Origin of the sequence: Streptomyces natalensis ATCC 27448 (genome assembly GCF_000935125.1) — a bacterium.
Classification (GTDB): Bacteria; Actinomycetota; Actinomycetes; order Streptomycetales; family Streptomycetaceae; genus Streptomyces; species Streptomyces natalensis.
Genome location: NZ_JRKI01000062.1, coordinates 113,998 through 169,924 on the forward strand (window position 1 = coordinate 113,998; position 55,927 = coordinate 169,924).

Annotated in this window: 51 protein-coding genes, 1 tRNA gene, 2 pseudogenes and 1 riboswitch (1 of these 55 cut by a window edge); of the genes and pseudogenes, 27 read left to right on the forward strand and 27 right to left on the reverse strand. The window is 70.8% G+C overall.

Features of this window, described 5'->3' with window-relative positions; genetic code table 11:
* A protein-coding gene (locus SNA_RS35645; RefSeq protein ID WP_420823544.1) for a hypothetical protein crosses the window boundary here: on the reverse strand, positions 1-10 show its 5' end (the start). Its footprint begins 353 nt before the window's first position; only the first 10 of its 363 coding nucleotides appear in the window; it begins with the start codon at positions 8-10; its stop codon lies beyond the left edge, outside the window.
* 260 nt (positions 11-270) lie between these two features.
* On the opposite strand from SNA_RS35645, the gene SNA_RS35650 reads away from it, so the two are divergent.
* The 6 genes and pseudogenes from SNA_RS35650 (at position 271) to SNA_RS35675 (ending at position 5,984) form a co-directional block, all read left to right on the forward strand.
* Complete coding sequence (locus SNA_RS35650; protein ID WP_044368639.1) at positions 271-1,122, forward strand: MurR/RpiR family transcriptional regulator; 852 nt, start codon at positions 271-273, stop codon at positions 1,120-1,122.
* A gap of 58 nt (positions 1,123-1,180) precedes the next feature.
* Positions 1,181-2,119, forward strand: coding sequence for an N-acetylmuramic acid 6-phosphate etherase (murQ, locus tag SNA_RS35655; protein ID WP_044368563.1), 939 nt, complete (start codon positions 1,181-1,183; stop codon positions 2,117-2,119).
* A 22-nt stretch (positions 2,120-2,141) separates the two neighbouring features.
* Positions 2,142-3,842 (forward strand): PTS transporter subunit EIIC, encoded by a 1,701-nt coding sequence (locus SNA_RS35660; RefSeq protein ID WP_078970437.1) that lies wholly within the window; start codon positions 2,142-2,144, stop codon positions 3,840-3,842.
* A gap of 159 nt (positions 3,843-4,001) precedes the next feature.
* Positions 4,002-4,427, forward strand: a complete 426-nt coding sequence (locus SNA_RS35665; RefSeq protein ID WP_157880187.1) for a hypothetical protein — start codon at positions 4,002-4,004, stop codon at positions 4,425-4,427.
* Between the two features lie 95 nt (positions 4,428-4,522).
* Positions 4,523-5,086 (forward strand): annotated as a pseudogene (locus tag SNA_RS35670) (RNA polymerase sigma factor); the annotation flags it as partial.
* 136 nt (positions 5,087-5,222) lie between these two features.
* Positions 5,223-5,984, forward strand: a complete 762-nt coding sequence (locus tag SNA_RS35675) for a hypothetical protein (RefSeq protein WP_044368565.1) — start codon at positions 5,223-5,225, stop codon at positions 5,982-5,984.
* Positions 5,985-6,190: 206 nt separating this feature from the next.
* Here the strand turns inward: SNA_RS35675 and cynR are convergent, their stop codons facing one another.
* Positions 6,191-7,099 carry a transcriptional regulator CynR gene (cynR, locus tag SNA_RS35680; RefSeq protein WP_030063874.1) on the reverse strand — a complete coding sequence of 303 codons (909 nt, stop codon included), beginning with the start codon at positions 7,097-7,099 and terminating at the stop codon, positions 6,191-6,193.
* A 154-nt stretch (positions 7,100-7,253) separates the two neighbouring features.
* Between cynR and SNA_RS35685 the strand changes: the two genes are divergently transcribed.
* Together SNA_RS35685 and cynS are read left to right on the forward strand one after the other, a co-directional pair.
* Positions 7,254-7,847: a carbonic anhydrase gene (locus SNA_RS35685; protein WP_030063873.1), complete on the forward strand. Its 594-nt coding sequence runs from the start codon at positions 7,254-7,256 to the stop codon at positions 7,845-7,847.
* Positions 7,848-7,924: 77 nt separating this feature from the next.
* Positions 7,925-8,395: a cyanase gene (gene cynS / locus SNA_RS35690; protein WP_030063872.1), complete on the forward strand. Its 471-nt coding sequence runs from the start codon at positions 7,925-7,927 to the stop codon at positions 8,393-8,395.
* A 138-nt stretch (positions 8,396-8,533) separates the two neighbouring features.
* On the opposite strand, the gene groL is transcribed toward cynS, so the two are convergent.
* The 4 genes from groL to thrC form a co-directional block, all read right to left on the reverse strand.
* Positions 8,534-10,156 (reverse strand): chaperonin GroEL, encoded by a 1,623-nt coding sequence (gene groL, locus SNA_RS35695; RefSeq protein ID WP_030063871.1) that lies wholly within the window; start codon positions 10,154-10,156, stop codon positions 8,534-8,536.
* A 421-nt stretch (positions 10,157-10,577) separates the two neighbouring features.
* On the reverse strand, positions 10,578-10,781 hold the full coding sequence (locus SNA_RS35700; RefSeq protein WP_003986833.1) for a cold-shock protein: 204 nt from the start codon (positions 10,779-10,781) through the stop codon (positions 10,578-10,580).
* A gap of 525 nt (positions 10,782-11,306) precedes the next feature.
* On the reverse strand, positions 11,307-11,585 hold the full coding sequence (locus tag SNA_RS35705; protein ID WP_030063870.1) for a MoaD/ThiS family protein: 279 nt from the start codon (positions 11,583-11,585) through the stop codon (positions 11,307-11,309).
* Positions 11,586-11,638: 53 nt separating this feature from the next.
* On the reverse strand, positions 11,639-12,919 hold the full coding sequence (thrC, locus tag SNA_RS35710) for a threonine synthase (protein ID WP_044368569.1): 1,281 nt from the start codon (positions 12,917-12,919) through the stop codon (positions 11,639-11,641).
* A 17-nt stretch (positions 12,920-12,936) separates the two neighbouring features.
* Positions 12,937-13,086: riboswitch (SAM riboswitch) on the reverse strand.
* A gap of 184 nt (positions 13,087-13,270) precedes the next feature.
* On the opposite strand from thrC, the gene SNA_RS35715 reads away from it, so the two are divergent.
* On the forward strand, positions 13,271-14,233 hold the full coding sequence (locus SNA_RS35715; RefSeq protein WP_044368570.1) for a glucosyl-3-phosphoglycerate synthase: 963 nt from the start codon (positions 13,271-13,273) through the stop codon (positions 14,231-14,233).
* 99 nt (positions 14,234-14,332) lie between these two features.
* Positions 14,333-15,838: an alpha,alpha-trehalose-phosphate synthase (UDP-forming) gene (locus SNA_RS35720; RefSeq protein ID WP_044368571.1), complete on the forward strand. Its 1,506-nt coding sequence runs from the start codon at positions 14,333-14,335 to the stop codon at positions 15,836-15,838.
* Between the two features lie 39 nt (positions 15,839-15,877).
* On the opposite strand, the gene otsB is transcribed toward SNA_RS35720, so the two are convergent.
* From otsB to SNA_RS35735, 3 genes are all read right to left on the reverse strand, one after another.
* A complete protein-coding gene (otsB, locus tag SNA_RS35725; protein WP_078970440.1) occupies positions 15,878-16,807 on the reverse strand; it encodes a trehalose-phosphatase in 930 nt (309 codons plus the stop codon).
* A gap of 87 nt (positions 16,808-16,894) precedes the next feature.
* Entirely contained in the window at positions 16,895-17,266 is a 372-nt protein-coding gene (locus SNA_RS35730; RefSeq protein WP_420823545.1) for a DUF3263 domain-containing protein, read from the reverse strand.
* Between the two features lie 103 nt (positions 17,267-17,369).
* The gene (locus tag SNA_RS35735) at positions 17,370-18,641 is read right to left on the reverse strand and encodes an extracellular solute-binding protein (RefSeq protein WP_030063864.1); all 1,272 of its coding nucleotides are present in this window, start codon (positions 18,639-18,641) and stop codon (positions 17,370-17,372) included.
* A 258-nt stretch (positions 18,642-18,899) separates the two neighbouring features.
* Here SNA_RS35735 and SNA_RS35740 point away from each other — a divergent pair, with 258 nt between their 5' ends.
* From SNA_RS35740 to SNA_RS35750, 3 genes are all read left to right on the forward strand, one after another.
* Positions 18,900-19,832 carry an ROK family protein gene (locus tag SNA_RS35740; RefSeq protein ID WP_044368572.1) on the forward strand — a complete coding sequence of 311 codons (933 nt, stop codon included), beginning with the start codon at positions 18,900-18,902 and terminating at the stop codon, positions 19,830-19,832.
* Positions 19,832-21,064, forward strand: a complete 1,233-nt coding sequence (gene nagA / locus SNA_RS35745) for an N-acetylglucosamine-6-phosphate deacetylase (protein WP_030063861.1) — start codon at positions 19,832-19,834, stop codon at positions 21,062-21,064. The genes SNA_RS35740 and nagA overlap by 1 nt, the downstream gene beginning before the upstream one ends.
* A gap of 293 nt (positions 21,065-21,357) precedes the next feature.
* On the forward strand, positions 21,358-22,287 hold the full coding sequence (locus tag SNA_RS35750) for a 1-phosphofructokinase family hexose kinase (protein ID WP_030063860.1): 930 nt from the start codon (positions 21,358-21,360) through the stop codon (positions 22,285-22,287).
* 110 nt (positions 22,288-22,397) lie between these two features.
* On the opposite strand, the gene SNA_RS35755 is transcribed toward SNA_RS35750, so the two are convergent.
* On the reverse strand, positions 22,398-23,303 hold the full coding sequence (locus SNA_RS35755) for a CBM35 domain-containing protein (protein WP_030063859.1): 906 nt from the start codon (positions 23,301-23,303) through the stop codon (positions 22,398-22,400).
* Positions 23,304-23,567: 264 nt separating this feature from the next.
* A complete protein-coding gene (gene cdgB / locus SNA_RS35760; protein ID WP_030063858.1) occupies positions 23,568-25,220 on the reverse strand; it encodes a diguanylate cyclase CdgB in 1,653 nt (550 codons plus the stop codon).
* Positions 25,221-25,598: 378 nt separating this feature from the next.
* Here cdgB and SNA_RS35765 point away from each other — a divergent pair, with 378 nt between their 5' ends.
* Positions 25,599-26,213, forward strand: coding sequence for a flavin reductase family protein (locus SNA_RS35765; protein ID WP_241779977.1), 615 nt, complete (start codon positions 25,599-25,601; stop codon positions 26,211-26,213).
* A gap of 56 nt (positions 26,214-26,269) precedes the next feature.
* Here the strand turns inward: SNA_RS35765 and arfB are convergent, their stop codons facing one another.
* Positions 26,270-26,698, reverse strand: coding sequence for an alternative ribosome rescue aminoacyl-tRNA hydrolase ArfB (gene arfB, locus SNA_RS35770; RefSeq protein ID WP_030063856.1), 429 nt, complete (start codon positions 26,696-26,698; stop codon positions 26,270-26,272).
* 265 nt (positions 26,699-26,963) lie between these two features.
* Between arfB and SNA_RS35775 the strand changes: the two genes are divergently transcribed.
* Complete coding sequence (locus SNA_RS35775) at positions 26,964-27,539, forward strand: TerD family protein (protein ID WP_044368573.1); 576 nt, start codon at positions 26,964-26,966, stop codon at positions 27,537-27,539.
* A gap of 297 nt (positions 27,540-27,836) precedes the next feature.
* On the opposite strand, the gene SNA_RS35780 is transcribed toward SNA_RS35775, so the two are convergent.
* Complete coding sequence (locus SNA_RS35780) at positions 27,837-28,106, reverse strand: helix-turn-helix domain-containing protein (RefSeq protein WP_030063854.1); 270 nt, start codon at positions 28,104-28,106, stop codon at positions 27,837-27,839.
* Between the two features lie 140 nt (positions 28,107-28,246).
* Here SNA_RS35780 and map point away from each other — a divergent pair, with 140 nt between their 5' ends.
* Both map and SNA_RS35790 read left to right on the forward strand, forming a co-directional pair.
* Complete coding sequence (gene map / locus SNA_RS35785; protein ID WP_030063853.1) at positions 28,247-29,014, forward strand: type I methionyl aminopeptidase; 768 nt, start codon at positions 28,247-28,249, stop codon at positions 29,012-29,014.
* Positions 29,015-29,304: 290 nt separating this feature from the next.
* Complete coding sequence (locus SNA_RS35790) at positions 29,305-29,802, forward strand: hypothetical protein (RefSeq protein WP_030063852.1); 498 nt, start codon at positions 29,305-29,307, stop codon at positions 29,800-29,802.
* 30 nt (positions 29,803-29,832) lie between these two features.
* Here the strand turns inward: SNA_RS35790 and SNA_RS35795 are convergent, their stop codons facing one another.
* Positions 29,833-30,504 carry a pentapeptide repeat-containing protein gene (locus SNA_RS35795; protein ID WP_030063851.1) on the reverse strand — a complete coding sequence of 224 codons (672 nt, stop codon included), beginning with the start codon at positions 30,502-30,504 and terminating at the stop codon, positions 29,833-29,835.
* 255 nt (positions 30,505-30,759) lie between these two features.
* Here SNA_RS35795 and SNA_RS35800 point away from each other — a divergent pair.
* A pseudogene (locus SNA_RS35800) lies at positions 30,760-31,635 on the forward strand (zinc-binding dehydrogenase); the annotation flags it as partial.
* Between the two features lie 112 nt (positions 31,636-31,747).
* Here SNA_RS35800 and SNA_RS35805 read toward each other — a convergent pair.
* Both SNA_RS35805 and SNA_RS35810 read right to left on the reverse strand, forming a co-directional pair.
* Positions 31,748-32,851: an aminopeptidase P family protein gene (locus tag SNA_RS35805; RefSeq protein WP_104532147.1), complete on the reverse strand. Its 1,104-nt coding sequence runs from the start codon at positions 32,849-32,851 to the stop codon at positions 31,748-31,750.
* A gap of 182 nt (positions 32,852-33,033) precedes the next feature.
* Positions 33,034-33,450: a hypothetical protein gene (locus SNA_RS35810; protein WP_030063849.1), complete on the reverse strand. Its 417-nt coding sequence runs from the start codon at positions 33,448-33,450 to the stop codon at positions 33,034-33,036.
* 347 nt (positions 33,451-33,797) lie between these two features.
* Here SNA_RS35810 and SNA_RS35815 point away from each other — a divergent pair, with 347 nt between their 5' ends.
* Positions 33,798-35,021 carry a sensor histidine kinase gene (locus SNA_RS35815; RefSeq protein ID WP_030063848.1) on the forward strand — a complete coding sequence of 408 codons (1,224 nt, stop codon included), beginning with the start codon at positions 33,798-33,800 and terminating at the stop codon, positions 35,019-35,021.
* Positions 35,018-35,677, forward strand: coding sequence for a response regulator (locus tag SNA_RS35820; protein ID WP_030063847.1), 660 nt, complete (start codon positions 35,018-35,020; stop codon positions 35,675-35,677). Before SNA_RS35815 ends, SNA_RS35820 begins: the two co-directional genes overlap by 4 nt.
* 456 nt (positions 35,678-36,133) lie before the next feature.
* On the opposite strand, the gene SNA_RS35825 is transcribed toward SNA_RS35820, so the two are convergent.
* Positions 36,134-38,203, reverse strand: a complete 2,070-nt coding sequence (locus tag SNA_RS35825; RefSeq protein ID WP_030063846.1) for a dynamin family protein — start codon at positions 38,201-38,203, stop codon at positions 36,134-36,136.
* Between the two features lie 928 nt (positions 38,204-39,131).
* Between SNA_RS35825 and SNA_RS35830 the strand changes: the two genes are divergently transcribed.
* Together SNA_RS35830 and SNA_RS35835 are read left to right on the forward strand one after the other, a co-directional pair.
* Complete coding sequence (locus SNA_RS35830; protein WP_241779978.1) at positions 39,132-39,833, forward strand: DUF6232 family protein; 702 nt, start codon at positions 39,132-39,134, stop codon at positions 39,831-39,833.
* The gene (locus SNA_RS35835) at positions 39,833-40,195 is read left to right on the forward strand and encodes a hypothetical protein (protein ID WP_030063843.1); all 363 of its coding nucleotides are present in this window, start codon (positions 39,833-39,835) and stop codon (positions 40,193-40,195) included. The genes SNA_RS35830 and SNA_RS35835 overlap by 1 nt, the downstream gene beginning before the upstream one ends.
* 614 nt (positions 40,196-40,809) lie before the next feature.
* On the opposite strand, the gene SNA_RS35840 is transcribed toward SNA_RS35835, so the two are convergent.
* A tRNA-Thr gene (locus SNA_RS35840) sits at positions 40,810-40,883 on the reverse strand.
* A gap of 233 nt (positions 40,884-41,116) precedes the next feature.
* Here SNA_RS35840 and SNA_RS35845 point away from each other — a divergent pair.
* From SNA_RS35845 to SNA_RS35855, 3 genes are all read left to right on the forward strand, one after another.
* Positions 41,117-42,253, forward strand: a complete 1,137-nt coding sequence (locus SNA_RS35845; RefSeq protein ID WP_030063840.1) for an ABC transporter ATP-binding protein — start codon at positions 41,117-41,119, stop codon at positions 42,251-42,253.
* 407 nt (positions 42,254-42,660) lie between these two features.
* Positions 42,661-43,110 (forward strand): hypothetical protein, encoded by a 450-nt coding sequence (locus tag SNA_RS35850; protein ID WP_030063839.1) that lies wholly within the window; start codon positions 42,661-42,663, stop codon positions 43,108-43,110.
* 30 nt (positions 43,111-43,140) lie between these two features.
* Entirely contained in the window at positions 43,141-43,869 is a 729-nt protein-coding gene (locus SNA_RS35855; protein ID WP_030063837.1) for a nucleotidyltransferase family protein, read from the forward strand.
* A gap of 203 nt (positions 43,870-44,072) precedes the next feature.
* On the opposite strand, the gene SNA_RS35860 is transcribed toward SNA_RS35855, so the two are convergent.
* The 7 genes from SNA_RS35860 to SNA_RS35890 form a co-directional block, all read right to left on the reverse strand.
* A complete protein-coding gene (locus tag SNA_RS35860) occupies positions 44,073-45,707 on the reverse strand; it encodes a DoxX family protein (protein WP_030063835.1) in 1,635 nt (544 codons plus the stop codon).
* Between the two features lie 214 nt (positions 45,708-45,921).
* On the reverse strand, positions 45,922-46,872 hold the full coding sequence (rlmB, locus tag SNA_RS35865; protein ID WP_030063834.1) for a 23S rRNA (guanosine(2251)-2'-O)-methyltransferase RlmB: 951 nt from the start codon (positions 46,870-46,872) through the stop codon (positions 45,922-45,924).
* 128 nt (positions 46,873-47,000) lie between these two features.
* On the reverse strand, positions 47,001-48,395 hold the full coding sequence (gene cysS / locus SNA_RS35870) for a cysteine--tRNA ligase (protein WP_044368574.1): 1,395 nt from the start codon (positions 48,393-48,395) through the stop codon (positions 47,001-47,003).
* A 105-nt stretch (positions 48,396-48,500) separates the two neighbouring features.
* A complete protein-coding gene (locus tag SNA_RS35875) occupies positions 48,501-48,905 on the reverse strand; it encodes a PPOX class F420-dependent oxidoreductase (protein ID WP_030063832.1) in 405 nt (134 codons plus the stop codon).
* A 119-nt stretch (positions 48,906-49,024) separates the two neighbouring features.
* Positions 49,025-49,534 (reverse strand): 2-C-methyl-D-erythritol 2,4-cyclodiphosphate synthase, encoded by a 510-nt coding sequence (gene ispF, locus SNA_RS35880; RefSeq protein ID WP_030063831.1) that lies wholly within the window; start codon positions 49,532-49,534, stop codon positions 49,025-49,027.
* Positions 49,527-50,282: a 2-C-methyl-D-erythritol 4-phosphate cytidylyltransferase gene (gene ispD, locus SNA_RS35885; RefSeq protein ID WP_030063830.1), complete on the reverse strand. Its 756-nt coding sequence runs from the start codon at positions 50,280-50,282 to the stop codon at positions 49,527-49,529. Before ispD ends, ispF begins: the two co-directional genes overlap by 8 nt.
* Positions 50,283-50,709: 427 nt before the next feature.
* Positions 50,710-51,192, reverse strand: coding sequence for a CarD family transcriptional regulator (locus SNA_RS35890; RefSeq protein WP_010472787.1), 483 nt, complete (start codon positions 51,190-51,192; stop codon positions 50,710-50,712).
* A gap of 837 nt (positions 51,193-52,029) precedes the next feature.
* On the opposite strand from SNA_RS35890, the gene SNA_RS35895 reads away from it, so the two are divergent.
* Complete coding sequence (locus SNA_RS35895; protein ID WP_030063829.1) at positions 52,030-52,677, forward strand: copper chaperone PCu(A)C domain-containing protein; 648 nt, start codon at positions 52,030-52,032, stop codon at positions 52,675-52,677.
* Positions 52,678-52,816: 139 nt separating this feature from the next.
* Here SNA_RS35895 and phoP read toward each other — a convergent pair whose 3' ends face one another.
* Together phoP and phoR are read right to left on the reverse strand one after the other, a co-directional pair.
* On the reverse strand, positions 52,817-53,488 hold the full coding sequence (gene phoP / locus SNA_RS35900; protein WP_466419800.1) for a two-component system response regulator PhoP: 672 nt from the start codon (positions 53,486-53,488) through the stop codon (positions 52,817-52,819).
* Between the two features lie 5 nt (positions 53,489-53,493).
* Positions 53,494-54,777 (reverse strand): two-component system sensor histidine kinase PhoR, encoded by a 1,284-nt coding sequence (gene phoR, locus SNA_RS35905; protein ID WP_030063827.1) that lies wholly within the window; start codon positions 54,775-54,777, stop codon positions 53,494-53,496.
* 419 nt (positions 54,778-55,196) lie between these two features.
* Here phoR and phoU point away from each other — a divergent pair, with 419 nt between their 5' ends.
* Positions 55,197-55,874, forward strand: a complete 678-nt coding sequence (gene phoU, locus SNA_RS35910; RefSeq protein ID WP_030063826.1) for a phosphate signaling complex protein PhoU — start codon at positions 55,197-55,199, stop codon at positions 55,872-55,874.
* Positions 55,875-55,927: the final 53 nt, after the last annotated feature.

Sequence of the window (55,927 nt, forward strand, 5' to 3'; positions counted from 1 at the left end):
CCAGCTCCATGCCGTCCATTGTCGCGCGGACGGCCGGTGCGGACCGCTCGTCGTCCACAGCCCCTCTCGCGTCGCGCGACTTTTCCACAGCCCGGCACGGCGAGTGTTGACGCGGTACGCGGATGAAATTACTTTTCACACGTGAGCAGCATCGTGAAGGAAACTTTCAGGAACAGGAAGACGGCCCCCGAGACCGTCCACGAAGCCGTCAACGAAACCGCCGACGAACCTGCCAAGCGGCCGGCCCCGGCGCCGCCCGCGCCCGCGGCGCTGGCCGCCAAGGTCCGCACCCTCGGCCCGACGATGACCCGCTCCATGCAGCGCGTCGCCGAAGCCGTCGCGGGCGATCCGGCCGGCTGCGCCGCCCTGACCGTCACCGGCCTCGCCGAGCGCACCGGCACCAGCGAGGCCACCGTCGTGCGCACCTCGCGCCTGCTCGGCTACCCGGGCTACCGCGATCTGCGCCTGGCCCTCGCCGCGCTCGCCGCGCAACAGGAGGCCGGCGGCGCGCCCGCCGTGACCGCGGACATAGCGGTCGACGACTCCCTGATCGACGTCGTCGCCAAGCTCGCCCAGGAAGAGCAGCAGTGTCTGGCCGACACCGCCGACGGACTGGACGTCAGCCAGCTGGAGGCGGCCGTCGCCGCGCTGTGCGGGGCCCGCCGGATCGATGTCTACGGCAACGGCGCCTCCCATCTCGTCGGGCAGGACCTCGCGCAGAAGCTGCTGCGCATCGGTCTGATCGCGCAGGCGCACTCCGACCCGCACCTGGCGGTGACCAATGCCGTGCAGCTGCGTACCGGGGACGTCGCCCTGGCGATCACCCACTCCGGCCGGACCACCGATGTCATAGAGCCGCTGCGGGTGGCGTTCGACAACGGCGCCACGACCATCGCGATCACCGGCCGCCCGGACGGCGAGGTCGCCGCGTACGCCGACCACATCCTGACCACCTCCACGGCCCGCGAGAGCGAGCTGAGGCCGGCCGCGATGTCGTCCCGGACGAGCCAACTCCTCGTCGTGGACTGCCTGTTCATAGGGGTCGCCCAGCGGACGTACGAGACCGCCGCGCCCGCGCTGTCCGCCTCCTACGAGGCCCTGGCCCACCGCCACCAGCCCTGATACGCCCGATGCCCTCCGCTGTGGGCAGCAGCCCGCCCCCGGAAAGAGCCACCACGCCATGACTGCCACCGCCGACCCCGCCCGCCTCCGCGCCGAGCTGGAGACCCTGACCACCGAGGCGTTCCGCCCCGAGCTGGCCGAGATCGACCGCTGCTCCACCCTGGAGATCGCCCGCACGATGAACGCCGAGGACGCCACCGTCCCGGCCGCCGTCGCCGCCCGCCTCCCGCAGATCGCCGCCGCCATCGACGCCACGGCCGAGCGGATGGCCCGCGGCGGACGGCTGGTCTATGCGGGCGCCGGTACTGCGGGCCGGCTCGGCGTGCTGGACGCCAGCGAGTGCCCGCCGACGTTCAACACCGACCCCGCCGAGGTCCTCGGACTGATCGCGGGCGGCCCGTCCGCCCTGGTCAGCGCCGTCGAGGGCGCCGAGGACAGCAGGGAACTGGCGGTCGCCGACCTGACCGCCATCGACCTCACGCCCCAGGACACCGTCGTCGGCATCTCCGCCTCCGGCCGCACCCCGTACGCCATAGGCGCCGTCGAGCACGCCCGCCGCCTCGGCGCGCTCACCGTCGGCCTGTCCTGCAACGCCGGATCCGCGCTGGCGGCGGCCGCCGAGCACGGCATCGAGGTCGTCGTCGGCCCCGAGCTGCTGACCGGCTCCACCCGCCTCAAGGCCGGTACGGCGCAGAAGCTCGTCCTCAACATGCTCTCGACGATCACCATGATCCGCCTGGGCAAGACCTACGGAAACCTGATGGTCGACGTCCGCGCCTCCAACGACAAGCTGCGGGCCCGCTCGCGCCGGATCGTCGCGCTGGCCACCGGCGCGTCGGACGAGGAGATCGAGGCCGCGCTCGCCGCCACGGACGGCGAGGTCAAGAACGCCATCCTCACCCTCCTCGGCAAGGTCGACGCCCCCACCGCCGCCCGCCTCCTCGAAACCTCCCACGGCCACCTCCGCACCGCCCTGGAAACCGCCGCCTCCTCGTAGCCCGCACAGCAAGGCACCCCACATGCCCGAAGACACGACCCGGGAACCCCTCCCGGACAGGAACCAGAACCGGAACACGAACCAGTCCGCGAACCAGAACGCGAACCAGAACGCCAAGAGGAACGCCGACGACCGCGCCCGCCAGACCCCGCACGCCGACAAGCACCAGGCGCTCGCCGCCGCGCTGCTCCCCCTCGTCGGCGGCGCCGGGAACCTCACCTCCGTCGCCCACTGCATGACCCGCCTGCGCCTCGGCATCCGGGACCGCGCGCTGGTCCAGGACGACGCCCTCAAGGCGGTGCCGGGCGTCATGGGCGTGGTCGAGGACGACACGTACCAGATCGTGCTGGGCCCCGGGACGGTCGCCCGGGTCGCCCCCGAGTTCGAGCGCCTGGCCGAGGAGGCGCGCGCCGCGGCCGCCACGGCGTCCCCGGCCGGGGAAACGCCGACCACGGCCGCCCCCGACGCGGCACCGGCAGCACCGGCGGCGCCCCGGAAGGTCACCTCCGCCGCCGACCTCGCCGCCCAGGGCGCGGCCCTCAAGGCGCGCCAGAAGGCCAAGAACGCCACTCCGGCCAAACTCTTCCTGCGCCGGATCGCCAATATCTTCGTCCCGCTGATCCCCGCCCTGATCGGCTGCGGCATCGTCGCGGGCATCAACGGCCTGCTGACCAACCTGGGCTGGCTGCCGACGCTGGTCCCCGCGCTGACCGCCATCGCCTCCGGCTTCATGTCGCTCATCGCCGTCTTCGTCGGCTTCCACACCGCCCGGGAATTCGGCGGCACCCCGGTCCTCGGCGGCGCGGTCGCCGCCGTCGTCGTCTTCCCCGGTGTCGCCCATATCTCCGCCTTCGGCCATCCCCTCGCCCCCGGCCAGGGCGGCGTCCTCGGCGCCCTGGCCGCCGCCCTCCTCGCGGTCCAGGTGGAAAAGCGCTGCCGCAGACTGGTCCCCCAGGCGCTGGACGTCCTCGTGACCCCCACCCTGACGGTCCTGCTCACCGGCCTGGTCACGCTCTTCGGCCTGATGTACGTCGCCGGCGAGATCTCCGCCGCCTTCGCCACCTTCGCCGACGGGCTGCTCGCCCACGGCGGCGCCCTCGCCGGTTTCGTCCTCGGCGGCCTCTTCCTCCCCCTGGTCATGCTGGGCCTCCACCAGGCCCTCATCCCCCTGCACACCACCCTCATCGAGCAACAGGGCTACACCGTCCTGCTGCCCATCCTCGCCATGGCGGGCGCGGGCCAGGTCGGCGCCGCACTCGCCGTCTATCTGCGCCTGCCCCGCAACGGCTCGATCCGTACGACCATCAAATCCGCCCTCCCCGCGGGCTTCCTGGGCGTCGGCGAGCCCCTGATCTACGGCGTCTCGCTCCCCCTCGGCCGCCCCTTCATCACCGCCTGCCTCGGCGGCGCCTTCGGCGGCGGCTTCCTCGGTCTCGCCCACCAACTCGGCGACACCGTCGGCTCCACCGCCATCGGCCCCTCCGGCTGGGCCCTGTTCCCCCTGGTCAAGGGCAACCACGGCATCGGCGTCACGGCCGCCGTCTACGCCCTCGGCCTGCTGGTCGGATACGTCGCCGGCTTCCTCGCCACGTACTTCTTCGGCTTCAGCAAGCAGATGCGCCGCGATCTGAATGCCGACCCCGATGCGCCCGCCGGTGCCTGCGCCGCACCGCCCACCCAGGCCGACGACTCGCCGCCCGACAAGGCCCCCGTCTCCGCCTGACGCCCGCGCCCGCCCGCCCCGGGCGGCCGCAGCCGCACATACGCCCCTGACGGCCCATCACCTCGCCGCGCCGGGGCGATCAAAAACCATTCCGCGGGCTCATACGTATCCCAGATGGATCCGACCTGCGAAATCCCGTCGAATGCCAGGAGGCCCCCGATGCCTTCCAGAGCTGCCGACGTGTCGCTGAGGGGGGCCGCCGGTGTCTGCGCCCTCCTCAGCGCGGTCGTTCATATCGTGATCGCTCCCGAACATCTTGAGGAGAAGACCTACATAGGAGTCCTGTTCCTGGTCGGCAGCGTTGCTCTGCTCATCGCCGCCGCAGGGCTCGTGCGACGCAATCCCCTGCCGGGGTGGTGGCTGGGGGCGCTGGTCAACGGCGGCATGATTCTCGGCTTCGCGCTGTCCCGTACGGTCGGGCTGCCGGGCTACCACGAAACGGAATGGGACCTTCCGTACGGGGCTCTGTCCATCGCCTCCGAGGTCGCGTTCCTCGCCGCGTTCGCCACCTGGTACGGCGCGGGGAAGCCGCGTCCGTCGCCGCCGCAGGTCACCCGCCCGGCGACGTCCCTGCGCGTACGGTGAGCGCCGCCGTTCCGCGGGAGGCGGAGGAGAATGGAGGCGTGGTCTTCCGTAACCGCCAGGCAATCCCCTGGCCGGGGCGAACCGTATATAAGGGCATGCAGAGGTTGCAGCTCCCGGTCGGACGCATCCCGGACGAGGCGCTGCTGGCTGGTCTGGCCACGGGTGACCCCGAGCTCGCCGTCACGTTCGTACGGCGCTTCCAGCACACCGTCTTCGGCGTGGCCATCGCCGTCACGCGCGATGCGCAGCTCGCCGAGGACATCGCCCAGCAGACGTTCGAGCGCGCGTGGCGGCATGCACAGGTCTACGACGCACGCCGCGGATCGGTGACGACCTGGCTGACGACCATTGCACACAATCTGGCCATCGACGCGGTGCGTTCGCGTCGGCCGGAGCCGGTGGCGCCCGAGGACCTCGATGCGCTGCTGGACGTGGTCACCGAGACGCCCGAGCAGCGGGCGCTCGCCGACGAGGCGTCGGCCGCGCTGCGGGCCGCGGTGGCGGCCCTGCCGCGCGAGCAGGGCCGCGCGCTGGCGATGGCCGGCATCTACGGGATGACCGCTCAGCAGATCGCCGACTGGGAGAACATCCCGCTGGGCACGGCGAAGACGCGGATCAGGACGGCGATGGGGAAGCTGCGGGCCACGCTTGCCGCGCCGGGACCGACGCGGACGGGCCCGGCGCGTCCGGACCATGCACCTGACCATGAACCTCCCGACCACCCACCCCCCGACCCCGCCGCCCCCACCCCCGACCCCCCACGCCCCGACCCCACGTCTCCGAAGCGAGGCGGCCATGACTAGGAACCTGACCTGTGAAGAGCTGCGCGACACCGGTGCCGAGCTGGCGCTGGGCGTGCTCGCGGGCCGGGAGCGGGCCGAGGCGACCGCCCATCTGGACCGGTGCGCGGAATGCCGGGAGTACATCGAGCAGCTGGCCCTGGTCGGCGACGGGCTGCTCGGCCTCCTGCCGGGCACCGAACCGCCCGCCGGCTTCGAAACCCGGGTGGCGCGCCGGCTGAGCCAGGCCGCGGCGGCGCGCGACGGACATGTGGTCGCCCGCGGTGTCGGGAAGCGGCGCGAACGGTCCCGTAGGGGCATACGGCTGCGGATCGCGTCGGCGGCGGCCGTCCTCGCGCTCGGCCTCGGGGCCGGCGGCTGGGCCGTCGGCATGGCCATCGAGAACGTGGCGGCCGGACCGGCACGGCCCGCCCAGACCGTGCCGAACATGCTGCGTGCGGACCTCACCGGGGCCGTTGCTGGGCACCGGGAGGCTGCCGGTGAGATCTATGCCCACCCCGGGTCACCTCCCGGCTCACCGGGCCTGGTGTTCATGTCCGTCGATCTCGCCGACGCCGGGATCAAGTACAGCGGGAAGGTCATCTGTCTCCTTCAGCGCAGCAACGGCACCACCGTCCGGCTCGGCACCTTCCACATGCGCGGCGGGGACGCCTACTGGGGTGCCCCGGCCTCCGTGAACCTCTCCACCGTCTCCGGCGTCCGCCTGACCGCGGCCGACGGCAGCGCCCTTGCCACGGCGCACTTCAGCGGGAGGTGACGGCTCCTCCGCGCTTCGGCGGGCGGTGACGGCTCATGCGTACTTCCCCAGCTCGCTGCGCTCCAGCGCCGCCCTCTCGTTGTAGAAGGCGAGGCTGGCGGCGGTGTCCTGGACGCTGATGCAGGGGGCGAAAGGCATGGGATTCCACCGAACGTCGACGGTAAGGGGCGATTGTCGACACTAAGGGGCAATCAGGCGCCAGGGGGTCACCCCGCCGACGGGTAGCCGCGGGAGCGCACGAGGTCGTGCGCCTGTTGCGTGAAGGCGTGGGACGCGGCGCTGAGGTAGGCGCCTTCGCGACGGAGGAGGCCGACGGTACGGGCGGGCAGGGGCGGGTCGAGGGGGACGGTGCCGAGGTGCGGGTGGTCGTCGGTGACGGCGTCGGGCAGGACCGTGGCCAGCTCGGTGCGCCGGACGATTTCGGTGAGGGCCTGGATGGAATTGGCTTCGACCGCGATACGGGGCGCGATGCGATGGCGGGCGAAGTAGGCGTCGATATGGCTGCGGGTGACGAAGTCGCTGCTCAGCAGGGCCACATCGCGGCCGTGGAGAGCCTGGACCGGGAGCGGAGGGTGGGGCGTCGGGAGGGCGCGCCCGGCACCGGTGACGAGGCTGAGGGTTTCCGTGAACAGCGCGATGGTGGTGATGCCGGGCAGATGGGGGCCGGTGAACGCGATGCCGACGTCGAGGTCGTCGGCGAGCAGGGCGGACTCGATGCGGTCCTGGGTCGTCTCCCGCACGGTCAGGGTGACACCGGGGTGGCGGGTGTGGAATTCGGCGGTGAGCGGGCCGACGAGGTAGGCGGTGAAGGTGGGGGTGACGCCCAGGCGCAGGTGCCCGCGGGAGAGGTCCTGGACGTCGTGGACGGCGCGTTCGGCGGCGGCCAGGTCGCGTAGCGCGCGCCGGGCGTGGCGGGTGTAGACCTCGCCGGCGTCGGTGAGACGTACGGCGCGCCCCGTACGGTCCAGCAGCTGTACGCCCAGAGCACGTTCGAGCTGTTTGATCTGCTGGGACAGGGTGGGCTGGGAGATGTGCAGCTCTTCGGCGGCACGGGTGAAGTTGCCGTGCTCGGCGACGGCGAGCAGGTAGCGCACATGACGCAGTTCCAGGGCCATGGGCGGCAGTGTAGATGCGTCTATAGATGACACCAATAGCTTGCATGCGTACTGCGTCTTGGACGCTATAGGCACAGGTCATGCAGGGTGGATTTCACCGGCCACCGCGGTCGGTCGCCACCGAAGGGAGTGCCCCATGTGCCCCGTGCGCCCCATGCAGGACCTCGCCGAGGGCGTCGCCCGTTTCCAGCGGGACGTCTTCCCGGCCAAGGCGGAGCTGTTCGCCCACCTGGCCGCCCATCACACCCCGCGGACGCTGTTCATCGGCTGCTCCGACGCGCGTGTCGTGCCCGAACTGATCACGGGCAGCGAGCCGGGCGAGCTGTTCGTCATCCGCACCGCCGGCAACCTCGTCCCCGCCTACCGCCCCGGCGGCGACGGAGTGGCGGCGAGCGTCGAGTACGCCGTATCCGCGCTGGGCGTGTCGGACGTCGTGGTGTGCGGCCACTCCGGGTGCGGCGCGATGACCGCCCTCGCCGGGCGCCACGACATGAGCGACGCTCCGGCGGTCGCCGGCTGGCTGCGGCACGCGGACGCCGCGCAGGCCCGCACCGCCGCCACCGGGGACGTGGCCGCGCTGATACGGCAGAACGTGCTCGCCCAGCTGGCGAACCTGGCCACCCACCCTTCGGTGGCCCGCGCCCGCGCCGAGAACCGGCTCACCCTCCACGGCTGGGTCTACGACATCGCCACCGGCGGCGTGGAGAACCTCTCCGCCGCGGGCCCTGACACCGCGACCGCGGCCTGACCCTCCCCCGCACCCCTAATCCCCCTCCCGAACCCCCAAACCCAACCCCAACCCCAAGCGAGAAGGACCAACCGACCATGATGCACGCCCAGTTCGACCCCACCGCCCGCCAGGCCCTGGCGAACGCCGCCGTCGAGGCCAAGACCCGTAAGAACCTCACCTGGCAGCAGATCGCCGACGCCGCCGGACTGTCGGTGGCCTTCACCACCGCCGCCGTCCTCGGTCAGCATCCCCTGCCGGAGAAGTCCGCCGAGGCCGTGGCCGAACTGCTCGGCCTCGACGCCGACGGCGCGCGGCTGTTGCAGACCGTCCCGACCCGCGGCTCGATCCCCGGCGGCATCCCCACCGACCCCACCGTCTACCGCTTCTACGAGATGCTCCAGGTCTACGGCACCACGCTCAAGGCGCTGGTCCACGAGCAGTTCGGGGACGGCATCATCAGCGCGATCAACTTCCGGCTCGATGTGAAGAAGGTCGCCGACCCCGAGGGCGGCGAACGCGCTGTCATCACCCTCGACGGCAAGTACCTGCCCACCAAGCCCTTCTGACGGATCCGGCCGGCGGTCCCGCGCAGGTCTCCGGGCAGAAACGCCGCCGGGGCGGCACCCCTCGTACGAAGGGTGCCGCCCCGGCGAACGTGTGGACCCGCGGCCGCGAGGGACCGGCGGTCTGATCCGGTGGCCGGATCAGAAGTCCATGTCACCGCCCGGCATGCCGCCCGGAGCGGCCGCGGCGGCCTTCTCCGGCTTGTCGGCGATGACGGCCTCGGTGGTCAGGAACAGCGCGGCGATGGAGGCGGCGTTCTGCAGAGCGGAACGGGTCACCTTCGCCGGGTCGATGATGCCCTCGGCGATCATGTCGACGTACTCGCCGGTCGCGGCGTTGAGGCCGTGGCCCGGGGTCAGGTTGCGCACCTTCTCCACGATGACGCCACCCTCCAGGCCGGCGTTCACCGAGATCTGCTTCAGCGGGGCCTCCAGGGCCAGCTTCACAGCGGCGGCACCGGTGGCCTCGTCGCCCTCGAGCTCCAGCTTCTCGAAGACCTGGGTGGCCTGGAGCAGGGCCACGCCGCCGCCGGCGACGATGCCCTCCTCGACGGCCGCCTTCGCGTTGCGAACGGCGTCCTCGATGCGGTGCTTGCGCTCCTTGAGCTCGACCTCGGTGGCGGCACCGGCCTTGATGACGGCCACGCCGCCGGCCAGCTTCGCCAGACGCTCCTGGAGCTTCTCGCGGTCGTAGTCCGAGTCGCTGTTCTCGATCTCGGCGCGGATCTGGTTGACGCGGCCCTGGACCTGGTCGCTGTCACCGGCACCGTCGACGATGGTGGTCTCGTCCTTGGTGATGACGACCTTGCGGGCGCGGCCGAGCAGGTCGAGACCGGCGTTCTCCAGCTTGAGGCCGACCTCCTCGGAGATGACGGTGCCACCGGTGAGGATGGCGATGTCGCCGAGCATGGCCTTGCGGCGGTCACCGAAGCCCGGGGCCTTGACGGCGACGGACTTGAAGGTGCCACGGATCTTGTTGACGACCAGGGTCGACAGGGCCTCGCCCTCGACGTCCTCGGCGATGATCAGCAGCGGCTTGCCGGACTGCATGACCTTCTCGAGCAGCGGAAGGAGGTCCTTCACGTTGCCGATCTTGGAGTTGACGATGAGGATGTACGGGTCGTCGAGCGACGCCTCCATACGCTCCATGTCGGTGGCGAAGTACGCCGAGATGTAGCCCTTGTCGAAGCGCATACCCTCGGTGAGCTCCAGCTCCAGACCGAAGGTCTGGGACTCCTCGACGGTGATGACGCCTTCCTTGCCGACCTTGTCCATGGCCTCGGCGATGAGCTCGCCGATCTGGGTGTCGGCGGCGGAGATGGACGCGGTGGAGGCGATCTGCTCCTTGGTCTCGACGTCCTTCGCCTGCTCCAGCAGGGCGGCGGAGACGGACTCGACGGCCTTCTCGATGCCGCGCTTCAGAGCCATCGGGTTGGCACCGGCGGCGACGTTGCGCAGGCCCTCGCGGACCAGGGCCTGGGCCAGGACGGTCGCGGTCGTCGTGCCGTCACCGGCGACGTCGTCCGTCTTCTTCGCGACCTCCTTGACCAGCTCGGCGCCGATCTTCTCGTACGGGTCCTCGAGCTCGATCTCCTTGGCGATGGAAACACCATCGTTGGTGATCGTGGGGGCGCCCCACTTCTTCTCGAGGACGACGTTGCGGCCCTTGGGGCCGAGGGTGACCTTGACGGCGTCGGCGAGCTGGTTCATCCCGCGCTCGAGACCGCGCCGTGCCTCCTCGTCGAACGCGATGATCTTGGCCATGTGAAGTGGTCCTCCCGGACATCGGGGTGGATTGCTCCGGACCGCGCTGGCGCCCGCGACGGACGGTCTGCACACCGTGTGGTTCCTTGCCCCACCCGGCCCGCGGACCTCGCCGACCCGATCCTTGATTGTCACTCTCACCCGGAGAGTGCTAACGCCAATGATTAGCACTCGGGCCCACCGAGTGCAAGACGCGCCCGCGAAGCGGGCTCGTTGGGGGTGGTGGTCGGGTGACGGGAGTGCACAAGGCGCGCCTGCGAAGCGGGCTCGTTGGGGGGTGGTGGTCGGGTGACGGGAGGGCGCAAGCGGGTGTGGACGCGCGCATCGATACGGGTGCGGGCGCGGGCGTGGATACGGCATGCAGAAGGCCCGCGCCCCTACAGGGGTGCGGGCCTTCGCGACGCTGCAGTCGGTCGGCGCCTCAGCCGGCCACCCGGACCATGTCCGCCTGCGGCCCCTTCTGGCCCTGCGAGATCTCGAACTCGACCCGCTGACCCTCCTCAAGGGTGCGGTAGCCGTCCATCTGAATCGCGCTGTAGTGGACGAATACATCCGCACCACCGTCGACCGCGATGAAGCCGTAGCCCTTCTCCGCGTTGAACCACTTGACGGTGCCCTGAGCCATGCCTAACTCCCCTATTACTGGCCCTTGCGCAGGACCGCACTCCGCGGACCCGGGTCAGACCTCACCCCTCGAAAGGCCCGTGGGGTGTGCGCCGGAACGCGTCGACCGCCGCTGAATGTATCTGCACCAATGCCCAGCGCAACAGGTCAATTGGACGAGAATTCTGGCACCGGAGAATCCGCAATTATGCCGCTAAGTCGCATTACGCCAGGGCAAGTCGGGCCGGGCATAGCTCCGTTTTCCGACAAATGCTGCACACACTTTGAGCACAACTCGGTGCGATCACATATGCGTTGGGCATGCGCGGGAGCTGTGCGAAAGCGGTACGAGGGCCATGCGAGGGGGGCGCATAGGTGGTACGAGGGGTTGTACGCGATCGCACGAAAGAGATCGGCCCCATCGTATCGCCTTTCCGGACATGGAATTGCCCCATCCGCTTTTGGGCGGATGGGGCAATTTCCGTCACGCGGGGCGCGAGATGGCGCAAATTGAACGCCGCGTCACCGCGTCTTCAGAGGCCGCCGGTCAGCAGCCTCCCGCTACGGCAGGAATGATGGACACGCCCGCCCCGTCCGGCGTCGGCGTCTCCAGGCCCTGCTCGAAGCGGACGTCGTCGTCATTGACATAGACGTTCACGAAGCGGCGCAGCTTGCCCGCGTCGTCCAGCACCCGCGCCGCGATGCCGGTGTGGTTCTTCTCCAGGTCGGCGATCACCTCGGAGAGGGTCGCGCCCTCGGCGGCGACCTCGGCTTGGCCGTCGGTGTAGGTGCGGAGGATGGTGGGGATGCGGACCTTGACGCTCATGGTTCTGCCTTCCAGCGACTGCGGGGTACGGGTTCGGGGATTCCGGCCGGGGCTCAGCCGGCCAGGCCGGCCGCGCGGAACGCGTCCAGGTCCGGACGGATGGTGGCCGTGGGGCCGGCGGCGACGGCATCCAGGGTCTTGAGGCCGTCACCGGTGTTCAGGACGACGGTGGTCAGGGCCGGGTCGAGCAGACCGTCCTCGATGAGCTTCTTGGTGACACCGACGGTGACGCCGCCCGCGGTCTCCGCGAAGATCCCTTCCGTCCGCGCCAGCAGCCTGATGGCGTCCACGATCTGCTCGTCGTTGACATCCTCCACCGCACCGCCCGTACGCCGCGCGATGTCCAGGACGTACGGCCCGTCGGCCGGGTTGCCGATGGCCAGCGACTTGGCGATGGTGTTCGGCTTCTGGGGGCGTACGACCTCGTGCCCGGCCTTGAAGGCCGCGGAGACCGGCGAGCAGCCCTCCGCCTGGGCGCCGAAGATCTTGTACGGCTTGTCCTCGACCAGACCCAGGGCGATCAGCTCCTTGAGCCCCTTGTCGATCTTGGTCAGCTGGGAGCCGGAGGCGATCGGGATGACGATCTGGTCCGGCAGCTGCCAGCCCAGCTGCTCGCAGATCTCGTACGCCAGGGTCTTGGACCCCTCGCCGTAGTACGGGCGCAGGTTGACGTTCACAAAGCCCCAGCCCTCGCCCAGCGGGTCGCCGATGAGCTCGGAGCAGAAGCGGTTGACGTCGTCGTAGTTGCCCTCGATGCCGACCAGGTCGCCGCCGTAGACCGCGGCCATGACGACCTTGCCGGCCTCCAGGTCGTGCGGGATGAAGACGCAGGACTTGAACCCGGCCCGGCGGGCGGCGGCGCCGACCGCACCGGCCAGGTTGCCGGTGGAGGAGCAGGACAGGGTGGTGAAGCCGAAGGCGCGGGCGGCCTCGACGGCGATCGCGACGACGCGGTCCTTGAAGGAGTGCGTCGGGTTGCCGGAGTCGTCCTTGACGTACAGGCCGCCCGTGACGCCCAGCTCGGCGGCAAGGCGGTCGGCCTTGACCAGCTTGGTGAAGCCGGGGTTGAGGTTCGGCTTTTCGGCCACGTCGACGGGGACGGGCAGCAGCGGGGCGTAGCGCCAGATGTTGTTGGGACCGGCCTCGATCCGCTTCTTCAGCCCCTCGGGGTCGCCGCTCGGCAGGTCGTAAGCCACTTCGAGCGGCCCGAAACATTCCTGGCAGGCGAAAATGGGGCCGAGCGGGAAACGCTGCCCGCACTCGCGGCAGGAGAGCGCGACGGCGGGGCCCAGAGCAACGGGAGCGGTTGCGGTTTCGGTGACTTGCACAGCCATGGAGGCGAGGCCCTTTCTCCTCATCTTCCTCGCGACGCATCTCGCCACGAGACGGATTTGGCACCTTCCCTAGCCGGGAGCCTCGCGCGCGCTGATCGCGGCGGAGACCGGCTGGAGGGTTGCCGGGGCTTCAACGGGCCGTATCCCTCTGCCCCTCTGGATGAGCGGTATGGCGCTGGGCCGAAACCCAGGCGTTTTTTGCGGCGACCCCGACATGCGACGGTCATCCGCGTTGTTCAAGACTGTAACCGAAGGCTCTGACAGTTGAGATAGTCGTCCGAACCGCGAGATGGATCACACGATGGATCACCCACCTGCCGCCGGTCCGGCGGTCACCGAGGAGTCGTAGACGTGCTGGAAGAGGTGGAGCGCTGGCTGGGCAGCCGTTCCTGGTCCGCGGCCGACCGCCCACTGGGGCGGCTGCTGGAGGCGAAGCGCCAGAGCGGCCGTACGGTCAGCGTCGTCCTGCCGGCGCTGGACGAGGAGGCCACGGTCGGCGCGATCGTGGCCACGATACGCGCCGAGCTGATGACCGATGCCGTTTCGCTGGTCGACGAGCTGGTGGTGCTGGATTCGGGCTCCTCCGACCGTACGGCCGAGGTCGCGGCGGCGGCCGGCGCCACGGTCGTCCACCGGGACAGCGTGCTGCCCCGTATTCCCGCGCTGCCCGGCAAGGGCGAGGTCCTGTGGCGCTCGCTGCTCGCCACCAGCGGCGACATCGTCTGCTTCATCGACGCCGATCTGCGCGAATTCTCGGCCACCTTTGTCTCCGGCATCGTCGGCCCGCTGCTGACCGACCCGGACATCCATTTCGTCAAGGCGATGTACGACCGTCCGCTGGAGATCGGCGGCGAGGGCTCCGGCGCAGGTCAGGGCGGCCGCGTCACCGAACTGGTCGCCCGGCCGCTGCTCAATCTCCACTGGCCGCAGCTGGCCGGTTTCGTCCAGCCGCTGGGCGGTGAGTACGCGGCCCGCCGCTCCCTGCTGGAGCGCCTGCCCTTCCCGGTGGGCTACGGCGTCGAGCTGGGGCTCCTGGTCGATGCGCTGCACACGGTCGGCCTGGACGGTCTGGCCCAGGTGGACGTCGGTGTGCGCAAGCACCGCCATCAGGACGGCCAGGCGCTGGGCCGGATGGCCGCCGCCATCTACCGCACGGCCCAGCTGCGGCTGACCCGCGGCCATCTGATCCGGCCGCGGCTGACCCAGTTCGAGCGGGGCGAGAACGGCTTCGTGCCGCGGACGACGGCGGTCGACACGGAGGAGCGGCCGCCGATGGCGGAGATACCGGAGTACGCGGAGCGGCAGGCGGCCTGAGCCGTGCCGTGGCCGGAGCCGCCGACGCGTTTCCCGTTGCGCGCGCCGCGGCTGGTTTCCGTACGTTTGAGCGGATCGGTGGCGGGTTAATGTCGCGACATGGTCTCCGAGACGGTCTCCGAGCGCAGCGCGGTCCAGCCAGGTGCCGACGTTCTCGTCGCGTCCAATCGCGGTCCGGTGTCGTACACCGTGGAGGAAGGCGGTGCGCTGACCGCCAAGCGGGGTGGCGGGGGGCTGGTGTCGGGGCTGTCCGCCATTGGGCCGGACACTGACGCGGTGTGGGTGTGTGCGGCGCTCGGGGAGGGTGACCGGGAGGCCGTACGGCGCACCGGGGGTCTGCTGGATGTGGCGGAGACGGGCGGGCAGCGGGTCCGGATGCTGGACATTCCGGCGGAGGTGCATGCCGCCGCCTACAACGGAATTGCGAATTCCGTGCTGTGGTTCGTCCATCACATGCTCTACCAGACGCCTCTGGAGCCGGTATTCGACACGGAATTCCGGGCGCAATGGGCGTCGTACGAGGCGTACAACACCGCCTTTGCGGAGGCGCTGGCCGCCGCCGCGGCGCCCGGGGCGGCCGTTCTCGTGCAGGACTATCACCTGGCGCTGGTGCCCGGAATGCTTCGCGAGAGCCGCCCTGACCTGCGGATTGCGCATTTCTCGCACACCCCGTGGGCGCCCGCGGAGTACTTCGCGATGCTGCCCGACGACATCCAGCAAAAGCTGGTGATGGGCCTGCTCGGTGCGGATCAGGCGAATTTCCTGACCCAGCGGTGGGCACGGGCGTTCATGGGCTGCTGTCAGCAGGCGCTGGGGAACGATTGCGAGGCGCTCTGGCCGCGGGACGAGGAGCCGTATCTGCGGACCTTTCCGCCGGGGCTCACGGCGCGCCGAACGTCGATCGGCGTATACGGCCTCGGCGCGGACGCGGAATTCCTGCGCGAGCGGGCCTTTCGGCCGGATGTCGAGGAGCGGCTGGCGGCGCTGCGCGAGCAGATCGGCGGGCCGGACCGCAAGACCATCGTCCGGGTGGACCGTACGGAGCTGTCCAAGAACATCGTGCGCGGGCTGCTGGCCTACCGCCGCCTCCTGGCCGACCGGCCCCAGTGGCGCGAGCGGGTGGTGCACCTCGCCTTCGCCTATCCCTCGCGGCAGGATCTGGCCGTCTACCGCGAGTACACCGCGCAGGTGGGCCGGCTGGCCGAGGAGATCAACGCCGCCTACGGGACGGCGGGTTGGCAGCCGGTCGTCCTGCATGTCAAGGACGATTTCGCGCGGTCGCTGGCGGCGTACCGGCTGGCGGACGTGGCGCTGGTCAATCCGATCCGGGACGGGATGAACCTCGTCGCCAAGGAGGTGCCGGTGGTCTCCGAGCGCGGCTGTGCGCTGGTGCTCTCCCGGGAGGCGGGCGCCTATCAGGAGCTCGGCGAGGACGCCCTCGGCGTCAATCCGTACGACGTGACGGCCACGGCGCAGGCGCTGCACGAGGCGCTGTCGATGGACGATGCCGAGCGCAGCGCGCGCACCGAGCGGCTGGCCGCGGCCGCCACCGCGCTGCCGCCTGCGCGGTGGTTCCTGGACCAGCTGCGGGCGTTGAAGGCATGAGCCGGGCCTTGGAGGGGTGAGCGCGGCTCAGTGCTCGGCTCAGCGCTCGGTGAGGTGGTCCGCCAGGGTGCCCAGGAGGCCGACCACGCCCTTGGGGCCGTCCACCACCAGGTCGGCGCGGTCGGCCAGTTCGGTGACCTCCTCGCTGCCGCTGCACACCAGGATGCCGGTCAGGCCCTCGGAGCGGAGCTTCTCGACGGCTCCGAAGGCGGCGAGGTCACCGAGGTCGTCGCCGGCGTAGAGCACGGTGGCGGCGCCGGTTTCGTGGATCCAGTCGGCCAGGGCCACGCCCTTGTCCATACCGGGCGGGCGCAGTTCCAGGACGAACCGGCCGGGTTCGACGATCAGGCCGTGGCGTTCAGCGAGGGCGGCGAGCGGGCCGCGGAGCCGTTCGAAGGCGCCCTGCGGGTCGGTGGCGCGGCGGGTGTGGATGGCGATGGCGTGGCCGCCCTTGCGCTCGATGGCGGTCTCGACCCAGGTGCCGCGCCAGACGCCGGAGGCGTCCAGTACGCCGGGGAGTTCGGCCTGTATGGCGGCGATGCCGGGGTGCGGGGGCGGGGCGTGGACGGTGCCGGTGGCCGCTTCCCAGCGCTCGGCGCCGTAGTGGCCGAGGACGGTGAGGTGGTCCAGGCCCGGGACGGAGTCGAAGCCGCCGAGGCGGACGGCAACGGTGGCCGGGCGGCCGGTGATCACGGCGGCGGCCTTCAGGCGCGGTACGAGGCGGCCCAGGGCGGCGACGGCGCCGTCATGGGCGCGGGCCTTTTCCGGGTCGGGGACGATATCGGCGAGGGTGCCGTCGAAGTCGAGGGCGATGACGGCGCGTTCGGGACGGGCCAGGAGGGCGGCGAGTCCGTCGCGGCCGGCGGCGGTGCGGGGGGTGGGCAGAGCGCGCGGCGGCGCGGTGTCCGGTGGCGGTGCGGACGACGGGGTCGGTTCGGAATTCGGCGCGGCGTTCCCGGGGCTGCCCATGGCGCCGACCCTACCGGCGGGGCGTGGGCGCATGCCGGGTGTACGGGAGCATCCGGGCGACCCGCCGGGCGCCGTCGGGCCGCCGGGTCAGCGGCGGGCGCGGCGGGCGTCGCGTATCCGGCGCAGGCGGTTGACGGTGACCGGGTCGTGGGCGAGGGCGCGGGGGTCGTCCAACAGGGCGTTCAGGAGCTGGTAGTAGCGGGTCGGGGAGATGCCGAGGCGCTCGCGGATGACCCGCTCCTTGGCGCCGGGGCCGGGCCAGGAGCGGCGCTCCACGGCGAGCACCGCTTCGTCACGGTCGGAGAGGGGGGCGGCGGCCGGGCCTTCTGCGAGCGCGGCGTCCGGCGTCGTACGGTCCGCGGGCGCGGCGTCCGGCACCGTACGGTCCGCGGCGTCGTCCGCGCCGGCCGTGCCGCCCGCGCCCTCGTCGCCGTCGGTCGTCTGCGTACCGTCCCTCATCACGTTTCCACGATAAGCCCCGGGTCTGACAACGCCCGATCGGACAACGCCCGGCCGGACAAGGCCCGGCCGGACAAGGCCCGGCCGGGCGCCCCGGGCGCGGTCATCCCCCGGCGGCGTTGTCGGCCGCGTCCGCCGTGTTCTGGATGTTGCTGAGGACGGCGGACGGGTTGCCGTCGGGCTCGACGGCCGCGCCCATCTTGGCCTTGAGGGTCTTGGAGACCAGCGGCCAGGTGGTTTTGTCGGCCGGGTAGAACTCGGCGCCGGCGAGCTGTTCGAGGAAGCCGTGCAGCTTGCTGTACCTGTCGTCGGCCATCATCTCCTGGGAGGCCGAGGCGGTGACCGGCAGCAGTCCGTAGGTGCTGGAGAACTTCAGCACGTTCTTCTTGCTGTAGACGAAGTCGAGGAACTGGCCCACCTGGGCGCGGTGGCCCGGCTGCTTGAAGGCCATCATCCAGTCGGCGACGCCCATGGTGGCCTTGGCCTTGCCGTTGATGCCGGGCAGTTCCGTGGTGCCGTAGTCGATGCCCTTGGCCCCGGCCTGCTTCATCAGTGTGGGATGGCCGTTGAGCATGCCCACCTCGCCGTCGGCGAAGCCCTGGAAGGCGTCGGCGCGGTTGACCTTGGCGGGGTCGCCGCCGGTCAGGCCCTTGGTGACGAGGTTCTTCTGGAGCCACTCGAAGGTCTTGACGTTCTGCGGCGAGTCGAGCGTGTACTTGCCGATGCTGTCGGTGTAGCCGCCGCCCCCGCCGAGCATCCACATCAGGGTCTCGGCCTGGGTCTCCTCCGGGCCCAGCGGAAGCGCGAAGGGCATCTTGACGCCGTGGTCCTTGAGCAGCTTGGCGTCGTGGGCGATGTCGTCCCAGGTCTTCGGGGGGCTGGTGATGCCCGCCTGGGCGAAGAGCTTCTTGTTGTAGAAGAGCCGCCTGGTGCTGGCGCCGAACGGCATGCCGTACGGCACGCGCTGGTATTCGCCGGCGTCCGCGAGGGACTGGGTGAAGTCGGCCTCGGTGGGTATGGAGAGCAGCTTGTCGACGCTGTAGAGCTGTCCGCGGGCGGCGTAGTCGGCGTAGGCGCCGATCTGCGCCAGGTCGGGGGCCTTGCCGGCCTTGACCATGTCCTCGACCTTCTTGTCGACGTCCGTCCAGCTGTAGACATCGACGTCGATCTTGATGCCGGGGTGCTTCTTCTCGAACTCGCGGGTGAGATCGTCCCAGTAGTGCTGGGAGCTGTTGGCCGCACTGTCTCCGTAATCCGCCGCGACCAGCTTGAGCGTGACATCGCCGTCGCCCGGGCCGCTGCCGCAGCCGGTGAGAGTGAGGGTCATGACGGTGGCAAGTCCCGCCGCCGCCAGGCTCAAGTACCGCCGCTGCACCGTTGATTACCGCCCTTGTCCCGAATTGTGTTCTGCCGGGTCCAGCTCGGCGTCGGGGGTCCCCCTCCACCGGCATGAACCGCGAGTGTTACTCGCGCGTCTACACAAGGTCTACACCACCGGAAGTCTCTGTTCGATATCGCCCTCCCCACGCAAAGATCACGAGGCCGTGCGCCGACCAGGCCAAACAGGCGCAAGGAGTCAAGGAATCGGTGAGTGGACTAGACCTTTTATGCGGGATCGGGCAAAACTGGTGGCGTGAGAAACGTCATCGCCCTGGATGTGGGCGGCACCGGGATGAAAGCCGCCCTCGTCGGGGCGGACGGCACCCTGCTCCATGAGGCGCGGCGCCCGACCGGCCGCGAGCGCGGGCCCGAGGCGGTCATCGAGACCGTCCTGAGCTTCGCCGCCGAGCTGCACGCCCTCGGCCGGGAGCGGTTCGGGGCACCGGCGGACGCCGCCGGGGTCGCGGTCCCCGGCATCGTTGACGAAGCCTCAGGCACCGCCGTCTATGCCGCCAACCTCGGGTGGCGGGACGTCCCGATGCGGGCCCTGCTGTCCGAGCAGCTCGGCGGGGTGCCGGTCGCGCTCGGGCACGACGTGCGCGCCGGCGGGCTGGCGGAGGGCCGGATCGGCGCGGGCAAGGGCATCGGCCGGTTTCTGTTCGTGCCGCTGGGCACGGGTATCGCGGGCGCGATCGGATCCGGCGGCCGGATCGAGGCGGGCGCGCACGGCAGCGCCGGCGAGATCGGCCACATCGTCGTACGGCCCGGCGGGCGCGAGTGCGGCTGCGGGCAGCGCGGCTGTCTGGAGACGCTGGCCTCGGCCGCCGCGGTGGGCCGCGACTGGGCGGCGGTCTGCGGCGATCCGCAGGCCGGCGCGGCGGATGCGGCCAAGGCCGTGGCGTCGGGCGATGCCCGCGCCCGCGCCGTATGGCAGGCCGCCGTGGACGCCCTGGCCGACGGCCTGGTCACCGGGCTCACCCTGCTCGACCCCGAGATGCTGATCATCGGTGGCGGGCTCGCCGAGGCGGGCGACACGCTGTTCGTGCCGCTGCGGGAAGCGGTCCGCCGGCGCGTGACGTTCCAGCCCCTCCCCTCGATCGTTCCGGCGGCCCTGGGGGACGCGGCCGGGTGCCTGGGCGCAGGACTGCTCGCCTGGGATCTTCTCTCCACGGAGGTAACCGCGTAATGGCACCGCACCAGTCCCCGGCCCGGTCGGCGCAGCCCCGGCGCACCGTCCTCTCCGGCGCCCGCATCGCCCGCCCGAGCGGCACCGTCGACGGCGGCCGGATCACCGTCGAGGGCACCCGGATCAGCGAGATCCGCAGCCGCGACCGGGACGCCGGCGGCCCGCCCCCTTCGGGCGCCCCCGAGCGGGACACCGAGGTCATCGACCTGCCGGGCCATCTCGTCGTACCCGGCTTCGTCGATCTGCACGTCCACGGCGGAGGCGGCGGCTCCTTCTCCTCCGCCGACCCCGAGGAATGTCTGCGGGCCATCGACACCCACCGGCGCCACGGCACCACCTCGATGACCGCTTCCACCGTCACCGGCACCCTGGACGACCTCGCCCGGCAGGCCGGTGTGCTCGCCGAACTCGTCCAACAGGGCGATCTGGCCGGCATCCACTTCGAGGGCCCGTTCATCTCCCCCGGCCGCTGCGGCGCCCACCAGCCCGAGCTGCTGCGCGATCCGGACCCGGCCGCGGTGCGCACCCTGATCGACGCCGCGCACGGCACCGCGCGGATGATGACCGTTGCCCCGGAGCTGCCCGGCGGTCTGGAGTCCGTACGGCTGCTGGCCGACGCCGGCATCATCGCCGCCATCGGGCACACCGACGCCACCTACGACGCCACCCGCGAGGCCATCGACGCGGGCGCCTCCGTGGCCACCCATCTCTTCAATGCGATGCCGGGCCTGGGCCACCGCGCGCCCGGCCCGGTCACGGCCCTCCTGGAGGACGAGCGGATCACCGTCGAGCTGATCAACGACGGCACCCATCTGCACCCCGCCGTCCTCCAGCTGGCCTTCCGCAGCGCCGGCGCCGACCGCGTCGCCTTCATCACCGACGCGATGGGCGCGGCCGGGATGAGCGACGGGAGGTATCCGCTCGGGCCGATGCAGGTCGAGGTGACGGACGGCGTCGCGCGGATCAGCGAGGGGCCGACGGCCGGTTCGATCGCCGGGTCCACCCTCACCCTGGACCGGGCCTTCAAACGGGCCGTCACCATCGACGGCCTGAGCGTGGATCAGGCCGTCGAGGTGCTGTCCGCGGTCCCGGCCCGGCTGCTCGGTATCGACGACCGTACGGGCGGCCTGGCGGCCGGCAAGGACGCCGACCTGGTGGTGCTGGACGCCGCATACGACCTGGTCGGCGTGATGCGCCAAGGGGAATGGCTGGTACGTCCCGGGAAGGGCTGACGGGCACGGCGTGCACGCGGGGGCGAGCGGTCGGCCCGGTGCCGCACTCCGGGGCAGGCCGCAGGTGGGAGGACCGGCCGGCGGACTCGTCAGGGCCGGTTCCCCGGTGACCGGTGGTTACCCCGGGTCTGGGCCTACCCCTGTCGGCGATGGCATGATCGCTCGCGCACTTGTCCGCATGCCACCGCCGAACGCGGTTGGCCGACTTGGGGCCGTCCCACGGCCCACGACTGCCCGGCCAACGGCTGCGCCCACCGGCACAGCCGTCCGAGCACGGTGCGGGAGGGGGAACCATGATCCTCACGGTCACGCTGAACGCCGCCCTGGACATCACCTACCGGCTGCCCCGGCTGCATGCCCACACCACCAACCGGGTCGCCGAGGTCACCGAACGCCCAGGCGGCAAGGGCCTGAACGTCGCCCGGGTCCTGGCCGCGCTCGGCCACCGCGCGATCGCCACCGGCTTCGCGGGCGGCGGCACCGGCGAGGCGCTGCGCGCCCTGCTCGCCCAGGAGTCCGACGTCACCGACGCGCTGGTCCCGGTCGGCGGCGCCACCCGCCGCACCATCGCCGTCGTCGACGAGACCACCGGCGACACCACCCAGCTCAACGAACCGGGCCCGATGGTCTCCCCCGCCGAATGGGACGCCTTCCTCGGCACCTACCGCGAACTGCTCGGCGAGGCACGGGCGGTGGCCCTGTGCGGCAGCCTGCCGCCGGGTGTCCCGGTCGATGTCTACGCCCGGCTCACCCGCGCCGCCCGGACCGCCGGAGTGCCGGTTCTGCTGGACACCAGCGGCGAACCGCTGCGCCGGGGCCTGGCCGCCCGGCCCGACCTGGCCAAGCCCAACGCCGAGGAACTCGCCGCCCTCACCGGCAGCACCGAACCGCTGCGCGCCGCTCGTGACGCCCGCCGCCGGGGCGCCCATACGGTGGCCGCCTCACTGGGCGCGAAGGGCATACTCGCGGTCACCGCGGACGGCATCTGGCAGGCCGCCCCGCCGTGGCCGATCGCCGGCAATCCGACCGGTGCCGGAGACTCGGCGGTGGCGGGTCTGCTGTCGGGCCTGGTCGAGGATCTGCCCTGGCCGGACCGGCTGATCCGCGCGGTGGCCCTGTCGGCGGCGACCGTACGGGCCGCGGCCGCGGGGGAGTTCGACCCCGGGACGTACGAGGAATTGCTGCCCCGTGTCGTGGTGACGGATCACCCGACGGCAGCCTGAACCCGGCCTGAACCGGATGTTTCACGTGAAACATGGTTTCACGTGAAACACCGCCCCCGGAGGGCGAGTTACGCCTGCTTCGTCTTGCTTCCGCTTCGACTTACTTCGACTTACTTCGGCGGCGACAGCCACACCTTGTCGAGGTTGACGTCGCACTGGTTGCCGCTCTCGCACGACATCTTGATGGCGTTGGCGCCCTGGTTGAGGTTCACGATCGACCAGGACTGGGTCCAGCCCTTGTCCCAGGCCCCCTCTGGGGCATGCGCGAAGTTCTTCAGGGATATGGGCCGGGGGTCGGCCTTGCCGTTCACCGTGAGCGTGAGGTTGGCGTCCTTGCCGGGCACGCCGTAGTCGACATTCAGCCGGTAGGGGCCGGCCTTGTCGACATTCACCGTCCAAGTGGCCGAGGCGCCGGGGGTGTTCATCCCCCCGACATAGGTGCCGTTCGCCGAGCGTGCGCCCGGGACGTCCTTGGCGGTGACGGCGCCGCCGTCGAGCCGCAGGCTGCCCGCGTCCTGCTTGGGGAGCGCACCGGCGGAGGGCTTGGTGGACGGTTCCTTGCTGGGGGCGACCGAGTCGCCGGCCGTCGGGCCGGGCTTGTTCGCGGTGTCGTTCTTGTCCTGGTTGTTGGTGAACATGGCGACGCCGATGCCTATGCACACCACCGCGACCACGGCGACGGCACCGATCAGCAGCCCGTTGCGGCCGCGCCGGGGCTCCTGGTCGTAGCCCTGGGACGGGACCGAGCGCGTGCGCTCATTGCCCGGCAGGGTCTCCGGCGCCGCGTAGTGGGCGTTCTGCCGCCCGTACGCCGGCTGCTGGGCCTGCTGGCCGCCGTACTGGCGCTCGCCGACCGCGCGCACCTGGTTGTAGGAGGTTCTCGGAACCCCCGGCTGCCGCGCCGCACCGTTGGACGCCGAGCCCGCTGTGGCGCCCTCACCGCCTTCCGAGCGGTAGAGGTAGCCGAACGGGTCGTCGTTCTCCGGCGTGTCCGCGCCGTTGTTGCCGGCCGTCATTCCGTGTCACTCCCAAGCGATGTGTACGCCTCTGCCTGCGTAGGTCCGCGTGCGCGCGGCTGCTCGAAACCGTCTCTCCAGGCCCCCGTCGGCAGCGCGCCGCATCGGCGCAGCCTACCCCTTCGCGGCCGGGCCACACCGTGCCCGCACCACCACAAGATCGCTACAGATCGGTGAACGGCCGGTGGGCAGCGCGGACGGCCGCCGGTGTGAGATACGCGGCAACCCGCCGGGTGATCCGGCCGAGCCTGCCCCGGTCGCGGCTCAGCCCGCCCGGCGACCGGCCTTCGAGCGGGACCGCTTCTCGATGTACATCCGCTGGTCGGCCGAGGCCAGGACCTCCTCGGCGGTCATCCCGCAGCTGGCCCAGCCGATGCCGAAGCTGGCGCCGACCCGCACCGCCCGGCCGTCCACCCGGATCGGCGGGATGATCGCGTTGCGCAGCCGTGCCGCGAGGTCCTGGGCGTCGGCGGTGCCCAGGCCGTCGGCCAGCACCACGAACTCATCGCCGCCGAGCCGGGCGACCGTATCGCCGTCCCGAACGCCGCTGGTCAGGCGGCGGGCGACCTCGATCAGCACCGCATCGCCCGTGTGGTGCCCGAAGCGGTCGTTGATCGACTTGAAGCCGTCGAGATCGCAGAACAGGACCGCAAGCCCCTTGGAGCCGTCGTCCTCCGCGCCCTCCGCGGGCGCGACGGTGTGCACGTGGTGGTCATAGCCGCCGGGGGCGCTGTCGAACGGCTCCTTGCCCTCGGGCCGGTAGCCGTGCGCACCCCCCGGGCCCGCGGCAATGGTCGCCGAGGAGGCATAGGCGTCGGCGGCCGAGCCCGGCGGGCGGGAGCACAGCCGGGCGCCGAGCCGGGCCCGCAGCTCGGCGCTGTTGGGCAGCCCGGTCAGCGAGTCATGGCTGGCGCGGTGCGCAAGCTGAAGCTCATGGCGCTTGCGCTCCTCGATGTCCTCGACGTGGGTGAGCAGGAAACGGGGTCCGTCGGCGGTGTCGGCGACCACGGAATTGCGCAGCGAGACCCATACGTAGGTGCCGTCGCGCCGGGCCAGCCGCAGCTCGGCGCGGCCGCCCTCGGCCGAGGTCCGCAGCAGGGTCCCGATGTCCTCGGGGTGGACCAGGTCGGAGAAGGAGTAGCGGCGCATCGCGGAGGCCGGGCGGCCCAGCAGCCGGCACAGCGCGTCATTGGTGCGTAGCAGTCGTCCGTGCTGGTCACCGCCCATTTCGGCGACGGCCATCCCGCTCGGCGCGTATTCGAATGCCTGCCGGAAGCTCTCCTCGCTGGCGCGCAGGGCCTGCTGCTCGCGCTCCAGGCGGACCAGGGCGCGCTGCATATTGGCCCGCAGCCGGGCATTGCTGATCGCGATGGCGGATTGGAACGCGTACATCTGGAGCGCTTCCTGCCCCCAGGCACCGGGGCGCCGGCCGTTGCGCGGCCGGTCCACGGAGATCACGCCGAGCAGCTCGCCGCCGCCGTTGGCCTGCGAGTACATCGGCGCGAAGAGGCGGTCCATGGGGTGCCACTCGTCGGGGAACCGCGGCGCGGGCCCGGCGGTGTGCCACTGCGGGACGTCATCGTCGTCCAGCACCCAGCCCTCGGTGTACGGAATGAAGCACAGGTTGCCCCAGCGCTCCCCCATCGACAGCCGGCGCTCCCACGACGAGCGGGATCCGACCCGCCCGGCCATCAGCGCCTCGGCGCCCGCACTACCGGCCACCGCGGCGACGACGAGATCGCCGTCCGGACGGACCAGATTGACGGCCGACAGCTCGAAGCCCAGCCCCGCGATCACGCCGTCGGCAACCGACTGCAAGGTGTCCGCAAGGCTGCGTGCGGTGTTCAGTTCGGCGACCACTTGGTGCAGCTGCCGCAGGGTCGCAAGACGGACGTAAGGCTCCGACTCGGTCTCCATCGCTCGCTCTCCCTGAGACCTCGACAGCAACTCCAGAATTCTTCGATCGCCCGATTCCACGCTCTTTCTTCGCTCACTGAATCACAGTGAGCTGTTCACTCGGTACACAGGGTCAACAATTACCGCCCGCTGTGACTCAAGTCACAAGTTCGAAAGGCGCATTGATGATCTTCAAACGGGTCCGTCGAGGCCGCCTTTCACCTCCTCGTTTCACCGGGCACATTCTTCCGGAACGCAAATCCGGGCGCCCTCCCCGCTCACCTCGGCCTTTCCGTGCGGCGCTGCGCGTTTCTGCGCGGCCTGGGTCATCGGACCTAGGACGCGGGTGGTTCCAGGGCCCGATGCGAAGCGATGGCGGGCGACGTTAGCGTTCATGGCGTGTTCACGAAAACCCCTGCCGACGCGACGACCTCCGTTCCGGCCGCTCCGGCCGCCCCGTCCGTCGCCCTCGCCTCCGTGCCGGGCGGCACGCCGATCCCGCATGCTGTGGGGGTGAGTGACGACGAATTCCGCGCCGCCCTTTCCCGTCTCGCCGCCGGCGTGGTGCTGATCACCGCCCACGACCCGGACGACGGGCCGCGCGGCGAGGACGTCGGCATGACCGCCACCGCCTTCCTCTCCGTCTCGCTCGAACCGCCGCTGGTGATGGTGAGCGTTCGCAATGACTCCCGCATGGATGACCTGCTGGCACACCAGCCACTCTGGGCCGTTTCGGTGCTCGCGGAGGGCCAGCGGCACGTTGCCGGGAGATTCGCGATGAAGGGCCGCATCAGCGACCGTCTGCTCTTTGCGGACATCCCGCACGTACGCGGCGAAGCGGCGGACGCGCCGCTCATCGCGGGTGCGCTGGCGACCCTGGAGTGCCGGACCGAGCAGCGGGTGCTGGCCGGCGATCACACGCTCGTCATCGGCCGCGTCCTGACCGCCTCGGCGCCGACCGAGGACGCCGGACCGCTCACCTACTTCCGCGGGAAGTACCGGCATCTGGGCTGAGGCCGCCGGGGCTCGCCCGGAAGCGGCGGGGGCTTCGTGCCTGGGGAGGCGGATCCTCAGCCCCAATCGCGGCCCGAACGGCCGCGCTTGGTCTCGCCGCGCTGCTTCTTCTCGCGCAGCCGCCGCTCGTTGATGCCCCGTGGGATACGCGACTTGCGGCGCGGCTTGGGCGGCGGGGCGCTGGCCTCGGCGAGCAGCGCAGCCAGGCGGACGGCCGCGGTCTCGCGGTTGCGCCACTGGGAGCGGTGCTCGGAGGCCCGTACGGAAAGGACCCCGTCGACCAGCCGGCCGGCCAGCCGCTCCAGGGCGCGCTGCTGCCACACCTCGGGCAGCGCCTGCGTTTTGACGAGGTCGAAGCGCAGCTCGACTTGGCTGTCGCTGGTGTTCACATGCTGGCCGCCCGGACCGGAGGACCGCGAGAAACGCCATACGAGCTCGGCCTCTGGAAGGACAACCGAACCGCGGATGACATAAGGCCCGGACATGCCTCCTATGATCCCGCGCTTTCCGTCCCCCCGTCACCCTCTTTTCCGCTCCCGGGCCGGGCATCCGGATCAGGATTCGGCAAAGTAAGTAAAGCCAGCTGGAACCTCCCGGACCCCTGACGGCGTTGTTGTGGGTGACGGTAGCGTCGTCGGCAGTACGAACCCGTAGGGCAAAACCGCAGGACGAAGCCGGCATGCGGAGCCCGAAGTGCGAGGTCCGGCTCCGGCGGCTCGAGACTCAGACTGAACAGGAAAGGGACTTCCCATGGCTGTAAGCCTGTCCAAGGGCGGCAACGTCTCCCTCACCAAGGAGGCGCCGGGCCTGACCGCCGTCACGGTCGGCCTCGGCTGGGACGTCCGCACCACCACCGGCTCGGACTTCGACCTGGACGCGAGCGCGATCGCGGTCAACGGCGGTGGCAAGGTCTTCTCGGACCAGCACTTCGTCTTCTTCAACAACAAGGCGACGCCGGACCAGTCCATCGTCCACACCGGTGACAACGTCGACGGCCAGGGCGAGGGCGATGACGAGCGCATCAACGTCAACCTGGCGGCCCTGCCGGCCGACATCGACAAGATCGCCTTCCCGGTCTCCATCTACGACGCCGAGAGCCGCAGCCAGAACTTCGGCCAGGTGCGCAACGCCTACATCCGCATCGTCAACCAGGCCGGCGGCGCCGAGATCGCCCGCTACGACCTCAGCGAGGACGCGGCGACCGAGACCGCCATGGTCTTCGGCGAGCTCTACCGCAACGGCGCGGAGTGGAAGTTCCGCGCGGTGGGCCAGGGTTACGCCTCGGGCCTGGCGGGCATCGCGAAGGACTTCGGCGTCAACGTCTGAGGTTCGGCGACGGTTGCGGTTGGCCGACGTCCGGGATCGCTGACGGTTGACGGCGGCGATTTCTGACGGTCGACGGCTGCGAGCTCGGGCCGCCACGTTCGCCGTACGGACGGTCGGCGGCTCCGGCTCCGGCTCCGGCTCCGGCTCCGGCTCCGGCTCCGGCGGGCAACGTCTCCGGGCTCGGGCGGCGTTGAGCGGCCGATCGAGGGCCGGCTCCCTTCGGGGGGCCGGCCCTCGGTGCGTTCCGGGGCCCGGCATATCCGGGAGCCGTCCTCAGGGCCACCACATCCGCCGTCGTCAAGCCACCGCGTCCGCGGCCGCTTCCGGGGGTGTGGCCAGCGTCGCGACCTCGTCCAGCGAGAGCCCGAGCGTCCCGGCCAGCGCGGCGACCGTGAAGAACGCCGGTGTCGGAGCCCGGCCGGTCTCGATCTTGCGCAGCGTCTCGGCGGACAGCCCCGCACCCGCCGCCACCTCGACCATGCTCCGCTCGCCGCGCGCCGCCCGCAGCAGCGCGCCCAGCCGCTCGCCGCGTTCGCGTTCCCAGGGGGTCAGTGGAGTTCGCACCATGCCCGTGATACTAATACCGGTAAACAAATACCGGTATTAGTTTACCGGTATGGCGCTCGGCGTGCCCACCCGTACGCCCCTTTCCCCTTGACCGGCCGCCCCTGCCCTTGGGGCGCCGTTGCCCGGAGGTTGCACTGCTCATGGTGGAGATCAAAACGGATGCCTCGCTGGACGCGATGCGTGTGGCCGGACGCGTCGTCGCCGATGCGCTGGCGGCGGCACGCGCGGCGGCCGCCCCCGGGGTGCGGCTGTGCGAGCTGGACGAGGTCGCCCGCACGGTCCTGCGCGAGGCCGGGGCCACCTCCCCGTTCCTCGGCTATCGCCCCTCCTTCGCGAGCACGCCGTTTCCCGCCGTCATCTGCGCCTCCGTCAACGACGCGATCGTGCACGGCATCCCGGACGGCTACCGACTGAGCGACGGCGACCTGGTGAGCATCGACTGCGGCGCGGTGGTGGAGGGCTGGGCGGGCGACGCGGCGGTCAGCTTCTGCGTCGGCACCGCCCGCCCCGAGGACGTCCGGCTGATGGACGTCACCCGGCGCGCACTGGAGGCGGGCATCGCCGCGGCCGTGCCCGGCGCACGGATAGGCGACATCTCGCACGCCATCGGCAGCGTCGGACGGGCGGCCGGATACGGCATCCCGGAAGACTTCGGCGGCCACGGCATCGGCCGCCGCATGCACGAGGACCCGCCCGTCCCCAACGACGGCCGCCCCGGCCGGGGCCTCGTCCTGCGCCAGGGCATGGCACTCGCCATCGAGCCCATGCTGCTGGCCGGCGGCCGGAACGCGTACTACGTGGCGGAGGACGGCTGGACGCTACGCACATCGGACGGCAGCCGCGCCGCGCACTTCGAGCACACCGTCGCGATCACGGAGGACGGACCACGCGTGCTGACAATGCCGTGAGGGCGGGCCCTCCACCTGTCGGCGGGACACGGCGGGCACGCCCGTCACCCGTTGCTCCCTGTCCGGCGGGCGCGGCGGCGGGACGCGTCCCCCTTCGCCCGCTCGTCCCTGCCGGCGGGCACGGCGGCAGAGCCCGTCCTCCAGCTGCTCCTCCCAGCACGCGCCGTCAGGTCGGAGCTGGCCTGCTGATCCCGCCCGTCCGTCCGGCCCGTCCGTCCGGCCCGGTCGTCCGGGCCATCGGTCGAGCCCGTCCCTCCAGCCCTCCCGACGGGCGTGACACCATCAATGGCGTGATCGACCTCGGCTACTCCCTCTCCCGTCGTTTTCCGGACCCCCCACAGCTGGACTACCGGACGGCGGATGTGCGCGCCCTGCGCCACGACCTCTTCTGCGGTGACGTCTATATCGCCGACACCTCGACGGACCGCGAGGTGTCGACGGCCTGGGGCTGGGTGCCTGTGCTCGACTTCGCCTGGGCGCTGTGCGACATCGTCGAGCGGCTCGACAGCGACCCGCGCGGCAGTCGCTCGGCCCGTCCGATCCACGCCGAACTGGACTTCACCGAATCCACCGACCGGATGCTCTTCGAGCGCCGCTTCGGGTGGGTGGACATCGCCGCCGACTGGATGCCGGCCGACGAGGCACCGCTCACCGTCAACCACGCCGCACTGCGCCGCGAGGCCCGCGACTTTCTGCACGATCTGATCGCCGATCTCATCGATCTGCATGACGGCCTCGGCGACAATCCGGCCATCTGGGACCTCCAGGCCCGCTTCCCCCGCATCTGACCGCCACCGCACACGGGGCCGCGCCCCCGGCTACTCCACCCGTACGCCTATCTGTGCCGCGAACGCCGGTGCCAGATCGAGCAGTTGGGCCGCGCTGATCACCGCGCCCGACAGCCGGTCGATGCCCCGCGCGATGTCCACCGCGGCCGCGCCCCGCAGGTCGACGTCCTTCATTCGCACCGCGGTGAGATCCAACCGCGCGAGGGTGCAGTCGTCGAACGACACCCGCTCCAGCTCCGCGCCCGAGAAATCCGCCTCGACCACCACGCACCCCTCGAAGGAGACATCCCGCAGCTTCGCCCCGCGCAGATTCGGGAAGTCGATCTTCCCACCGCGCACCACGACCCGCTCCAGCACCGCCCCGTGCAGCTGCGCCCCGCCGAGCCGGGCGTCGGTCAGCTCCACATCGCGCAGTGACGCCTGCGAGAGGTCGGTGCCGACGCCGCGCACTCCGCTCAGCACGCTGTCGATGAACCGGGCCCGACTCAGCACCGTCTCGTCCAGCGCACACCGCCGCAGGGCGCAGTCCAGGAATCTCGCACCATGCGCCGTCTGCCCCGCCCAGTCGGTTTCGAGGAACTCCAGCCCGTCGTAGTCCCCTTCGGACTCCAGCGGCCCGCCGTCGTACGGCCGCAGCTCCGGCAGCCGCACCTCGGGCCGCCGCACCGCCCGTACCGTCGTCCCCTTACCGCGCCCTGCCATGCGATCACCACCTCTCGTCGTCGGTCACGTCAGCCGCGTCGCCTCACCACGCGTCACGTCACCATTCGTTGCGTCACTGCTCATCACGCCTGCACACCCATCGTGAACCACGCCACTGACAGTCGCCCCGGCCTGTGGAAAACCCTCGCGCCCCGGCGAGAAGTTGAGCCCAGGCAACCCGAGCGATGAGGAGTTGACCTCAGCCAAACCTGAGGCAGCAGGGTGCGATCAGCCGCCGCGGCCCGGCCCCGGCGCCCGTCTTCCGGGCCGGTGCCGCTTCCCGAGCTGCCGACCGTGCCCGGCCGCGAGGTCGCCGGCACCGTCGAGGCCCTCGGCCCCGGCACCGACCCCACCTGGCTCGGCCGACGCGTCGTCGCCCACTTGGGCACGGCCCCGGTGGCTACGCCGAACTCGCGGTGGCCGCCGACGACCGGCTGCATCCGATTCCCGACGGGCTCGACGCGGGCCAGGCCGTCGCCGTGATCGGCACCGGCCGCCCCACCTTGGGCATCCGACGCTTCCCCGGTCTGACCGCCGACGACATCGCGATCATCCCGGCGGCCGCCGGCGGCATCGGCTCGCTCCTCGTCCAGCACGCCCGGCACACGGTCGCCATGGCCATCGGCCTGGCCGGCGGCCCGGCCAAGATGGCGCGCGTCCGTGACCTGGGCGCCGACCTCGGCGTCGACTACACCGAGGACTACTGGCCGGCCCTGGTACGCGCCTTCCTCGACGACCGCCGCGCCGCGGGTGCCACCCTGCTCTTCGACTCGGTAGGCGGCGCCCTGGGCCGCGCCGCCCTCGACCTCCTGGCCCCCGGTGGCCCCCGGTGGCCGCCATCTGGTCTCCGGCTGGTCCGCGGGCGGCCTGCTCACCGGCGGCCCGATGGAGTTCGCGCATGGCGAGCTCGCCACCCGCGGCATCACCTCGCAGCAGGTCCTGGGCCCGGCCAAGCCGGCCAGGGTGGGCGGCGACGACCCGATCCGCACCCTGGAGACCGAGGCCCTCGCCGAGGCGGCGGCCGGCCGGCTCGTCCCATCCGTCCAGCGCTTCCCCCTGGCCGAGGCGGCCGCCGCCCACCGCGCCCTGGAGACCCGCGCCACGATGGGCAAGATGGTCCTGGTGCCGTAGCGGGGTCCGGTGGCCGCCGCGTAGCGCAGACCGAGGGGCGCCGCGCGGCTATGGGCCCGTCCGTGCCCCCGGGGCGCGGCCCGAAGTACGGCGGCCCCGGGGCCGAGGGCCTCTACCGCACCACTGCCAGTGCCCGGTCCGTGTCGTTCAGCCGCCGTCCGCCCGACTCCGTGCACGTCACGATGTCCTCGATCCGCACCCCGAACCGCCCCGGCAGATAGATGCCCGGTTCGATCGAGAAGCACATCCCGGCCACCAGGGGCAGATGCTCGCCCTCCACCAGGTACGGCGGTTCATGGGTGGTCACTCCGATGCCGTGCCCGGTGCGGTGGATGAAGTACTCGCCGTACCCCGCCGCCTTGATGACCCTCCTGGCCACCCGGTCGATCTCTTGGCACGCGACCCCGGGCCGCACCGCCTCGAACGCCGCCTGCTGCGCCTCGCGCACGATGTCGTGCACCTTGCGCTCCTCGGCGCCCGGCTCCCCCACGTGCACGGTCCGCGTGGTGTCCGACCCGTACCCGTCCTTGAGGCCGCCGAAGTCCAGCACCACCATGTCGCCGTCCTCGATGATGCGCTCCCCCGCCTCATGGTGCGGATTGGCGCCATTGGGGCCGGACCCCACGACCGTGAAGTCCACCTGGCTGTGCCCGTGCTCGATCAGCAGCCGCGCGAGATCCTCCGCCACCTCGCTCTCCGGGCGGCCGGCGAACCGTACGCCCAGGATCTTCTCGTACGTCGCATCCGCGGCCGCCCCGGCCGCCGCCAGCCGCGCCACCTCGTGCGCATCCTTGACGGCGCGCAGCATCGGCAGCACCTCCGTCAGCGCCCGGTAAGCGCTATCGGGAAGCGACCGCTGGAGTCCCAGCAGATGCAGCGACCAGGTCGCGTCCGACACCCCGTAACGCCCCTCCGGCTCCAGCCACTTGGCCAGTGCCTCGTACGGGTTCGCACCGTCCGTCCATCCCGCCACATCCATCGCGTCCGCCCCGGCCGCCCGCTCCGCATCGGGCTGCTCCAGTACGGGCACCAGCAGCCGCGGCCGCCGCCCCGGGGCGATCACCAGGGCGGTCAGCCGCTCTGTGGCCGCCGGGGGCTGATAACCGCACAGCCACACCAGATCCGGGCCCGGCGTCACGATCAGCCCCGCCAGTCCGAAATGGGCGGCGGCCGCTGCCGCCCGCTCCATGCGCCGCTCGTGGTCGTCCCGCGTCATAGAAGTCACCATGGCGGCGAATCTACGCCGCCACGCCTCTCACATCCCGTCCATATCCCGTCCGCCGCCACCCCTTCGCCACCCCATCACCCAAGCGCCGAGGCGGGTGCCGGAGATCGGCACGGACGCTCCTCCACCGCCGCCCGGAACGCCTCCTCAGGGGGCAGGGGAGGAAGCGCGGTCTACCGGTCGGCGAACAGCGTGCGCAGATGCCTGCCGTTGAGGATCGCGACGACGCCTGTCAGGAACAGGCCGCAGACGCCCTGTTCTATCTTCATCCACAGGGGGAAGGTGCCGGGGAGCGCGATGATCACCGCGATGACCAGCACCATCACCGTCGAGATGATCCGCATCCGGCGATACGCCGGGCGGGAGCCGCGGGCCGCGCGGACGGCACACACGAACATCACGACCGCGCTGACGACGACGAGGGTGCCACGGATCCAGACGGCGTCGTTCACCGCGGCGGCATCGCCGCGCAACAGGACGATGGCCACGAGGGTGAGCACGCTGAGGCCGAAATAGCCGGAGACCAGCCGCTGCACGCTGCGGAGCGCCGTCCGGCTGCGCGGATGGTCCAGACCGGGGGTGTGCTGCATGGGAAGCCTCTTTCGTCGATGTCGGGTGGGCGACCGCGGCGGGGTGCCGAGCGCGTCGGGATACCGACCGCGGTGGGGCGGCAGACGCGGACATGCGCCGGTCGCTTCGGGTGCGCCGGTCCCGTCGCGTCTGTCAGCCGTGTCGGGTCCGCCGGTCGCTTCGGATCTGCGGACCGGTGCCTGAAGCGTGCGGGAGCAGGGCCCCGCACCGCATCGCCGTGGGGTTGGAACTGCGTCAGGACCGTCGTCTCTCACCAGGGTTGGAACCTTGTCCACCCTGGGTTTGACGGGACTCTTCAACCCCTGGGACGACGCCGGACGGGACCCGCGGCCATACCGTTCGTCACATGACCACCACACCTGTGACCACCGCGACCCTCGCCACGCTGCGCACCACGCGGGCGCGGCAGGAGACGGTGCTGCGCTGGCTGCGTCCGCTGGCGCCGTTCGTCATGGCCGTGGTGGCCTGGGCCGCCTTCCACGCCCACCCGGGCCCGGGAGTTGAGGGTCGCGGGCTGGCCGTCTCGGGTGTCCTGGGCGGGTTCGTCCTCGGCGGGCTGGGGTCGCTGGCCACGCTGCGGCGCGCCCGCCGAATCCACCTCGCGTTCGTCGGCGTCCTGATCGCCGCTTCGACGGCGCTGGTGTGGCTGCAACCCGACGGGGCAGGCGTCGCCGGAATCTTCGTCGGCGTGTCCCTCCTCGCGCCCGTCGTGCGCGGACACCTCTGGGTACCGCTGACCGTCGTCACCCTCGTGTTCCTGGGCGTGACCATGGCGGCAGGCCACGCCGGCTCGGTCGCCTCCGCGCTCCTCAACGCCATCATGCTCGGCGCCTTCTACGGGATGCTGTTCCTGGCTCTGCGGCTCGGCGAGGCCAACCGGCTTGCCGGACAGCTGCTTTCCGAGCTGGAGCAGAGCCGGGCGGCGGAGGCGCGGGCAGCGGGGCTGGCCGAGCGCCAGCGGCTCGCCCGTGAGATGCACGACGTACTCGCGCACTCCCTCTCCGGGCTGATGCTCCAACTCGAGGCCGCCCGGATGCTGGCGGCCGAGGACCCGGGTGACCCCCGCCTGCCCGAGGCCGTCGACCGCGCGCACCACCTGGGCAAGTCCGGGCTGGAAGAGGCCCGTCGAGCGATCGGCATGCTCCGCGACGACGCACTTCCCGGGCCCGAACGGCTCGCCGGACTGGCGGCGCAGTTCCAGCAGGACCGGGACATACCCTGCCGCCTCACCGTCACCGGAGAGGCATACGAACTCGGCTCAGAGGCGCGCCTCGCGCTGTACCGGGTCGCCCAGGAAGCCCTGACCAATATCGGCAAGCATGCGCATCCGGAGTGGGTCGAGGTGCACCTCGCCTACGCACCGGCCGCCGCCCGTCTGACCGTCGAGGACTTCACGGCCGGGGGCGCACGGCCGGGCCCGGCCTGCGCCCCGGCCCCGGTCCGAGCCCCCAAGGACGGTGGCGGGTACGGCCTGACCGGCATGCGCGAGCGGGCCGAACTCCTCGGCGGCACGCTGACCACCGCGGCCACCGACCGTGGCTTCCGTGTCGAGCTGGAGGTGCCCCGATGAGCCGCCCGATCCGTGTCCTGATCGCCGATGACCAGCGCGTGGTCCGGGAGGGACTGACGCTGGTGCTCGGGCTCCTGCCCGATGTCGATGTCGTCGGTGCCGCCTCCGACGGGGCCGAGGCCGTCGCCCTCGCCGAGGACCTGCACCCCGATATCGTCCTGATGGACCTCCGGATGCCCCGCCGTGACGGTGTCGAGGCCACCCGTCTGCTGCACGAACGCGCCCCCGGCACCAGGGTCGTCGTCCTCACCACCTACTCCGACGACCGTTCCGTGATCGACGCGCTCCGCGCCGGCGCCCGCGGCTATCTCACCAAGGACACCGGCGGGGCGGAGATCCGCCAGGCCCTCCGGCGCGTCCTCGACGACCAGGCGGCGATCGATCCGGCCGTCCAACACCACCTCATCGACGCCATCGCCGGCGCACCCCCGGCGCCCCGCCCGCTGTCCCGCCCCCAACTCCCCGCCGGACTCACTCCCAGGGAGGCCGAGGTGCTGTCCCTCATAGCCGCCGGCCTGTCCAACACCGAGATCGCCGACCGCCTCATCGTCAGCGAAGGCACGGTCAAAAGCCACATCAACCGCCTCCTCCCCAAAATCGAGGCCCGCGACCGCGCCCAGGCCGTCGCCTACGCCTACCAACATGGCCTTGTCTGATACGCCCTCATCTGACATCGTCCCGGCCCCGGCTACGGTCCCCGCACCGGCCAGCCACCCCCAGCGAACCTGATGAGGGACCTGGTGAGGGACCTGGGCACGAGAAGGTGCTCACGGACGAGCGCATGGGGCCCATCGACGGCTCGGACTCGGACTCGGACTCGGACTCGGCACGGCCCCGTTCAGTGGGGCGTCAGCGGACGACCTTGACGGCCGGTGACCATCCAGGACGCCCGCCGAAGCGATCCGGGAGGCGACGGCCGCCCGCGGCGGCCGCAGACGTTCGCCGACGTCGACCGCCCCCGACGGTGTGCTGCATACGTTCCGCGCAGGCACCTGACGGACAGGGCGTCAGCTGCTCGCGCAGCTGGGTCAGCGGCGTCTTCGTCTCCTGCTGGGAGGGACACCGGCAATCGGCCTGACCAGCGGACTCCCCGGTCGGGCGCCTTGAGCCGTCTATCGAGCCAGCGCGGTCAGCGTCCTCACGATGCTCACGCCTCGTTGGGAGACCGGTTCCAGCTGGCTGATTCGCGTTTGGCGGTCGAGGTTCTCCTGAGCGGAAAGTCGCTGGCGGATCCTGGTGATCTGCTGGCTCAACTCGTTCCTGCGTTCGGTCAGGATGCCCAACGCGTTGGCAATCACATCGCTGCCGACAGCCGCCGCCGTAGCCTGGAACCGTTCCCTCGCCCCCTGCGCGGCGTTGTCGAGATGGCCAATCAGTTCTTGCCGCTGGAGGTCGAGTGACGAGCCTCTGGTCTTGCGGTAGTGGACGGCTTCGAAAAGCGCCATGCCGCCCAGAATGGCCGCTCCCACCGGCAGCAGAGTGCCTCCACTGGCCAGCCCGAGCGACGTGGCGGCTCCCCCCATCGCGCCCGCGGCACCGGTCACTGCCGTGATCCGCTTCAGAACGTCCCTGGCATGGCTGTGCCGCTCTTTGGCATCGCGCGGCACGATCAGGTCCGCGACGTCCAGCGAGCGCAGCTGCCCCAGATCGCCGGCCATGACCTCATCCCGCAAGTGCTGGTCCAGAAGCCTGAGAACGTCGGTCTTGAACGCGTCGAACTGCATGTCCCACCGTGTCGCCGGACCGGCAGGCTCAGTCATCCAGCCCCGCATCTCCTGGATCTTCCGCACTTCGATCTCGTTGTCGACAGCGGGTTTCCGGATATCGCCCTGCCGGATCTGGTCGTCCAGGACGTCATGCAGATGGGAGGCCAAGGTGGGGCTACGGTCGAATGCGAGATCCGCTGCGTGGATACGCCTCTGGAGCATCCTTTCCAGCTCCGAACTCAACCCCTCAATGGCGCTGTTGAGTTCTTGCTGGAGTGTCGTCAGGGCCGAAAGATTGCCTTTCAGCGCATTGTGCGGAGCGCGTTCGGCTTCCAGCGCGCGTACGAGCGCGCGAGAGTGCGGACGTACGACAGCACGAGCTTCTTCGACGATCTGCTGCAGGTGCTTGCGCCCACTGTCCTGCTCAATCACCTTCCGCAGCCGCTCACGAAGGTCTTCCATATGGCTTTCACCGACGAGAGCGGCCCCCGCAGCCGGGTCGTAATGGCCACCGTCCGGGTCCAGCGCGAGCTGCCCACGCGCCTCCAGCGCCGGCGACACGGCCATGAAGCCCGAACCAATGAATCCCGCGTCGGGGCGGCCGTCTGGCAGCCGGAAGTTGTCAGCGAGAAACCGTTCGTTCTCCTCGACGGTTGCCTGCCACGCGGGCTTGTCGTCCAGACCGAGATCCGCCGCCTTGTCGATCGCGGTGACGACCCAGATGACTTTCTTGCCCGTTTGCTTGTGATGGTCGTAGAGAAAACGGATCAACGACAGATCGGAGTCATCGAGCGTGCGCGTCGAAGTGGCGACATAGAGGAAGCAGTCGGCGTCCTGCATGCGAGCACGCACAATCGCATCGTGCGCCTTGTTCGTCGAACCGTGCCCTGGCAGATCGTAGAGTTTCGCCTGCAACGTGAAACTGCTGACGAGCAGCTGGATTTCGTCGACCTCACGGTTGCGGTGCCCGTCGAGACGGCCGCTGTGGGTGTTGGTACGCAGACTTGACGCGTACGAGGCCACCGTGGCCGGAGTGGGAGAGGGGCCAATGTCTTCCCAGCTCCAGGAACCGGAGAAGCGCACCCTGAGAAATCCACGGCCCGAACAGTCCCGGCCCTCGACGGCCTGCCGCTGGGCGACAGGTTCCACCGTAGCCGGGCAGGTGCTCGTCGGCCGGGTATCGGAAGGCAGCAGCCCGATGTATTTCCTGGCGTTCCCTACGATTTCGAGCTGCAAGCCACCTTGAAGGCCGCTCAGCAGGAAACTCTTTCCGGAAGAGAAGGCACCCAGCAACGCCACATTCATCAGGACCGAGGACGCTCGTGCTCGCAGCGCCTCGACCCGTTTCAGAGCGGCAGCGAGAGCATCCACAGCGATGCCGCTATCCGCCGAGAGCGCCCCCAGCGATGTGAGCCACTGCTCGGCTTCCTCAAGTGCGTCTTCCAGGTCCATCTGGACGCCGGCGATGTCGGTCACGGTCCCCCTCGATCCGTTACGAGCCGCACACAGCAGTGCAGGAACTGCCGGGATATCCCGACCAGGCCGATGACGCCCGACGGCCGAAGTATTGTGCCTCCAACTGCCAGGCGTGGAACAGTAGTTAGTCTCCAGGGCTCTGGCAAATGCTCTTCGATGAAGAAGGCCGCGCCCACTCCGCCGTGGATGCCGTGTTCAGCGGTATGCGGACGGATGCGGACGGTGGGGGTTCCGGCGGGGCGGGTGAGGCCGAGCAGGAGCACCCGGCGGCGAGGCCGACATCGAGGGAGGCATCGACGCGGGTGAGGTCGACGCCACGCGGCAGCGGGTCCAGGCCGACCACGACGACGCGCCTGTCCGTGGTCGCGGACGTGCTGGGTCCGGCCGGGGCGGACCGGCAGCCGGGTGCCGAAGCGGGTGCCGCGGAACCGCAGCAGCGCCATGGCGATGTCCACGATCAGCAGGCGTTCGCCGAAACACGGGATGGAGGCTTGCGGTTCGGCCAGGCCGCCCAGGGAGGCGCAGTGCGTTCGTCGTCCACGTACTCTCCGGGGCGATCGTCGGCTGGTCCGCCGCCACCAGCATCCACAGCCACCAGCAAGCGAGCCAAACTCATCCTCGACGCCGGCATCCACGCCTCGATCGACACCGCCGGTGACGCCCTGGACAACGCACTCGTGGAGTCCAGATCGGCCTCTGCAAAACGGAGTTGGTCAATCCCCGCAAGCCATGGCGCGGCCTCACCGATCATGACACCCGACACCAGCCTCAACCGGCGGCTGAAGTCAACGCACAGGGCCTCCGCCAACCCCCGAGTGCCTCAACTCCTCTCTGTGGTAACACTTTTACTGGCAGATGCGCGTCGCGTCAGCGAGACGCGAAGCGGTGAATGGACTTCACTCGGCAAGGTTGGCCAAGGGGGACTCGCGTGACGTCAGCAGACCCGACAGGACAGGCGTGGAACACGACTGCCGATGCCTTGCCCACACCCGAGGGGCCGCCACCGCCCGCCCTCCCGCCGCAACCATCGGTCGCGCCACTGCCTGCCGCCGACCCCTATCCCGATGTGCCACCGGCGGCCTCGGCACAGTCGATCATCGGGGTCAGCCTGCGGGTCAGCGGACGATTGCTCTGGGTCGGTGACGCCTATTACCCGCTCCAGAACATCGCCCGGGTGTACACGCTCACTATCCACCCCCGGCGCAGGGACGCCGTCCTGCTCTTTGCGAAGCGGCTGCTGATCATCGGGGCCGCGACGACACTCCTTGGGCTGCTCGCTGCCCTGATGGGCTCGTCCAGCAGCGGCGGTTCCCCCGGGCTCACCGCCCTTGTCGTGGTCGTCGCGGTTGCGGCGCTGATCTATTCCCTCGTGGAGATGGTGAATGTACTCGGCGCGCCGTCGCACTTTGTCATGGCCGTCGAGACGTCCGGCCCCTCCACCGCAGTGGTGACCAGCCCCGACCAGGACCAACTGAGGCGGCTCACCCAGCAGATCGCCGACGCGATCGAGAACCCGAAGGCGGAGTTCGAGGTGCGGGTGGACACCGTCACGATCAGCCCCAAGCACTATTACTTCGGAGACAACGTCAACATGTACGGCGGCACCGGCAACGTAGGGATGGCGAGCTGATGAGCGGCGGAGACCAGCACTACTACTTCGGCGGCGGCGACCACGTCACCATGCATGGCGGCTCGGGCAACGTCGGCATCGACAAGCGCATCACTCCAGCCCAAGAGGTGCCCCAAGCCGTTCAAGAGGCCCTCCATGAGCTCCTGACCCTGGTCCAGGAGCTGCGCGCCCAGGTCCCGCCGGCCAGCGCCGACGCCCTCGACGACGCGCTGCCGGCACTCCGTGCCGAGTCGAACGTCCAACCGCAGGAGCGGCACCGCGCACTGCTCTCCGTCGCGGGCATCGCCGCGACCGTCGGCGCGCTCGGCGTACCGACCGTCGAGGCCATCAACAAGATCCTCGAACTCATCGGCGCTAAGTGAGCCCCTGGGCGTAAGCCCCACTCCTCCGACGCGAACTCACCGACACCGCACGGACTCTCGTGCGGCGAGGCTGTTTGCACAACGACCGCGCCAAGAAGGGTGTTGATGCAGCTGAGTCCCGCGAGGGGCTGGGGGGAGGCGGCGGGGGCCTGGACGGTGGCGCAGGGAACGCGCTGTCGGAGATGCCGGGAACGTGGCCAGGGGCAAGAGGAGGCTCGGCGCATTCCGCAACGCGCGCCCACGCGGCCGGAGCCGACCTGAAGGACATCCAGGAGGTGCTCGGTCACTCCTCGATCACGATCACGGCGGACACGTACCCGAGCTTCCTGCCAGAGACCGACCGGGCGATCCCCGAGGCCGCCGCCCGCCTCTTTCCTCGCGCCCGCCGGACGGAACAGGCCGCCGCAGACGACGCGGACCTCGAATCGAACGAGGAACCCGAAGCCGTAGCCGTAGCCGTAGCGGATGGTGCCGGTGAATCCGCAGCCGAACCCGGCCCTGGTGCCCCATCCGCTCACGCACCGCGCGCACGCAAACGGCCCCGGACGAAGAGCCCGAGGCCGAAGAAGACGCCTCCCTGGGGAGAAACCCCAGGTCAGCGACTTAACGCGCAGAGCCCCCTGTCGGATTCGAACCGACGACCTTCGCTTTACAAGAGCGGCGCTCTGACCAGCTGAGCTAAGGAGGCGTGCGTGAAGCAGTGTACCCAGGCGTTGCGGATGCCCGTCGCCCTATATCCGTGAGCCGGGACGCCGGTCGCGGCCATGATCGTCGGGAGGGCGGAGAATATTCGTGGCCGCAGGCTACTGACACCGGGCCGTGTCGCGGGTAGCGTCACGGCAAGTCCACCCGTGGTGGACTACACCACTCCTTTTACTCGGATCGTCCGGCACGTTCCTGCCGGTGAAGGGACATATCACCATGGCTACGGTCACCTACGACCAGGCAACCCGCATTTACCCGGGTTCCGACAAGCCCGCCGTCGACAAGCTCGACATCTCCATCGAGGACGGCGAATTCCTCGTCCTCGTCGGCCCCTCCGGATGCGGCAAGTCCACCTCGCTGCGGATGCTCGCGGGGCTGGAGGACGTCGACGGAGGCGCCATCCGCATCGGGGACCGCGATGTCACCCACCTGCCGCCCAAGGACCGGGACATCGCGATGGTGTTCCAGAACTACGCCCTGTACCCGCATATGACGGTCGCCGACAACATGGGCTTTGCGCTCAAGATCGCCGGTGTACCGAAGGCGGAGATCCGGCAGAAGGTCGAGGACGCGGCGAAGATTTTGGATCTTACGGAGTACCTGGGGCGCAAGCCCAAGGCGCTCTCCGGTGGCCAGCGGCAGCGGGTCGCCATGGGCCGGGCCATCGTCCGGGAGCCGCAGGTGTTCCTGATGGACGAGCCGCTGTCCAACCTGGACGCCAAACTGCGCGTGCAGACCCGTACGCAGATCGCGGGGCTCCAGCGGCGCCTGGGGATCACGACGGTGTACGTCACGCACGACCAGGTCGAGGCCATGACGATGGGCGACCGGGTGGCCGTGCTCAAGGACGGGCTGCTCCAGCAGATCGACTCGCCGCGGAACATGTACGACCGGCCGGCGAACCTGTTCGTGGCCGGATTCATCGGCTCGCCGGCGATGAACCTGGTCGAGGTGCCGATCACCGACGGCGGGGTGAAGTTCGGCAACAGCGTGGTCCCGGTGGGCCGGGAGGCGCTGACCGCGGCCGCCGACAAGGGCGACCGTACGGTGACCGTGGGCGTGCGGCCCGAGCACTTCGAGATCGTCGAGCAGAACGGGGCCGCGGCGAAGTCGCTGTCCAAGGAGGCGGCGGACGCCCCGGCGGGCCTGGCCATCACGGTCAACGTCGTCGAGGAACTCGGCGCGGACGGCTATGTCTACGGCACCGCGGAGGTCGGCGGCGAGGTCAAGGACCTGGTCGTACGGGTCAACGGCCGCCAGGTCCCGGAGAAGGGCACCCAGCTGCACGTCGTGCCGATGCCGGGTGAGACGCATGTGTTCTCCACCTCGTCCGGGGAGCGGCTCAGCGACTGACCGGAACCGGTGAACGAGGCGACGGCGGCGACGCCGGGGGCGCACCCCGGTAGCGCCGCCGTTGTCCGTGCCGACGAGCGACGGACGGGCGCCTTCGCCCCGCCGCCGCGCTCCCGTAGGGGGGCGACGCATGCCGCCTGCGCCCCAAGCCGCGCCCCCGTACCGGAGGGCGACGCAGACCGCCTACACCCCGCCGCCCCTCCGTACCGGAGCGTGACGAACCGGCGCCTCTGCCCCGCAGCCCGGCTCGCTACACCCGCCACGCCGTCAACTGCCCTCAAATAACCCGGCAGAACGGGCTTTTCGGACCGATGCGTCAACCCCATGACAGCCCCGACGAGCCATTTCATCCCTCGATAGGGTGACCAAATGTCGCCAAATCATCACTCCTCGCTACCATCGCGACCGTGAACTCCGCAGCCCGCCGCATCGGCCGAACCCTCGCCCTTGTCCTGCCCGTCGTCCTCGTACTCTCCGGGACTCTCGCGGTCACCCGCGTCCCGTGGGCGTCGACGTCGACCGGCTCGCAGATGCTGACCGCGTCCACCGGGAAGGCCACCACCAAGGCCGGCCCGCTGGCCCGTAAGGCACCGCAGGACGCCCTTCGCGACCGCCTCCTGGAGGACCTCCAGGACGAGAACCCCAGTGTCGCCCTCACCCACCTCCAGGAGGCAGTCAACGCCCGGCCCTCATTGGCCAAGCACTGTGCGTCCATCGCCCGGGCCCTCGGCCGGGCCGCGGCCGCCAAGTACGAGGACAAGTTCGGAGCCCCGCACCTCGCTCAGAAATACTCCCGCCCTGTCTGCGACACCTCCTACGCCACGGGTGTGCTCGACGGTGTCGCCGCCGGCCAGTGATCTCGGCCCGCACCGCATAGGGTGCGCACCATGGCAGACGCCCCGCACCCGTACCCCACGCAGGCCGTGGTCCTGGCCGGCGGCCAGGGTTCGCGTCTGCGCCCGTATACCGACGACCGGCCCAAGCCGATGGTCGAGATTCCCGGGACCGGGAGCCCGATCATCGGCCATCAGCTGAACTGGCTGGCCGAAGAGGGCGTCACCGACGTCGTCATCTCTTGCGGCCATTTCGCCGAGGTGCTCCAGGACTGGCTGGCGAGCGCCCGACTGCCCTTGCGCGTCACGACCGTTGTCGAGACCGAACCGCTGGGCCGCGGCGGCGGACTCAAATACGCCGCCGCCTCCCTCCCCCGCCCCGAAGAGCCCTGGTACGCCACCAACGGCGACATCTGGACCCGCTTCCCGCTCCGCGAGATGGCCGCCTTCCACCACGAGCGCGACGCCGAGGCCACCCTCGCACTGGCCCGTCCGCGGATCCCCTGGGGCGTCGTGGAGACCGACGCCTTCGGACACGTCCTGGACTTCATCGAGGCCCCGCCGTCCCCGTATCTCATCAATGCGGGCGTCTACGCCTTCTCCGCGGCCTTCCGGGACCTGCTGCCCGCCCGTGGCGACCACGAGCGCACCACCTTCCCGCGGCTGGCCCGCGAACGCCGCCTGGCCGGCTACCCGCTGCCGCACGGCGCCTACTGGCGTGCCATCGACACTGCCAAGGACCTCATCGAGGCCGCCAAGGAGCTGGGTACGCACGGGCGTTGAGCCCTCGGAGCGCCCGCGGCTGCCCACTCTCCGGCCATCCGGTACCGCCTGTTCGGCACCCGCACCCGCACCCGCACCCGCACACACGATTGTCCCGGTGCATCCGCGACTATCCCTGTACGTCATGACTGTCCCGGTACACGCGACTGTCCCCGACCCCCATGTCGCGGGTGATCGGGGACAGCGGTACGGCCCGGACGGGGTCAGCCCAGCAGGCCGCCCAGCGTGCTGCCGCGGCCGGAGTCGCTCTGGGTGTCCGCGGAGCCGCTGTCCGTCCCGCCGTTGGTGCCGCCGCCCGTGCCGCCGGAACTCGGCGTGCTGTGGCTGGGCGACGAGGAGCGGGACGGGGTGGACCGCTGCGGCGAGCCGCTGGTGGTCGCGCCGCCGGGCTGGGCGGCACCGCTGGTCGTGCCCGCCGTGGGCGAGGTCGAGGCGGACGGCCGGCCGTGGCCCGCCCGCTTCGAGGCGTCGGCGGAGGGCGTGCCACGGCGGTGGAGGAGACCGTTGCCGAAGTGGTGGCGGGGCCGGGTGGTCTTCTTGCCGGGGCGTGGCAGCGGCGAACCGGGCAGGTTGTTGATCGCGGGCTCGCCGGGCCGCGGTACCGGAGCGACCGTCGTGGACCGTACGGCGCCGCCGAGCAGCGACCCGATCAGCAGGGTCAGCCCGGCCACGACGGCAGTCATCACGGCGCCGCGCCGCAGCACCCGGCGCCGCAGCTCACCGACCTCGACCCGCGGGCCGAGGCGCCTCCATGCCTCGCCGGCCAGCCGCCCGTCCATCGAGTACACCGGGGCGCCCGCAATGATCAGCGGGCTCCAGGCGGCGAGGTAGATGATGTCGGGGGCGTCGTACGCCGGGACCGTGCGCCAGCTGACGGTCATCAGCAGCGCCGCCGAGAGCAGCGCGCCGATCGAGGCTGCGAGGCGCTGCCACAGTCCGCAGATGGTCAGGACGCCGACGACGACCTGGAGGAAGGCGACGGTCAGACCGGCGCCGACGGGGTGCGAGACGGCGAAGTCGCGCAGCGGCACCGCCAGCTCCCACGGGTCAAGTGACAGCAGCCACTTGACCATCGAGCCCCGCTCCCCGCCGTCGAAGTAGACGGGGTCGCAGAGCTTGCCCATCCCGGCGTAGACCGAGATGAGGCCGAGGAAGATGCGCAGTGGCAGGAGGACGACGCCGAGGTTCATCCGGCGGCCGGGGTAGTAGGCGTGGCGTACCGATTCGGCGCCGCGCCGCCGGGTGTCGTAGGAGTTGCGGGCCTCGAAGCGGCCGTCGTCGTGCCCGTCGTCGTAGCCGTCGTCGTAGTGATCGTCGCCGTGGTCGTCGGTGCGGTCGCCGTCGCCGTGATCCTTGTCGGCGTAGGCACTGCCGACGGGGCGGACGCCGCGCAGCAGGGCGGTGTCGGAATCGAGGGGGCTGCGCTGGCCGACCACGGTCGAGGCACGGCCCTCGTCGACGCGGATCCGCGGCAGCACCTGGGTCGTGCCGACGTCCTCGGCCGGGCCGCTGTCCAGGCCGACGCCCGCGTTGCGCACCGCGTGCAGGAGTTGGGTGGTGGCGCCTGCCGTGCCGCCCGGTGCCGTACGGCCGCTCCACACCACGGGCGCCCGTCGTCTGGCGGGGGCGGCCGATCCCCGGATGACGGGGATGCGGGTGGTATCGACCATGGCATCGTCCGCCACGGGCGCGGCGAGCTGCACACGGAAGCTGGCGTGGTTGACAATGACCTGCGCGGGATCGCACGGCACCTTGACCGAGCTCAGGATGGGCTCGTCATCGAAGCCCGGCGAGCGTCCCCCCGTAGGCGTGCGGGGTGTTCTGGTGTCCACGCTCATCTAACCGAGTGACCCGCGGTTAAGACACTGCCTTGACCGGTCCTCTCTGTCCGAGACGCGTCAAAAGACCGGGTGGTGGGCGCGCGCGGCGTGCGGCTGCTGCGCCGAACCGGTGAACGGCGTACGCAGGGTCAGGCTCTGCCCCAGGCCCCAGGCCCCAGGCCCCGGGCCCCGGACTGCGGCCGCTCGGCCGCCGCCCGGGGCGGGCGCGGGGTCAGGCGCGGCGGCGCGCCGCCTCCCACAGGACGACACCGGCCGCGACACCGGCGTTCAGCGACTCCGCGCCGCCCGGCATCGGGATCCGTACGCGCAGATCGCAGGTCTCGCCGACCAGCCGCGACAGGCCCTTGCCCTCGCTGCCGACGACGATGACGACCGGACCGTCCAGGACCTCCAGGTCCTGAAGCTCCGTGTCGCCGTCCGCGGCCAGGCCGACGACCGTGAGGCCGGCCTTCTGGTACGACTCCAGGGCGCGGGTCAGGTTGGTGGCGCGGGCCACCGGCGTACGGGCGGCGGTGCCCGCCGAGGTCTTCCAGGCGCCGGCCGTCATCCCGGCGGCACGGCGCTCGGGCACGACCACACCGTGGCCGCCGAAGGCGGAGACGGAGCGGACGACGGCGCCGAGGTTGCGCGGGTCGGTGACGCCGTCCAGCGCGACGATCAGCGGGTCCTCGCCGGCATCGAAGGCGGCCGCGGCGAGGTCCTCGGGGTGCGCGTAGTCGTACGGCGGGATCTGGGCGACCAGGCCCTGGTGGTTGAGCCCGTTGGTCATCCGGTCCAGCTCGGGACGCGGCGCCTCCATGAGGTTCATCCCGCGGTCGGCGGCGAGCTGGAGCGCCTCGCGCACGCGCTCGTCGCTGTCGATGAACTGCTGGACGTACAGCGTCGTGGCCGGTACGCCCTCGCGCAGCGCCTCGACGACCGGGTTGCGGCCGACGACCAGCTCCGCGGTGCCCTTGGCGCCGCCGCGGCGCGGGGCCGGGCGCTTGGCCTCCTGCTTGGCCTTGGCGCTGGCCACGCGGTTCTTGACGTGTCCCTTGCGCGCGGAGGCGGGCGGGGTGGGGCCCTTGCCCTCCAGGCTCCGGCGCCGCTTACCGCCACTGCCGACCTGGGCGCCCTTCTTGTTGGACGTGCGGCGGTTCCTGCGCTGGCTGTTGCCGGCCATGGGTCACCTGTTTCTTCACTGCTCTCGACGTCTCGCGACGTGGAGTGGATACGTACGTATGGACTGAGTGTCGCCCGCGGCCACCGGGAAGGGCGAATCCGGGTGGCCGGGCACGGGCGCGAGCGGGGTCAGGACAGCGACCAGCGCGGGCCGGACGGGGTGTCCTCGATGGCGAGGCCGGACTGCTGGAGCTGGTCGCGGATGGCGTCGGCGGTGGCGTAGTCCTTGCGTGCACGGGCCGACTGCCGCTGGTCCAGGACGAGGCGTACGAGCGAATCCACGACGCCGTGCAGATCCTGGCTTCGGTCCGTGCCGCCGCCCGACCAGAGCTCGTCGAGCGGGTCCAGGCCCAGCACCCCGAGCATCGCCCGCAGCTCGGCGAGGCGGGCCACCGCCGCTTCCTTGTCGTCGGCGGTGAGCGCGGAATTGCCCTGCCGGACGGTGGTGTGCACGATCGCCATCGCCTGCGGCACGCCCAGGTCGTCGTCCATCGCCTCGGCGAACGCCGGGGGCACCTCGGCCGCGGGCTCGACCATGCCGGCCTTCTCGACGACCCGCTGGATGAAGCCCTCGATCCGCGCGAAGGCCGCCTCCGCCTCGCGCAGCGCCTCCTCGCTGTACTCGATCATCGAGCGGTAGTGCGGGGTGCCGAGGTAGTAGCGCAGCACGATGGGGCGCCACTGCTTGACCATCTCGCTGACCAGCAGGGAGTTGCCCAGCGACTTGGACATCTTCTCGCCGCTCATGGTCACCCAGGCGTTGTGCGTCCAGTACTGCGCGAACCCGTCGCCGAACGCCTTGGCCTGCGCGATCTCGTTCTCGTGGTGCGGGAAGATCAGGTCGATGCCGCCGCCGTGGATGTCGAACGCCTCGCCCAGGTACTTGTGGGCCATCGCCGAGCACTCCAGGTGCCAGCCGGGCCGGCCGCGGCCCCAGGGGGTCTCCCAGCTGGGTTCGCCCTCCTTGGCCGCCTTCCACATCGCGAAGTCGCGCGGGTCCCGCTTGCCGCTCTCGCCCTCGCCGGACGGCTGCTTGAGGTGGTCCAGATCCTGGTTGGACAGCGACAGATAGCCGGGGAAGGACCGCACGTCGAAGTAGACGTTGCCGTCGGCGGCGTACGCATGCCCGCGCTCGATCAGGCCGCGCATCATCTCGATCATCTCGGGGACGTGGCCGGTGGCGCGCGGTTCGTACGTCGGACGCAGGCAGCCCAGCGCGTCGTACGCGGTGTTGAAGGCGACCTCGTTCTCGTAGCCGAGCGACCACCACGGGCGGCCCTGCTCGGCCGACTTCGCGATGATCTTGTCGTCGATGTCCGTCACATTGCGCACGAACGTCACGTCGTGGCCGCGGTGGGCGAACCACCGGCGCATGATGTCGAAGTTCAGTCCGGACCGGATGTGCCCGATGTGCGGGGCGGCCTGCACGGTGGCACCACACAGGTAGATCGAGACACAGCCCGGCGTGAGCGGGATGAAATCGCGAATCTGCCGGGCGCTGGTGTCGTACAGGCGAATGGTCACGGAACCAGGGTAGTCGGAAGCAGGCAGTGCCCCGTGACCCGTGGGCCGCGGGGTCACACAACCGTGACACTCGCCCGATTCGCCGGATACGCCCGGGCGACGCCGTCAGATCCTGCCGACCACCTTGCGCGGTGTGATCCGCACGACCAGCCGCTGGGCATCGTCCTTGGCCGCCGGGTTGAACTCCGCGTACGGCTTGCCCGTGTACTTATGGGACAGCTCATTGATCAACTCCTGGCCGCCCTCGGTGGTGAGCGAGACGGAGCCACGGATCTCGGCGTAGGAGTACGGGGCGTCGAAGGGCTGGACGACGACCGACACCCGCGGGTCGCGACGCAGGTTGGCGGCCTTGCGGCGGTCCACGGTCGTCGAGATCAGCAGGTCGTCGCCGTCCCGCTTCACCCAGACCGGGGAGGCTTGGGGGCTGCCGTCGGGCTGGACGGTCGTCAGCGTCACGAAGACGGGGCTGTCGAGCAGTTGCTTGAGGTCGTCGGACAGTGCGGCGGTCACGGGGGATCCTTCCTGCGGGCCATACCTGCGGACACATGCGCTCCGAATGGTTCCTCAACACCCGCACGGCGTCCGGCATTCCCGCGTTGTACGCGCCGGGATCCGGTGCGTCCGCCGGTTCAGACGGTACGGACCACCAGCGCCGTGGCCACCGCAGCCAGTCCCTCGGCCCGACCGGTCAGCCCGAGCCCGTCCGTCGTCGTCCCGGACACCGAGACCGGCGCGCCGACCGCCGCCGACAGCGCCTTCTGCGCCTCGTCGCGCCGCTTGCCGACCTTGGGCCGTACGCCGATGACCTGCACCGCGACATTGCCGATGGCGAACCCTTCGGCCCGTACGATGCGCGCGGCCTCGGCCAGCAGCGTCACTCCGGAGGCGCCGGACCACTCGGGGCGACCGGTGCCGAAGTGCGCGCCGAGGTCGCCGACGCCGGCGGCGGAGAACAGCGCGTCACAGGCGGCGTGCGCGGCCACATCGCCGTCGCTGTGCCCGGCCAGGCCGTATTCCTCGTCCTCCCACAGCAGCCCGGCGCACCACAGCTCGCGGCCGCGCTCGAAGGCGTGCACGTCCGTGCCGATGCCGACGAGGGGGATGCCGGGGAGACCGCCGGCGGGGCTCGGCTCAGACATAGCCATCGGTGGCCCTCCTACGGGCGAGTACGGCCTCGGCCAGGACCAGGTCCAGCGGCCGGGTCACCTTGAACGCTTCCTCGTGGCCGGGCACGACCACGACCGGCTGCCCGAGCCGTTCGACCAGCCCGGCGTCGTCGGTGGCGCCCTCGCCCTCGACGACGGTGTCATGCGCCTTGAGCAGGGTCTCGCGGTCGAAGCCCTGCGGCGTCTGTACGGCGCGCAGCAGCGCCCGCTCCGGGGTGCCGACGACCGGCTCCGGGGTGCCCTGCGGCTGCGGTGCGACCTGCTTGACGGTGTCGGCCAGCGGCAGCGCCGGGACGACGGCGGGCGCACCGGCCCGTACGGCGGCGATCACCGCGTCGACGGTGTCGACGGGGACCAGCGGGCGGGCCGCGTCGTGCACCAGCACCACGTCGATGGCCTCCGGCAGCGCCGCGAGCCCGAGCCGAACGGACTCCTGGCGGGTCGCGCCACCGGGGACGACGACCAGGTCGGTGCGGTCGCCGAGCGGATGCTCGTCGAGATGGTGGCGGACCTCGGGGGCGCCGTCGGGCGGGGCTACCACCACGACGAGGGACACGGCGCGCGACGCGGCCATCGCGCGGACGGCGTGCACCAGCATGGGGGTGCCGCCCAGGGCACGCAGCGCCTTGGGGGCACCGGGGCCGAGCCGGACGCCGCGGCCGGCGGCGGGGATCACGGCGGCGGTGCGGATCGGACTGGTGGGGCGGGAGGGATCTGACATCGAAGGCTCCGGAGTCCGGGGCTGGCCCGGAATTGGCGCAGACAGGTTTGTTTCCTCGTCCGAGGTGGGTATGGCCTGGGCGTACCCCCTGCTCGCAGAGCCGGGGGAGTGCCGGGCGCGACGTCTTGACCGGACCCTTCCGTGACATCGGTCGAGTCGGCTGCCCGGGCCCGGCACACCACAGGTGCGTACGACGGACGTCCATCACATCCGGCGTCGCCGACACGCAGCCGACACGCAGTAGATGTGTCGCAGCGTAGATATGCCGCAGCGCCCGGCAACAGACCCCTCCGTCGGAGGCGGTCGTCACTCGGGCACCGCGGCATTGCTACGTCGCATCACGTCATATCAAGCTCAAGCGGTTCTTGACTGACGTTGCTGTGCTGCTTGCTGACACTGCGCGTCGTGGCGTACGTCGGTTGCGCCGTCAGGACGCGAGGACCTCGTCGAGCAGGGTCTCGGCCTTGTCTTCGTTGGTGTTCTCCGCGAGGGCGAGCTCGCTCACCAGGATCTGGCGGGCCTTGGCCAGCATCCTCTTCTCACCGGCGGAGAGTCCGCGCTCGCGCTCACGACGCCACAGGTCACGCACTACCTCGGCGACCTTGATGACATCGCCAGAGGCGAGCTTCTCGAGATTTGCCTTGTAGCGACGGGACCAGTTCGTGGGCTCTTCGGCATACGGTGCACGCAGCACCTCGAAGACCCGGTCCAGCCCGTCCTGACCAACCACGTCGCGTACGCCGACGAACTCCGCATTGTCCGCTGGCACACGAACAGTCAAGTCGCCCTGGGCGACCTTCAGCACCAAGTAGGTCTTGTCCACGCCTTTGATCTGGCGAGTTTCGATGGCCTCGATCAGCGCGGCCCCGTGATGGGGATAGACCACGGTGTCGCCAACCTTGAACGTCATGTGACAGGTACCCCTTCCGTGGCTATCCACGCTAACACGGGACGGGGCCGTTCTGAATGGCGTTTTCGCAGGTCAGGGCATATCTCGGGGCTTGACAACAGCGGTGCGAACGTGCTGCGAGGGGTCTCGCAATGCGGGTATTCGCAGGTCGGAGGGGCTTCACAGGTGAGCGGAAACGTGGCCGTCACACACCCGGAAGCCGTAGATCAACGGGGCGAAAGTCCCGTTTTGCGGAGATCCGTATGAGCGACTTCAGCTACTCCGTTCGGTTGCTCGCAGCCCCTTCGGTCCGTTTCTCGAATTGATCAACGACCGCTCTCCGAGCATGTTGATCAATTCCTCGCGACGCGCGCATTCCCCGCGAATACTGCTTTTCACCGGGGGAAACGCGCCGACCGCCGACCGGGCCGGAGTGTTCTCGCCGGAACACACACTCCTGGGGATTATTCAAACCGGCTTCTCGGGACACGCCGGAACGACTTCTGGACCCGTCCGGGGATTGTTGTTCCGGGTGACCGACGAGGCGCGGAGGTGACGCCGGGGCGACGCAGGAGGGGTGTCGGCGTGGCGGTGGTGGGGTGTCGCGCCGGGCGGCCGGGGAGACCCGCCGTCGCCCCCGTTCACCCCCGCCCCGCTCGCCCCACGGGGCCGCGGACCGGGCTGGGGGCGGGTCGGGTGCGGCGGCGTGAGGACGGCTCGGTAACCTAGCGGCGCTGACACACCCTTAGGGCGGCTTTACGTGCCCGTCGCCATGACGCGTACGCAAGACCGCCGCTGCCCATCCGCGACCGGGCAAGAAGTTCGGCCGCCGTAGCTCGTCAAGGAGATGCCGCCGCCGTGAGCCGCAGCCTTCGACGCGGCGTCCTCGCCGCCACCGTCCTTTCGCTCTCCGTCGTCTCGCTGTCCGCCTGCGGGGCCGGTGGAGACGCGCAGACGCTGCAGGTCAAGCCGGACAACGCCGCGACCTCCGTCGGCGACATCAAGATCCAGAACGCCAATGTGATCACCCAGCCCGAGCTGACCGCCAAGGGCCCGGCCGTGATCAGCGCGACGGTCTTCAACAGCGGCACCAAGGACCAGAAGCTGACCGCGATCACCGTCAACGGGACCGGCGCGTCGGCCACGCTCAAGGCGGCCTCCGGTTCGGGCACGATCACCGTGCCGGCCGGCGGCTCCGTCGTCATCGGCGGCAAGGGCAACGCCTCGGCCGTCCTGGCCAGCGGGCGCGAGGCCGTCAAGGACGGCGACATCCAGCCCCTGACATTCGCCTTCAGCTCCACCGGCAAGGTGCAGCTGGGCGCCTACGTCGTCCCGGCGAAGAACTACTTCGTGGGCTTCGGGCCCACCCAGATGCCGCAGCCCTCCGGCTCGCCGTCCGCCTCCGGCAAGCCGTCCGGCTCCGCCAGCCCGTCCACGTCGGGCAAGCCGACGGCGTCGGCCACCCCGTCCGGCACGGCCTCCCAGTCGGCCCACCAGGGGCACTGAGCCCCCCTCCGGGACTTCCGGGACACACACAGACGCGTCAGGGCGCCCCTCCGGCCGGGAGGGGCGCCCTGACGCGTCTGCACGCGTCTGTACGCGCGCGTCCTGCTGTGGCCGGCCACCGGCCCTGGCCGCGGCCGGCCTACGGCTCGAACTTGTAGCCCAGGCCGCGGACCGTGACCAGATAGCGCGGCGCGCCCGGGTCGGGCTCGATCTTGGCGCGCAGGCGCTTGACGTGGACGTCGAGGGTCTTGGTGTCGCCCACGTAGTCGGCACCCCAGACGCGGTCGATCAGCTGCATACGGGTCAGCACCCGGCCGGCGTTGCGCAGCAGCATCTCCAGGAGGTCGAACTCCTTGAGGGGCAGATCGACCTTGCCGCCGGAGACCGTGACGACATGGCGGTCCACGTCCATCCGGACCGGGCCGGCCTCCAGGGCCTGCGGGGCGACCTCCTCCGGCTCGCCGCGGCGGCGCAGCACGGCACGGATGCGAGCGACCAGTTCGCGGGAGGAGAAGGGCTTGGTGACGTAGTCGTCGGCTCCTATTTCCAGGCCGACGACCTTGTCGATCTCGCTGTCCTTGGCGGTCACCATGATGACCGGGACATTGGAACGGCCACGCAGCTGGCGGCAGACCTCAGTGCCGGGCAGGCCCGGCAGCATCAGGTCCAGGAGGACGAGGTCGGCACCGTTGCGCTCGAACTCGTCCAGACCGTCAGGGCCCGTAGCCGCGATGGCGACCTCGAAACCCTCCTTGCGGAGCATGTACGACAGTGCGTCGCTGAACGATTCCTCGTCCTCGACAACGAGCACTCGGGTCACGGAAGGACCTCCGGGGCAGGGTGTGCTGGCAGCGGATCGTTGAAGGTCTCGTACGGGCGGTCCTCATCCGGGCGGTCCTCGTCGTCGAGGCCCTCCGGGGTGAGGCCGGCGGGCCGTTCGCGGTCGCGGACGGCACCGGCTTCCGGGAGACGCAGGGTGAAGGTGGAGCCCTGTCCCTCAGCGCTCCACACCGTGACCTCTCCGCCGTGGGAGGCGGCCACGTGTTTGACGATGGCGAGGCCGAGGCCGGTCCCGCCGGTGGCGCGCGAGCGCGCCGGGTCCACTCGGTAGAACCGCTCGAAGATGCGGTCCCGGTCCTTCTCGGAGATCCCGATGCCCTGGTCGGTCACGGCGATCTCGATCAGGTCTCCTCCGGGCGCGGAGATCCGGCGCCCGGCGATCCCGACCCGGGTGCGGGCCGGGGAGTAGTTGACGGCGTTCTCGACGAGGTTGCCGAGGGCCGCGGCGAGCTGGCCGCGATTTCCCCATACATGCAGGTCGGCGGCGCCTCCGGCGGCCATGGTGATCTGCTTCGTACCGGCCTGCTGGCGGCAGCGGTCGATCGCCTCGGCGACCAGTTCGTCGACGCGGACCGGCTCGGCGTCCTCCAGCGGGTCGTCGTTCTGGACCCGGGAGAGGTCGATCAGCTCCTGGACGAGGCTGGTCAGGCGGGTGGCTTCGTTCTGCATCCGGCCGGCGAAGCGGGTGACTGCCTCGGGGTCGTCGCTGGCGTCCATCACCGCCTCGGACAGCAGGGAGAGGGCGCCGACGGGGGTCTTGAGCTCATGGCTGACGTTGGCCACGAAGTCGCGCCGGACCGCCTCTATCCGTCGGGCCTCGGTGAGGTCCTCGACCAGCAGGAGGACGAGGCGGGAGCCGAGCGGGGCGACCCGGGCGGAGACGGCGAGGGCGTCCCCGCGGCCCGTGCCACGGCGCGGCAGATCCAGCTCGACCTGGCGTATCTCGCCGTCCCGGCGGGTGTCGCGGGCCATCTGCATCATCGGTTCGACGGCGAGCTTGCCGCCGCGGACCAGCCCGAGGGCGTACGCGGCGGAGCTGGCCTTGACGACGGAGTCGGCCTCGTCGAGGACGACGGCGGAGGAGCGCAGTACCGACAGGACGGTGTCGACGCCGGGCGGCAGCACGGCATCGGTGTGCAGGGACGTCCGCGTGGGCTTGGCCTGGTCGCGTTCACTCCAGCGGAACGCCAGCATGGCGAAGACGCCGGTGCACAGTCCGGCGATCGCTGCCACTGCGGCAACCGCCGCGTCCACGTTCATGACTCCAGCGTATGCGGCAGGTCGGACACTCCCCCAGCGCTGCGCAGATCTGCTCAAACAGCCGTCGCCCAGAGTTCACCCTTACGTCGGTACCGGTTCACTCCGGAGGCCGGGCCGCAGGCCGGCGAGGGTCCGGGGCAGCGGTCATGTCGCCCAGAGTTCACCTTCATGTCGGTGATGGTTCACCCCGGGTGGGAGTGCCGGTCGCGATGTCCCCGCACGGTGAGGGTGCGGGCGCAGGAGTCGGTCCCGCACCGGGCGCGCGACGGCCGGGCTCCATGGGCCTCTGGGCGGAGCGCGGGACGTACGGGCACGGAGCGTGGGAACGTGGGAACCGGGCGCATCGGACATCCGTTCCCCACGGCTCCCACCCACCACCTGACACCACTCGAACCACTTGATGCGAGAGAAGGTCACTGATGCGGGACGCGTACCACGAGGAGCTTGATTCGATCGGCGAGGGCCTGGTCGAGATGGCCCGGCTCGTCGGCTCCGCGATCGGGCGCGCCACCACGGCGATACTCGACGCGGACCTCAAGCTGGCCGAGAGCGTGATCGCCGCGGACGAGAAGGTCGACGATCTTCAGCGCGAGCTCGAGGCGCGGGCGATAGCCCTGCTGGCGCGGCAGCAGCCGGTCGCCACCGACCTGCGGATAGTCGTCACCTCGCTGCGGATGAGCGCCGACCTGGAGCGCTCGGGCGACCTGGCCCAGCATGTGGCCAAGCTGGCGCGGCTGCGCTTCCCGCACACCGCCGTACCGGGCGATCTGCATGCGACCATCCTGGAGATGGGGCAGCTGGCGCAGCGCCTGATGGCCAAGGCCGCCGAGGTCATCATCACCAAGGATGTCGATCTGGCGCTCCAGCTGGAGCACGACGACGACGCGATGGACCTGCTGCACCGCGCCCTCTTCCAGCACCTGATGGACGACCGCTGGAAGCACGGCATCGAGACCGCCGTGGACGTGACCCTGCTGGGCCGCTACTACGAGCGCTTCGCGGACCACGCCGTGTCGGTGGCCAAGCGGGTGGTCTATCTGGTCACCGGCGAGCACGCCGATGAAATCGCTCCGCCGACGCAGGTTGAGGGCGCATAGGGGCCTTCGGGAGCCGTCCGCCACCCTCGCGCGCCATTGACGCGTGCCTCCAC

What these genes read in the sequence shown, in the direction of transcription:
- groL (WP_030063871.1), bottom strand. Translation starts at nt 10,156, where the DNA reads ATGGCCAAGATCATCGCGTTCGACGAGGAGGCACGGCGCGGTCTCGAG.
- SNA_RS35660 (WP_078970437.1), top strand. Translation starts at nt 2,142, where the DNA reads ATGCCCGAAGACACGACCCGGGAACCCCTCCCGGACAGGAACCAGAAC.
- arfB (WP_030063856.1), bottom strand. Translation starts at nt 26,698, where the DNA reads ATGTCCGGGCCTTATGTCATCCGCGGTTCGGTTGTCCTTCCAGAGGCC.
- SNA_RS35795 (WP_030063851.1), bottom strand. Translation starts at nt 30,504, where the DNA reads ATGGCAGGGCGCGGTAAGGGGACGACGGTACGGGCGGTGCGGCGGCCC.
- SNA_RS35845 (WP_030063840.1), top strand. Translation starts at nt 41,117, where the DNA reads ATGGCTACGGTCACCTACGACCAGGCAACCCGCATTTACCCGGGTTCC.
- SNA_RS35665 (WP_157880187.1), top strand. Translation starts at nt 4,002, where the DNA reads ATGCCTTCCAGAGCTGCCGACGTGTCGCTGAGGGGGGCCGCCGGTGTC.
- otsB (WP_078970440.1), bottom strand. Translation starts at nt 16,807, where the DNA reads ATGGGCAGCCCCGGGAACGCCGCGCCGAATTCCGAACCGACCCCGTCG.
- SNA_RS35730 (WP_420823545.1), bottom strand. Translation starts at nt 17,266, where the DNA reads ATGAGGGACGGTACGCAGACGACCGACGGCGACGAGGGCGCGGGCGGC.
- cynR (WP_030063874.1), bottom strand. Translation starts at nt 7,099, where the DNA reads ATGGCCCTGGAACTGCGTCATGTGCGCTACCTGCTCGCCGTCGCCGAG.
- cdgB (WP_030063858.1), bottom strand. Translation starts at nt 25,220, where the DNA reads ATGGAGACCGAGTCGGAGCCTTACGTCCGTCTTGCGACCCTGCGGCAG.
- murQ (WP_044368563.1), top strand. Translation starts at nt 1,181, where the DNA reads ATGACTGCCACCGCCGACCCCGCCCGCCTCCGCGCCGAGCTGGAGACC.
- thrC (WP_044368569.1), bottom strand. Translation starts at nt 12,919, where the DNA reads ATGGCTGTGCAAGTCACCGAAACCGCAACCGCTCCCGTTGCTCTGGGC.
- nagA (WP_030063861.1), top strand. Translation starts at nt 19,832, where the DNA reads ATGGCACCGCACCAGTCCCCGGCCCGGTCGGCGCAGCCCCGGCGCACC.
- SNA_RS35860 (WP_030063835.1), bottom strand. Translation starts at nt 45,707, where the DNA reads ATGAGCGTGGACACCAGAACACCCCGCACGCCTACGGGGGGACGCTCG.
- SNA_RS35810 (WP_030063849.1), bottom strand. Translation starts at nt 33,450, where the DNA reads ATGCAGCACACCCCCGGTCTGGACCATCCGCGCAGCCGGACGGCGCTC.
- ispF (WP_030063831.1), bottom strand. Translation starts at nt 49,534, where the DNA reads ATGTCTGAGCCGAGCCCCGCCGGCGGTCTCCCCGGCATCCCCCTCGTC.
- ispD (WP_030063830.1), bottom strand. Translation starts at nt 50,282, where the DNA reads ATGTCAGATCCCTCCCGCCCCACCAGTCCGATCCGCACCGCCGCCGTG.
- map (WP_030063853.1), top strand. Translation starts at nt 28,247, where the DNA reads ATGGTGGAGATCAAAACGGATGCCTCGCTGGACGCGATGCGTGTGGCC.
- SNA_RS35890 (WP_010472787.1), bottom strand. Translation starts at nt 51,192, where the DNA reads ATGACGTTCAAGGTTGGCGACACCGTGGTCTATCCCCATCACGGGGCC.
- SNA_RS35835 (WP_030063843.1), top strand. Translation starts at nt 39,833, where the DNA reads ATGAGCGGCGGAGACCAGCACTACTACTTCGGCGGCGGCGACCACGTC.
- SNA_RS35755 (WP_030063859.1), bottom strand. Translation starts at nt 23,303, where the DNA reads ATGACGGCCGGCAACAACGGCGCGGACACGCCGGAGAACGACGACCCG.
- rlmB (WP_030063834.1), bottom strand. Translation starts at nt 46,872, where the DNA reads ATGGCCGGCAACAGCCAGCGCAGGAACCGCCGCACGTCCAACAAGAAG.
- SNA_RS35750 (WP_030063860.1), top strand. Translation starts at nt 21,358, where the DNA reads ATGATCCTCACGGTCACGCTGAACGCCGCCCTGGACATCACCTACCGG.
- SNA_RS35685 (WP_030063873.1), top strand. Translation starts at nt 7,254, where the DNA reads ATGCAGGACCTCGCCGAGGGCGTCGCCCGTTTCCAGCGGGACGTCTTC.
- SNA_RS35780 (WP_030063854.1), bottom strand. Translation starts at nt 28,106, where the DNA reads ATGGTGCGAACTCCACTGACCCCCTGGGAACGCGAACGCGGCGAGCGG.
- SNA_RS35805 (WP_104532147.1), bottom strand. Translation starts at nt 32,851, where the DNA reads ATGACGCGGGACGACCACGAGCGGCGCATGGAGCGGGCGGCAGCGGCC.
- SNA_RS35775 (WP_044368573.1), top strand. Translation starts at nt 26,964, where the DNA reads ATGGCTGTAAGCCTGTCCAAGGGCGGCAACGTCTCCCTCACCAAGGAG.
- SNA_RS35700 (WP_003986833.1), bottom strand. Translation starts at nt 10,781, where the DNA reads ATGGCTCAGGGCACCGTCAAGTGGTTCAACGCGGAGAAGGGCTACGGC.
- SNA_RS35815 (WP_030063848.1), top strand. Translation starts at nt 33,798, where the DNA reads ATGACCACCACACCTGTGACCACCGCGACCCTCGCCACGCTGCGCACC.
- SNA_RS35720 (WP_044368571.1), top strand. Translation starts at nt 14,333, where the DNA reads ATGGTCTCCGAGACGGTCTCCGAGCGCAGCGCGGTCCAGCCAGGTGCC.
- SNA_RS35855 (WP_030063837.1), top strand. Translation starts at nt 43,141, where the DNA reads ATGGCAGACGCCCCGCACCCGTACCCCACGCAGGCCGTGGTCCTGGCC.
- cynS (WP_030063872.1), top strand. Translation starts at nt 7,925, where the DNA reads ATGATGCACGCCCAGTTCGACCCCACCGCCCGCCAGGCCCTGGCGAAC.
- SNA_RS35820 (WP_030063847.1), top strand. Translation starts at nt 35,018, where the DNA reads ATGAGCCGCCCGATCCGTGTCCTGATCGCCGATGACCAGCGCGTGGTC.
- phoU (WP_030063826.1), top strand. Translation starts at nt 55,197, where the DNA reads ATGCGGGACGCGTACCACGAGGAGCTTGATTCGATCGGCGAGGGCCTG.
- phoR (WP_030063827.1), bottom strand. Translation starts at nt 54,777, where the DNA reads ATGAACGTGGACGCGGCGGTTGCCGCAGTGGCAGCGATCGCCGGACTG.
- SNA_RS35705 (WP_030063870.1), bottom strand. Translation starts at nt 11,585, where the DNA reads ATGAGCGTCAAGGTCCGCATCCCCACCATCCTCCGCACCTACACCGAC.
- SNA_RS35675 (WP_044368565.1), top strand. Translation starts at nt 5,223, where the DNA reads ATGACTAGGAACCTGACCTGTGAAGAGCTGCGCGACACCGGTGCCGAG.